We start from the raw sequence: 57,671 nt of genomic DNA on the forward strand, positions 1-57,671 counted from the left end.
ACCGTGGAGAACTCCATCGGCCTGGTCACCGCCCTCAACCCGCACATCGGGTACACGGCGGCCACCGACATCGCCAAGGAGGCCCTCGCCACCGGCCGCGGCGTCGCCGAACTCGTTTTGGAGAAGGGCCTGTTGCCCGCCGAGACCCTCACCGACCTGCTGCGCCCGGAGATCGTCGCCGGCCGGGGGCAGGTACGGGCCTGACGACGGCCGACTCCGGCCACCGACCGACTGGGAACGCGTATGAGACTCCAGGGCGTCAACGCCGTGATCACCGGAGCGTCGAGCGGCATCGGGCAGGCGATCGCCTCCCACTTCCGCCGCGAGGGCGCCCGCCTCCTGCTCACGGGACGGCGACCCGAGCCGCCGGAGAGCCACCCGGACGACCTCTACGTCGCGGGGGACCTCGACGACGAGGGGTTCGTCGCCGATCTCGCCGCACGCGCGCGGGGGCACCTGGGCGACGTGGGAGTGGTCGTCCTCTGCCACGGCCTCCAGCGGTCCGGCCCGCTCGCCGAGACGTCCTACGAGGCCGCCCGCGACGTGCTCCACGCCAACCTCCTCAGCGCGTTCCTCGTCATGAAGCACCTGATGCCACTGGCACCCGAGCGGGGCGCGTCGATGGTGTGTGTCAGCTCCCGCCTCGGGATGGTCGGCATGCCGAACCAGACCCTGTACTCCGCCGCCAAGGGCGGCCTCATCGCGCTGGCCCGGGGCGCCGCCGTCGAATGGGCGGACCGCGGCATCCGCGTCAACGTCGTCGCCCCCGGTCTGACCATGACGCCGGTCATCGAGGAGGCGTTCCAGCGGCGCCCCGACCCCGCCGCCTACCGGCGCACCCGAGAGGACTCCATACCGATGCGCCGGCTCGCCACGCCCGAGGAGGTCGCCGACGCCGTCCTCTTCCTCGCCTCCCCGGAGTCGTCCTACATCACCGGAGCCGTGCTGCCTGTGGACGGGGGCTACACCGCGTTCTGAGCGGCGTCACCAGCCCGTGTCGTCCCACTGGTCCAGCAGGGTCTCGGCCAGGTCGTCGTCGGGTTCGGGCAGGCCGCCGTGGAGCGACTGCTCCGTCCAGATCACCTTGCCCCGGGACAGGTAACGGGTGCCCCAGCCCTGCGTGAACTGGGCCACGAGGAACAGTCCCCGGCCGCCCTCGTCGGTGTCGGCGGCCCGGCGCAGATGCGGAGAGGTGCTGCTGCCGTCGGTGACCTCGCAGATGAGGCTGTCGCCGTCGCGCAGGACCCGCAGCCGCCTCGGGTCACTGCCGTAGCGGATGGCGTTGGTGACCAGCTCGCTGATCACCAGCTCGGTGGAGAACGCGAACTCCCCCAGCCCCCACTCCTCCAGCCGACGGGCGACCTGGGCCCGGATCCCGGCGACGGCGGCGGGGTCCGCGGGGATGTCCCAGTCGGCGACCTGCGAGGGGTCGAGCAGCCGGGACCGGGCGACGAGCAGAGCGATGTCGTCGCTGGGGCGCACCGGCAGCAGGGCGTCGAACACGGCCCGGCAGGTCTCCTCCGGTGTCCGGCCCGGCCCCGCCAGCGCGTCGTGCAGCAGCGCGAGACCGGTGTCGATGTCCCGGTCGCGGTCCTCGATCAGCCCGTCCGTGTACAGGACCAGCCGCGAGCCCTCGGGCAGGGTGTACTCGGCCTTCTCGAAGGGGTGGCCGCCTCCGAGGCCCAGCGGCGGGGAGACCGGCACCGACATCCGCTCGACCGTGCCGTCGGGGTGCACCAGGGCCGGTTCCGGATGCCCGGACCGGGCCAGGGAGCACCGCCCGGCAACCGGGTCGTAGATGGCGTACAGGCAGGTCGCTCCCGTGATTCCCTCGCCGTCGCCGCTCTCCTCGCCGTCGACCCGGGTGACCAGCTCGTCGAGCCGTCTGATCAGTTCGTCGGCGGCCAGGTCGAGGGACGAGAACGTGCGCACCGCGGTGCGCAGCCGGCCCATGGTGGCCGCGGCGTGCAGCCCGTGGCCGACCACGTCGCCCACCACCAGCGCCACCCGCGCCCCGGGCAGGGGGATGACGTCGAACCAGTCGCCGCCGACACCGGCCCGGGCGGGCAGATAGCGGTGGGCGACCTCGACGGCGGACCGCTCGGGCAGGGAACGCGGCAGGAGGCTGCGCTGGAGGGCCACGGCCAGGGCGTGCTCGCGCGTGTAGCGGCGCGCGTTGTCGATGGCGACCGCGGCCCGGGCGGCCAGCTCCTCGGCGAAGGCCAGGTCCTCCTCCTCGAAGGCGTCCTGCTCGGCGCGCCAGAAGTTGACCATGCCCAGCACGACACCGCGGGCCTGGAGCGGCACGGTGATCAAGGAGTGGAGTCCCGAGTCCAGGATGCGCCCGGCCCGCTCGGGATCCTGGACGCGCCAGTCGAAGGAGGCGGTCAGGTCGGCGTCGAGGACGGGCCGGCCCTGCTGGGCGCTGACGGCCACCGGGTTCTCGGGGGCGAAGCGGACGAGGTCCCCCACGGGGAAGAGCGGCCAGGAGGACCCCTTGGCGCTGTGCAGTGCCGTGCGGCGCAGCTCGGGACTCGGTCCGACCGGCTCCTCGCCCTCCAGCACCGGATCCTGGAGGTCGACCGTGGCCACGTCGGCGAAGCCGGGGACCGCCACCTCGGCCAGCTCCTCGGTGGTGCGCACCACGTTCAGTGTGGTGCCGATCCGCACGCCCGCCTCGTACAGCATCCGCAGCCGCTCCCCGGCCACGGCCGCCCGACCCGCCAGGTCCTGGAGTTCGGTGGTGTCCCGCAAGGTGGCCACATGCCCCCGTACGCCGCCTTCCGGGTCGACGGGCCGGATGTTGACCGCCAGCAGATGGTCGCCGGCCAGGTGGACCTCGTCGGTGACCGCCCGGCCGGAGGCAAGCAGAGAGGCGGTCCCCGCTTCCAGGCCCAGAGCGGTGATCCGGCGCTGCTCCGCGTCCGCCGGCAGGTCCAGCAGGCGCCGTGCCTCGTCGTTGGCGAGGAGCAGCCGCCCGTCACCGTCGATGATCAGCACTCCCTCCCGCACCGCGTGCAGCACCGCGTCGTGGTGCTCGTACATCCTGGTCATCTCGGCCGGTCCCAGTCCGCGGGTCTGCCGGCGCAGCCGCCGCGACACCAGGGCGCTGCCGCCGGTGACGAGAGCGAGCCCACCTGCGACGGACCCGAGCAGGATCGGCATCTGGCGTCGGACCACGGAGTCGACGTTCTTGACCGTGACCCCGACCGACACCAGGCCGACGATCTTCCGTCCTCCCGTGTCGAAGACGGGAACCGTGGACTCCACGGCGAGCCCGAGGCTGCCCTCGATGTCCTGGGTGAAGGGCCGGCCGGCCGCCGCCTCCTTGCGCAGGGCGAAGACGTGCTCCCCGATCAGACTCGGGTCGGGGTGTGTCCAGCGGTAGCCGCGCGGATCGATCGCGACGACGAAGTCCACACCGGTCAGCTCACGGGTGTCCTCCGCCCTCGGCTGGAGTACGGCGGTGGGGTCGGCGGACTTCATGGCCTCGACCGTGCCCGGCGCACGCGCGAAGGCCTGGGCGACGCCGAGCGAGACCCGGCGGGCCTCCTCCGTGCTCGACGTACGGGCCTGGAGGACGAGCGCCACGCCCGCCGCGGCCGCGAACAGGATCACCAGCACCAGCTGCCACAGGAACACCTGACCCGCGAGGCTGCGCGCGCTCAGCACGGAACGCGCACGCGTTCCGGGCGGCCGGGCGGGCGACCTGTGTGACCGGTCCGGGGCCTCGGGCGGGGGCGCGGCAGCCGCCGCACGGGAACGACGACCGCCGGGCCGGTCGGTCGACCGCTCGAAGATGCTGGTCATGTCCACGGGATGTCCTTCCCGGTGCCCGGCGGGAGCCGGCGGTGCCGAGTGACGGTGCCGATCCGTCCCCGTGCCGTGTCCTCAGGACCGCACCCACTCCTGCCAGCGCTTGATCACGGCTTCCTTGTTCTCGACCCACCAGCCGATGTCCAGGTCGAAACCGGTGTAGAGGTGCTCCGGGGAGCTGGCGAGATCCGCGGCGGCCCTGGGCAGGTACTTGTACGCGGTCGGCGCCACCGGGCCCATGGGGTAGAGCTCGGCGACGGCGGCCTGCACCTCGGGGCGCAGGGCGAAGTCGATGAGCCGGTAGGCGGCGTCCGGGTGCCGGGCGCCGTGGGGGATGCCGAAGCCGTTGCTCTGCCGACGGGCGCCGTCCCACTGGTAGGCGAGCGGGGCGCCCCGCTGGATGAGGTGGTTCGGGCGGCCGTGCCAGACCGTGGTGGCGGCGACCCGTCGGCGTTCCAGGAGCAGTCCCGGTGTGGCGCCGTCGTCCCAGAACCGGTGGACGGCGCCCTTGATCGCGTCCAGGGCGGCGAAGGCGCGGTCGACGTCGAGGGGATAGAGCCTGTCGGCGGACACACCGTCGGCGAGGAGGGCGAACTCCAACTCGGGCGGGCCCCCGTCCGGGCTCTGCAGGGCCCGGCCGCCGGGGAACACCCTGGTGTCCCAGAAGTCGGCCCAGGTCTCCGGCGCCCTCCCGCCGAAGGCGTCGGTGCGGTACGCCATGACGCTGGCCCAGTAGTTCTTGCCGACGCCGTGGGAGGTGAGCAGGGACTGGGCGATGCCGGCGTTCCGGGTGTGTTCCAGCCGGTCGTAGTCGAGTTCCTGGGTGGCGTCGTCCTTGGCGAAGAGGGCCAGCGCGCTCATGTCGATGTCGATGAGGTCGAACCGGGGGCCCTCCCGGATCTGGGAGAGGAGCTCCGCGTACGTCGGGATGTGGACCACGTCGACGCGGATGCCGGTCTCCTTGCCGAACGGCTCGTACACCGCCTTGCGGTGCGCCTCGCCGTAGGCGCCGCCGATGTCGCGGACGACGACGGTCCTGCTGTTCCCGGCCCCGCCGGAGTTCCGGGCGGTGGGGGGCCCGCACGCGGTGGACGTCACGGCGGCGGTGCCCGCCGTGACGGCGCCGACGCCCCGGAGGAACGTTCTTCGGTCTATTCCGACATCCTTCACCGTGTGCCTCCTGCGAAGCCGGGTGCGGTGCCCGCGGGACGGGACTGATGGCGGGACGCCGCCGACGTTCGCGGCTGGGAACGCGAGCCGGATCATGAGTCGGCCGGGGCGACGTGAGCCCGGTCACGTCATGGTACGGCCATCGACCTCACACCCCTACGGCCGGGGCATCGCCCGCACAACGCCGCGGCGGCCCCGGCCCCTGCTCATGACCGGGGCCGCCGCCCCCTCGACGACGGCCCCGCGTCGGGTCACACCGCCACGAGCCGCCACTCCTGGCCGGCGCCGGTGCCGACGGGCTGCTGGACGACGTGGGCGCCCGCCTGCGCCGAGTCGCCGTCGACGCTCACGCACCAGCCATTGCGGACGTTGACCAGCCGATGGTGGCCGTCGCCCGCGGCGACCAGCTTCCAGCGCTGGTTGTCGCTGCCGGCGTCGTGGTACTGGATCAGCTGGGCGCCGGCTCCCGAGCCGCCGGGGCTGTCCAGCAGCCGGCCGCTGTGGCGGGCGGCCAGACGGAAGGAGCCGTCGGCCTCGGGCAGCAGTCGCCACTGCTGGTTGACGGCACCGGACCAGCCCCACTGGATGATCCCGGCGCCGTCGGCGGTGCTCGCGCCGGGCACGTCGAGGACATGGCCGCTGTGCCGGTTGACCAGCCGGAAGAAACCGCTGAGCAGGGAGACGGAGATCTCCGTGCGCTGACCGGCGGCCAGAGACACCTTCCTGGCGTGGGTGCCGAGGGCGGACGGTGCGACGGTCGCCGTGGTCGACACGGAGGTCATGCCGCGCCGGCTGATCAGGGTCACCTCCTGGTCGACGGCGGAGGTCACGGACAGCGTGGCGGTGCGAGCGTCCAGGTCCCACGCGAAGCTGTGGACGCGGATGCGGCCCCGGGCCCTGACCCCGGTGATCGTGCCCTTCGGCAGCTGGTCGGGAAGGGCGGGCAGGATCTCCAGCACTCCGGGGCGGTGGTACAGCAGGGCCTCGGCCAGCACACCGGGGATGGCGTTGGCCGCGTCCGCGTTGTAGATGTCCAGGTTCGGGTTGTGGGACGTCATCAGCGACTTGAAGACCATGTTGTTGCCGAGGATCTTCCGCAGGTTGCCGTAGACCTGTCCGCCGTCCTTCAGACGGGCCCCCGCGAGGGCCCGGTGGAGGCTGCCGTGGGCGGAGATGTTCTGGTCGCCGCGCAGTTCGAGGGCCCGCTTCGCCGTGCGGACGAGGGCGGGCTCCTCCTCGGGGTTGATCTCGTGCAGGGGCCAGGCGCCGTACAGGTGCTGGACGTGCCGGTGGTTGTAGCGGTCGGTGTGGCTCGGCCAGGACCATTCGGCCAGCGCCCCGTCGCCGTTGACGCGGTAGGCGGGGAGCTTCTTCAGCAGAGCCTTCCAGCGGGCGACGCCCTGGCCGCTGCCCTGTTCGACGCCGAGGGCGTCGGCGGCGTCGATCGCGGCCAGCAGCGCGTGCCTGCCCGCCATGATGTCGCCGGTGGCGTTCACCGAGAAGCAGACACCGGTGTTGCCGGGGGAGTTCTCCATGGAGAACGACGGCACGAAGACCGCCTTGCCGTTCGCGTCGGTACGGGTGAGGAAGTCCTCGTAGAAGAGGGCCAGCTCCATCAGGGCGGGCCCGAGCCGGTCCCGCAGGAACGCCTCGTCGCCGGTGACCTCGTAGTACTCGAGCAGCGGGTACAGCAGCCAGTCGGCACCGCCCGTCCAGGTGTGGCCGGGGAAGCTGCCGCCGTTGAAGTGGAGCATGTGGCCGTACTCGCCGTCCGTGCGGGAGGGGGCGAGGAAGCCGCGGGCTCCGTACAGGTTCTTGGCGTTGGTCCGCCAGTCGTCGAGCTGCCCGAGGATCAGGTCGAAGTAGCCCTGCATGGGCTCGGTGAGGTCGAGGATGTTGCTGCCCGCGACCTGGAGGTTGACATTGGCGTCGGTGGTGAAGTCGTCCGCCCAGGCCGCGCCCCAGGCCCCCGTCCAGATCCCCGTGAGACGGGGCGGAAGGATGCCGCTGGAGCTGAGGAAGAAGTAGCGGCCCGAGTCGTACATCCGCTCCAGCAGGGCCGTGTCGATGACGTTGCGGTCGGCGTTCTGGCGGGCGAGGAGTTCGGTGACGGAGAGCCGGCGGTCGGCGTCCGGGACGTTCAGGTCGAGGCGGGAGCGGTCGTAGAGAGCGGTGTGCAGGGCCGTGTGCCGTGCGCGCAGCGCCGCGTAGTCCGTGCCGAGTGCGGCCAGCCGGGTGTGCAGCGGCTCGGAGTCCCAGCCGGTGGACGACTCGTAGCGGCCCAGCTTCGTCAGGAGCAGCACCCTGGTCGCCTTGGTCACCACGATCGTGGCACCGGAGGCGGTGACCGTGGCGCCGGCGCCCGAGGCGACGACACGGGTGACGCCCTCGTAGCCGAAGGCGCCCTGGCCCGCGGGGTAGGTGCCGCGCAGATTCAGATAGCCGGAGCCCTCGGCGACGGTCGCGCGCGTGGTGAAGCCCAGGCCGGTGGGGAGCCCGTCGAGCGCGGTGTGCACGCTCAGGGTCGTGTCGACGGTACGGCCGGAGGCGGGGAGCAGCTCATGGACGATCACGTTGTCGGCGCGGGAGACGAACGCCCGTCGCGTCCAGGTGCCGTACTGGTCGGTCCAGCTCGAACTCACCTCGCCGGTACGGAAGTCGGTGACCCGCCCGTAGCCGCGGACCGTCGTCATGCCCGGCGTGGCGATGCGCAGCTCGTACGCCGGGTGGTACGACTGCGTCCAGCGCAGGGACCAGCCCGCGGCGAAGTCCCGGTTGGCGCCCGTGTAGTCACCCGCGAGTGCCTTGTCGCGTGCGCCTTCCAGACGGCCGGCCAGCACCGGCGGCTTCACGTCGCGGGTGCCGTTCGGCAGCACCAGCCGGTGATGGTTGAGGACCACCTTCTCCAGGGTGGGCGCGCCGTACAGCACGGCCCCGTGCTCACCGTTGCCGGTGAGGAAGCCATCGGTCCAGGCGGAGGCGGGAGAGGTGTCGTGGATGCCCCGCTCGGGGAGCGTGATCTGCGGGGGGACGGCCGCCGCCGCCCGGCCGGAGAGCACACCGCCGGGCAGGGCGGTGGCCCCCGCCGTCAGGGCGGTGGTGGCGAGGAACGATCTGCGGTCGAGGGGGCGGCCCGACCCGGACAAGCCATGACGATCTCTGGACATGGGATGGATTTATAGGGCCGTCCGCGGGAAGTGTCCATACCTTACATGAAAGCCGGGGTCCGCCCTGCGGTTCATGGGATGAATTGGCGACCTTTGACGACCTTCGTGGTGCTAGAAGGACGCCAGCAGGCCGTCGAGGGCGGCCCGTTGGTGGTCCGGCGTCGCGGTGTGCGGTACGAGCAGCGCGTTGACCTGGAAACCCGCCAGCGCCGCGAGCAGCGCGTCGGCGCCCCGCTCGTCCGGCGCCGCGGCCCGGATCTCGCCGGCCGCCCTGGCTTCGGCCAGGCAGTCGGTCATCCGCTGCCGCCACCGGTCCAGGGCGGTGACGTGGACGGCCGCCATCCGCGGGTCGTGCAGGGCCCGGCCCCAGAACGCGACGACGACCCGGGCCTCCAGCAGCCGCGTCTCGTCCAGCGGCATGATCTCGTGGCACAGCCGGCGCAGCGCCACGAGCCCGGTGGCGTCACCGATGGCCCGCTCGGCCCGCGCGTCGGTGCTCTCGACGGCGTACTGGAAGGCAGCCAGCAGGATGTCGTCCTTGCCGCGGAAGTACGGGGCGAGGGCCCCGTTGGCGTACCCCGCCTCGGCGGCGAGATCGCGCATCGTGACCGCGTCGAGCCCGTTGCGGGCGATCAGCGCCCACACCGCCGCGACGATCTCACGACGGCGCGCGTCATGGTCGACGATCTTCGGCATGAGCCCGCCGACTCCCTTCCTCCGACGGGACGGGCGCCCGCCTGTGCCGCTTCACCATGCCATGGCGGTCATCGCCGCCACCATGAGGGCCGCCGCCGCGTCCTGCCGCCCCGCCAACGGGCCGTGACCACCGCCCAGTCGAGAGAACATCACGGTCCCCGCGCGCGCCGCCGCCCAGCAACCGGCCACGAGCAGCGCGAGCCCGCCGCCTCCGGTACCGGCACCGGCTCCGTGGTGCGGCACGGTCGTCCCCCAGGGCAGGGCGGCCGCCGTCAGCAGTGCCATCGCCGCGAGGTCGGCCGTCTCGGCGGCTCTGCCGCGCCCCGGGCAGCCCGCGCACAGCCGCCACACGGCGGCCGCCGCGACGACGGCCGTACCGGCGAGCACCGCCCCTACCGACCGTCCGCCCGGCAGGACCATCACCGCCATCACCGCCGTGACGACGGCGTGCGGACCCCAGCCGCGCACCGGCCCCGGCAGATGACCGGCCAGGCAGACCACCGCTGCCGCCAGGCCCGCCACCGCCGGCAGGGCATGCGTCGCCAGCAGGTCATGCATCGCAGCAGCCGTGGGAGACGGCCGCGGCCGGCGGGACGTCCAGCGTCGGGTTGCGGTCGAAGAAGCCGGTCGGGGTGAGCTTGAAGCCCGTGTGGTCGACGGGCATGACCGGCCAGTCCTCCGGCCGGGGTGCGTGCGTGAGGCCGAAGGTGTGCCACACGACGAGCGACCGGCCGTCGAGGCAGCGGTCCGCGGCCGTGTAGGCGGGCAGGCCCGCGCCGCCGGGATGCTGGTTGACGAAGTCGCCCGCGGGGTAGCGCTCGGCGGGATCGTAGGCGGTGACCCACAGATGCCGGGTGGCGAAGGCGGCGCGGGCGGCGATGGACGAGCCCGGGTCGGCGAGCAGGGTCGGCCTCCCCTGCGGGTGGAGGGTGTACCCGACGGGCGCGCCGAGCGAGTTGAGCGACTCGGGGTTGGAGATGTGCCACACCCGGCCGACGGCGAGGTCGGCGTCCCGCTGGGCCTCCGACTCGGTGCGCAGCGGGGTGCGCCGGAGGGTGAACGCGTTGCCGCGGGGGTTGTCCGGTCCCATCGGCACCCGTACGGCGTCGACCTCCTCCACCCGGTTCCGGGGGCCGTCCACGGCCATGTCCAGGCGGGTACAGAACAAGTGCTGGTGGTACGGGGCGCCGAGCCCCGGGGCGACCTCGGAGGCGTACGGGTAGCCGGGGCCCGGGTAGGCGGAGGGGAAGACGATGCCGGTGGCCTTCGCCTCGAACTCGATGACGCCGTCGAGGTAGAGGTACCAGTAGAAGCCGTAGTCGTAGTTGCCGATGGTGGTGAAGAAGGAGAGCACCATCCGGCGCTGGCGGCGGGTCTCGGCCCGGCCGGTCCACAGGTCGGTGTGCTTCCAGAGGATGCCGTGGTCCTCCTCGTGCAGACAGATCGCGTTGCGCAGGGTGCGCGGGGCGCCCGTGTCGTCGGCGATGACGGCGTCCAGGTAGGTGATGTCGCCCAGGCAGTCACAGCCCAGTTCGAGGGCGTTCGCCATACGGCCGATCAGGAACTCGCCGGTGTCGAAGTAGTTCTGCCAGGAGCGCACCGGCGACGGGTCGGCGTAGGGGACGACCATCTCGGCGATCGACGCGCGGTGGATGACGGGACGGTCGCGCCCCTGGTCGCGGTCGTGGAACGCGATCTGGTGGAGGATCAGGCCCTCACGGGCGTCGAAGCCGATGCGCAGGGACCAGTTCTCCCACTCCAGGAGATTGCCGTCGAGGGTGAAGCTCGGCCCCTCGGGCTGGGTGATCTCAATGGGCTTCTGGCTGGTGCGGCGGCCGGTGACCGCCGGGTCGCCGAAGTCGACGGACACATCGGGCAGCGGCACCGGGTCGAGGTCGATGATCCGGTCGACGGTCCTGTTCAGCACGTCGACGTAGACGACGAGACCGTCGATGGGACATCCCCAGGCGTAGTACTCCGGCTGCTTCTGGACGAAGGCGAGGCCGCGCAGGACACGGCGTCCGGCCTCGTCGGGGTAGTCGTCCGCGTACACCCCCGCGGAGAGCGGGGCGACCCGCACCAGCGCCCCGTCGAGGCCGCGCCGGGCGAGCGCCGCCCGCCAGCCCTCGTCGGCGGCCACGATCTCCTCGATCAGCTCGAACTCCTCCTCCAGGATGGGGAGTTGCCCGTCCTTGACGGCGTCGAGCGTGCGATCGGAGTCGATCGTGCGGCGGGTCAGCGAGAGGACGACGTCATGCGCGGGCGCCCCCGCCGTGTCGTGCAGCATGACCCGCACCCGACGGTCGACGGGGTCGTCGGCGGCACGCGCCATCAGAAGGTCCTTCTCCGGCTCCTCCAGGCCGAGGTACGCGAAGCGGCTGGTGCCGGCCAGCAGTCCGGCCTCGGCGAGGATCGCGCGGGCCGCGGTGATCTCACTCGGGGTGAGCGGTGCGAGGGGGTGCGGGGCAGGGGAGGTCATCGCGTTCCTTCCGGGGGAGGCCGCCGTTTTTCAACGTGCGTAGATGAAAACGCGAGGCCCCTGTCCCGTCCAGAGCCCGGCAGGGGCTTTCCCGCCCGGAGCGCCGGCCTCGGTCGAGCCCGTGCACGGAAACGTCACCTCGCCGTGCACGCATCGGCGGAACCGGGGCGACGCGGCTGGGGTCTGTCGTTTGGATCATGCGGACTTCGGGCTACGGGCACCAATGGCTGCCGGTGAGCCCCGCGGCCCAGGCGTGATCCAAACGACAGGCCCTACGTCAACCGTCCAGGGGCACGGGCGGCACCGGCGCCGGACCCGGCCCAGGCGGCAGCGGCGTCTGACCCCGTCCGGCCCGCCGCCGGTAGTCCCGGGGGGTCTCGCCGTAGACCGCCTTGAAGACGCGGGCGAAGTGACGGCCGTCGAGGAGCCCCCAGCGGGCGGCGATCGCGGCCACCGGCTGGTCCCGGGTCGCCGGGTCGGCGAGGTCCCGGGCGCACCGCTCCACCCGCCGGGTGCGGATCCAGCCGGCGACCGTCGTCTCCTCCTCCGCGAACAGCTTGAAGAGATAGCGCCGCGAGATGCCGTGCGCCCCGGCGATCACATCCGGTGTGAGGTCCGGGTCGGCGAGATGGCGTTCGATGTAGTCGCGGATGCGCAGCATGGTCGCCAGATGGGGCGCCACCGGCGCCGCACGGTGGAGCCGCTCGCACAGCAGCGCCGTGACCAGGGACACCGCTCCGTCCGCCAGTCGCGACACCTCGGGCCCGGCACAGTGCGCGCTCTGCTCGGTCAGCGACCGCAGGAACGGCGCCACGACCGCGCCCACCCCCTGGTCCGGAGCCATCCGCCGGCCCGTCACCGCGCGCAGGGTCTCCGGCCGCAGCGGGATCAGCGGGCGCGGCACCAGCACCAGCACCGTGCTGAACGGGCTCTCGTACGTGAAGCCGTACGCGCGCGAGGTGTCGCACAGCGCCAGGTCACCCGGGGTGAGCCGGCTCCGCACGCCGTCCTGCTCGATCACCACGGAGCCCGAGACCTGGAGGGCCAGCTTGTAGAAGTCCTCCTCGTGCCGCGCGGCCGGCGACTCCGTACGCCGCACCCGCAGCGGTCCCGCGCTCAGCGCACTCAGCCGCAGCGCGCCGACCCGGCCGGTGGCGGCCGTGCCGTGGAAGACATCGCCGGCCGTCCGTGTGGTGTCCAGCGGCGCGACCATCAGACGGGCCATCTCCTCGACCCAGAAGTCGAACCGCTCGTCCGGGGAGACCTGCTCGGTCGTCACGACGGTTCGCATGGACGCGCTCCATCCGGTCGTTGCTGCTCCGCCACCGTATCCTCAACTCCCTTCGACCGGATGATCGTTCCCGTCCGCCGGGACGGGTCGGCGGAGCGCTGTCCGTACCCCTCGGTTCCGCTCCCGGCATCCTCTTCTTCGTCCTGTCCGCGCAAGCCCCTCTCGGCAACGGCGGCGGGCGTCGGACGGACGGCCGGGAGACGGAGCCGGCGCTGCCCGAGGTGCCCTCCTCCCTCTGACACTCCCTCCCTCTGGCGCTCCCGCACACGTAAGGGGTGGTCTCCGGGAGACCGCCCCTTCTCGCCGTGCCTCGCCGCTCACTCCAGTGCGCCCGAACCGCCCTCCCCGTCAACGGAGTTCGGTTCGACGCCGACGGCGCCGACGGTCTCCCGCCAGGCCTCCAGCCCGGCCTGGAACGCGACGATGCCGGCCTCCGGCAGGGCGATCTCGATCGCCTCCAGGATCTCCCGCGGGGTGACCCCGAGGTCGAGGGCCACCCGGATGTGGCTCTGGATGTGATGCCGGTCCGCGCGCATCACGGTCAGACTGAGGATGAACAGCAGTTCCTTGGTGCGGCGGTCCAGGCTGCGGGGCGCCAGATAGGCCGCCCGGACCAGCTCGTTGGTCGCCCGCAGGACATCGAGGTCGTACCGCGCCATGACCTTGTGGTAGTCGAGGACGTACCCCCGGTCGCGGGCCATGGCGTCGACGTACTCCTGAGCGGCCGCGGACGGGGCCGGATCGGCGGTCATTGCCGGCCTCCCTCGGACGGGCACACAGGGACGTGCTCGGTGGCGGGGACGAGAAGCCGGTTGGTCTGCCGGACGAGCAGCTCCCGCACCCGGCCGCGGAACGACGCGAAATCGTCGTCCTCCGCCAGCGCGGCGCGTCTCTTGACGCGGTCCTCCAGGCTCTCGAAGCCCCACAGGTAGACCAGCGTGTTGAGGTCGCCGACCTCGGTGGTCCAGCAGCCGAGGAGGTTGCCGAGGATCCGCACCTGGGGCCCTCGGCCGTACTCCTCCCACAGCCGCACGTAGTGCGCGGCGGTGCCCGGCTTGAGCAGGTAGTCGCGCTGTTCGACGATCACGAGGCCTCTCCCTCCGGGACGGGCACCGAGCGCCAGGCGTCCTTGGACTCCACGGCGCGCGACGGCGCGATCAGCCGCTCGAACGCGCCGGTCACCGCCCCGAGGTCGCGGGACGCGGCCAGGGCCGCGAGATACCGGTCCGGCCTGACCACGGCGACACCGCCCTCGTGCGCGGCGAACCAGTCCCGCAGGGTGCCGTCGACGTCCTCCACCGTCACCGAGCCCGTCGCCGACGTGCGCCGCTCGGTACGGGACCGGCCCGAGCGGGACTCGACGACCGTGAGGTACCGCGTCCCGATCCGGTCCCAGAAGGCCCGGCTGTCGGGATCCAGATGGACGAGCGGATCGGTGCCGTAGCCGATGAGGGCGAACCACTCCCCGAGGGTCTCGTCCAGCGGTACGACCCGCCCGTCGGCGGTCTCCACCCTCGGCTGGACGAACATCCGGCCCACCGGGGAGTTCCGCCGCCCCGGCCGCCGGCCGTGCAGCATGACGCCCTCGGTGTACCGGGGGACGGGCTTGAACCTCATGTGCACCAGCCAGCTGCGCACCGGAGGCGCCACGGTGAGGCCCCGCACCAGCGTGTCGCGGGCCCGGGCCACCGTGGTGTTCGTCGGGGCGAGGAACCGGCCGATGGCGTCGGACAGCTTCACCATCGCGCGGGCGTGTTCGCGCCGCTCGGTGTCGTAGGTGGCGAGGATCCGCGGATGGGCCCGACCGCTGACGACGGCGGCCAGCTTCCACGCGACGTTGGTCGCGTCCCGGATGCCGGTGTTCATGCCCTGGCCCGCCCACGGCGGCATGAGGTGGGCGGCGTCGCCCACCAGGCAGACCCGGCCGTCCACGAACCGGTCGGCCACCCGCGAGTGATGCGTGTACACGCGGGCCCGGATGATGTGGAGCGCCGTGGGATCGGGCACGTGCCCGGACAGCAGCTCGTGCACCTTCTCCGGCCGCAGCATGGCCTCGGCGTCCTCGCCGGGGAACAGCATGAACTCCCAGCGGCGGTAGTTGTAGGGCAGGTCCAGACAGACGTACGGGCGCTTCGGGTCGCCGTGCAGCCCCGTGTACGGGGCGTCGAGCGGATCGTTGTCGCACTCGATGACCACCCACTTGCGCGGGTGGGTGTCCCCGCTCAACGGGATGCCCAACTGCTCGCGCACGGTGCTGCGGCCGCCGTCGGCGGCGACCACGTAGTCGGCGTGCACCAGCACGCGCTGCCCGTCGGGTCCGACGCCGTGCAGCCGGGCCTCCGTGCCGTCCTGCTCCAGACGCACCAGCTCATGACCCAGCAGGGACCGCACCTGCGGATAGCGGGTGAGGCCCTCGCGCAGGGCGCGTTCGGCGAGCTGCTGCATGAAGATGTTCCGCCGGGGCCAGCCGAACTCCTTGGTGTCCGGCCGGATGTCGGCCAGACAGTGGCCGTTCGCGGCGAACATCTTCAGCGGCACGTTCTGGATCATGTCGGCGAGCATCTCGTCGGCGAGCCCGACGCCCTGGAAGCTGCGCAGGCACTCGTCGTCCATGCCGACGGCGCGCGGATAGTCGACGATCTCCTCGCTGCGGTCGATCAGCAGGGTGCGCACCCCGTAGAGGCCCAGGTAGTTGGCGACCGTCACACCGACGGGTCCGGCGCCGACCACGGCCACCTGGGCGCGGTGCACGACGGGTTGGGTCATCGCACGGCCTCCGCGCTCCTGAGGAATCGGGTGAAGTGGTGGTGGAAGGGCTCCGGGGCGTCGTCGTGCACGTAGTGACCAGCGCCGGGGACGTCCACCAGCCGGATCCGCGGGTTGCGCCGCGTCATCGCCTCCGCCGTGTCGGCGGGCAGGAAGTCGGACTCCCCGCCGCGGACGACCAGGGTCGGGCAGCGCAGTGCCTCGACATACGGCCACAGGTCGACCTGGCGGGCCGGATCCGGGTCGAGGCGGGCCGCCGCGATGCCCGCCAGGTCGAACTTCCAGCGCCAGCGCCCCTGTGCGTCCGGTGCGAGGGTGTGCCGCAGCCTGGAGTCGAGGGCCTCCTCGGAGATGTGCGGCCGGATGCTCCGCCAGTACCGGCGGGCCGCCTCCCGGTCGGGGAAGTCGCGCGGGGTCTCGGCCACTTCCCTTCTGATGCGCTCGGCGCCCGCGCCGGACTGCGAGGAGCCGGGCCCGATGTCCTCGACGACCGCCGCGCGCACCCGCTCGGGGTGGCGCGCCGCGTAGACGTACGTGGTGGCGCCGCCCATGGAGTGGCCGAGGAGGACGAACCCGTCCAGGCCGAGACGGTCGGTGAACTGCTCCAGATCACAGACGTAGGACTCCGTGTGGTACGCGCCGTTCGGGTCCCAGTCGCTGTCACCCCGCCCGCGCGCGTCGAGGGCCAGGACGCGGTACCGGTCCCGGAGCCGCCCGGCCAGCGGCTCGAACGTCCGGGCGTAGCTGCGCAGTCCGTGCAGCATGACGATCGCCGGCCGGTCCTCGTCGCCCCACTCCACGTAGTGGGCGCGCAGCCCGTTGAGGGTGAGGAACCGGTCCCGCCCGCCGGAGGTGGCGTCGGCGGCCATCTCAGCGCAGCCCGTCCTGGCCCTGGACCTCGTCGGCGCCGATACCGCCCAGCCGGGCGTGCAGCCGGCCGCGGGTGGCGAACGCGAACACGACGACGACCTCGTCCGGGTTCGGGGTGTCGGAGAAACTCACCGTGACCGTGTCGTAGTGCGAGCGGACGTACAGCGCGTCCTTGTGGGCCAGCGGTACGTCGAGGACCGTGCCGGGACCGCCCCGCTTGCCCGTCGACGGCACCCACGCCTTCCCGCCGCCGACCGCCTCGCGCACCGGGTCCGCGAAGACCGCGGTGAGGAAGGCGTTGCCGTGCTCGTACTCGCCGGCCGTGCCCACCAGGCACGCCTTCCCGTAGCTCTGGATGGCGAGGCCGCCGGCCGCCTCCAGGGCGCGCCTGCCGAACTCCTCACCCAGCTTCGGTGAATCGGCCACGATGTCGTCGAGGTCCTGGCTGAACCGCCCGGCGTAGGGGTTGTGGATCGCCGCCGCGATCACGATCTTGCGGACGGGGTCGCCGTCCGCGAGGACACCGGTCTCGTTGGCGAGGGTGTCCTCGGTCTGGGTGAACCACTTGCGGATGTGGTACCCGGCGAAGTTGGGCTGGGGCATGGGTCTTTCCTCCGGGTCGGTCAGGGGTGAGGGGCGAGTGCGGGGCGGGGCGAGTGAGGCACGGCGGGGTCAGCCGCGGAGCGGTTCGATCTCCACCGGTTCGCTGGGGGCGCCGTACAGGCCGAGGACGCGCTTGCCCTCCTCGTCGTCGGTGACCGTCTCGTGGAAGAACTCGAAGCGGTTGCCGTCCGGGTCGGTGAAGTACAGACCGAAGCCGATCTTGTGATCGGTGGTCTTCACCACGGGCACGTCCTTGGCCAGGAGCATCCCGTACAGCCGCCGCCACTCGTCGAGGTCGCCCTCCACCTCCAGCCCGTAGTGCTGGAGACCGACGCCTCCGGCGACCGCTCCCTCCTCGGCGCGGATCAGGGCGATGTCGTGGTGCTTGCGACCGAAGGACAGGAACACCCACTGCGGGCCGCGCGCGGTGACCTCCATGCCGAGGACGTCCTCGTACCACGCGGCCGAGGCCTCCGGGTCGCGGACGAACAGCGACAGATGGGTCCGCCGCACCCGCGGCCGTACGACGTCCCGCGGGTCGGCGGGGATCGGCGTGGGCTCCTCGTGCGGGGCGAGTACACGCTCGTCGGGCTCCATGCTCAGTGTCCTTCCGTGGTGGGCGCTACGGCGGGGGTCCAGGTCACATCGGTGATCTCGCTGAACTCGCGCCACTCCTTGCGCCAGCTGCGCCCGGCGTCCGTCGAGCGCAGGAGATGGCCGTACTTCGTGCCCGCGAAGACCAGCTCCGGGTCGGCGGGGTGGGTGCCGAAGGCCCAGACGGTCGAGTTGGCGGGCGTGTCGAGGACGGTGTCCCGCCAGCTGCGCCCCAGATCCTCGGAGCGCAGGATCCGGGTGGTGGTGCCGGGGGTGCCGTCACCGATGCCGAGCAGCAGGTCGTCGGTGCCGGGGAGCTGCTTGACCAGCCGGGTGTAGTAGATGCCGAACGTCTCGCGGGAGTCGGTGCGGGTCCAGGTGGCCCCGTCGTCGTGGCTCACGAACAGCGCGTTGACGACCGCGACGACGATCGTCTTCGGCGGGCCTTCGAGGACGACGACACAGTGCACGTCCGAGTTGGTCACCCCCTGGGGCAGGGAGGCCGGGGTGCCGTCGATCCGTTCCCAGGTGTCGCCCCGGTCGCTGCTGCGCCACAGGCCGCCCTCCTCGACGCCGAACCACATGTTCTTCGGCTCATGGCGGTCGACGACGCAGGTCAGGATGCGGGGGCGGTTGACGCCCGCGCAGAACTCCGGGATCTCGGGCGGCAGTTGCTCCCAGCTGACGCCGCCGTCCGTGGTGCGGAACATGGCGGCCCGCGAGGGGGCGCCGGTCCCGACGAGCATCGTGTCCGGGTGGGTGGGGTCGATCGCCAGCGACCAGATGGTCCGGTCGTTCATCGGCGAGTCGACCCGGTGCCAGGTGACCCCGGCGTCACCGCTGCGCACGAGTCCCGCGTCGGCGCCGGCGAGGACGACCTCGGGCCGTTCGGGGTGGACGGCCAGGCAGCGGACGACGGCGTCGAACTCCAGGGCCTGCCCGAGGCCCAGACGGGACCAGGTGGCGCCGTCGTCGGAGGAGCGCAGGACGCCCTGGCCCGCGGTGGCGACCAGGATGGTGCCTTCCATGTGGGGTTTCCTTTCGGAGCTGCGGAACGAAGGGGAGGGAGGACAGTGGGAGGGGAGGCCGGGAGTCAGAGGAAGATGCCGCGGGTGAGGCCGCCGTCCATGCCGAGCGACTCCCCGGTGATCGCGGCGGCCCTCGGGGAGGCGAGGAAGCAGACGGCCTGGGCGATCTCGTCCGCCTCCAGGACCCGGCGGATCGGTGTACGGGCGACGAAGTCCGCCTCGACCTCGGCCGCGGTGATGCCGCGCTTGGCGGCCTCCTTCTCGTACAGCTCATGGATGTGTTCGGTCTCCACCACGCCGGGGTGCAGTGTGTTGACGGTGACGCCGGACGGGCCGAGCTGGTCGGAGAGCACCTTCGTGAGGTGGACGACGGCGAGGTTGCGCATTCCGGAGAGCGCGTGGCTGGAACGGCCGGTCAGCCCGCCGATGTTGATGATCCGGCCGTAGCCGCCCGCCTTCATGTGCGGGGTCACGGCCTGCGCGCAGCGGAAGTAGCCGACGACCTTGGTGTCGAGGTCGGCCAGCAGCAGCTCGGGGTCGGCCTCCTCGACCGCGTTGCGCACCAGCCCGGACGGGGCCGCCGCGCCGTTGACGAGGATGTCGACACGTCCGAGCTCGTCGGCCACGCGCCGCACCATGGCGCGTACGGACGCGGTGTCGTCGGTGTCCGACACGAGCGGGACGACCCGGCTGCCGGTCTCCGCCTCCAGTTCCTTCGCGGTGCGCTCCAGCAGCGGCAGCCGGCGGGCGGTGACGACGACGGTCGCGCCCTCCGCGGCGAGCGCGCGGGCGGTGGCCCGGCCGATACCGAGGCTGCCTCCGGTGACGATGGCGGTCCTGCCATCCAGTTCGAGGTCCATGCAGGGCTCCACAGAGGTGATCGGGACGAGGGGGTACGACGACAAGCGGGGAAGGCGGGAGTGCGAGCGGATTGACGTGGGCGTCAGCCGAGGTTGACCCAGACGCTCTTGATCTCGGTGTAGTGGTCGAGCACGGTCCGGCCCATCTCGCGGCCCCAGCCGGACTGCTTGAAGCCACCGAAGGGCGACGCGGGATCCGTGAGGTTGTAGCAGTTGATCCACACGGTCCCCGCCTGAAGTTCGTCGGCGATGCGGTGCGCGTGGCCCAGGTCGGACGTCCAGATGCCGGCCGACAGCCCGAAGGGCGAGTCGTTGGCCCGCTCGACCAGATCGTCCACGTCGTCCCAGCTCATCGCCGCGAGCACGGGGCCGAAGATTTCCTCCCGGACGATCCGCAGACCGTCCTCGGGCGCCACGAACACCGTCGGCTCGACGAAGTAGCCCGCGTCGTACGGCGCGTCCAGTCCGGGCCGCCCGCCGCCCGCGGCGAGTTTGGCCCCCTGTTCCCGGCCGGCGGCGATGAACCCGGTGACCCTCTCGTGGTGCCGCGCGGAGATCAGTGGACCCATCTCGGTGGCCGGGTCGCTGCCGGGACCGACGACGATGCCGCGGGCGCGTTCCGCCACCGCGTCCAGCACGTCGTCGAAGATCTTGCGGTGCACGTACAGCCGGGAGCCGGCCGTGCAGACCTGGCCCTGGTTGAAGAAGACGGCTTGCGCGGCGGCCTCGGCGACGGCCTCGGGATCGGCGTCGGGCAGCACGATGTTGGGGGACTTCCCGCCGAGTTCGAGGGAGACCTTCTTCAGGTTCCCCGCGGCGGCGCGGACGACGGCGCGGCCCGTCTCCGTGGACCCGGTGAAAGCGATCTTGTCGACCCCGTCGTGCGCGGCGAGGGCGGCACCCGCCGTGGCGCCGCGCCCGGTGACGACGTTGACGACCCCGCCCGGCACCCCCGCCTCCTGGAGCAGCTCGGCGAGCCGCAGCGTGGACAGCGGGGTCTCCTCGGCGGGCTTCAGGACGACCGTGCAGCCGGTGGCCAGCGCGGGAGCCAGCTTCCAGCACGCCATCGACACGGGGAAGTTCCAGGGCACGATCAGTCCGGCCACGCCCACCGGTTGCCGCGTGGTGTAGTTCAGCACGCGCAGTCCACCGCGCGGCGACACGGGGATGGTGCTGCCCTCCAGCTTGCTCGGCCAGCCGGCGAAGTAGCGGAACAGCTTCACGCTGGTGCCCACGTCCACCGCGCGGGCCACGGACACCGGCTTGCCGTTGTCGCGCGACTCCAGCAGGGCGAGTTCGTCCGCGTGCGCCTCGATGACGTCGGCGACCCGGTTCAGCAGCGCGCCCCGCTCCAGGGGGCTCGTCCGCCGCCAGCCGGGGTCGTCGAAGGCGCGGCGGGCCGCGGTGACGGCCCGGTCGACGTCGGTGGCGTCGCCGTCGGGAACGGTCGTGAGCACGGTGCCGGTGGCGGGGTCGACACTGGCGAACGAGCGGCCGGAGAGTGCGCCGACCCAGTGGCCGCCGATGAGCATGGTCCGCGGCTCGGCGAGGAAGCGGTCGACCGCCCCCGCCGCGTCCGCGACCGGGTCTGCTGTGCTGTGCATGGCGGCTCCTCTCACAGGGCCATCTCGATGAGCTGGGGACCGTCGGCGGCGAGCGCCCGGCCGAGTGCGCGCCGCAGCGCCTCGCCCGTCTCGACCCGGGTGCCGGGGACGCCGTAGGCGCGGGCCAGCGAGGGCCAGTCGAAGGCCGGTGCGTCCAGGCTGGTGAGCGCCATCGCGTTGGGGCCGGGACTGCGCTGCCCGTGCCGGTCGAGCTCGGTGCGCAGCACGTTGTAGACGCGGTTGGACGCGATGAGGGTGATCACGGGCAGCTGCTCCCGGGCCATCGTCCACAGCGACTGGATCGTGTACTGCGCGCTCCCGTCGGACTGGAGGGCGACGACCCTGCGGCCGGGTGCGGCGATCGCGGCGCCGACGGCGGCGGGCAGGCCCTGCCCGATGGCTCCGCCGGTGTTGGTCAGGGTGGTGTGCCGGGCGGCGTGTGACGAGGCGGTGAAGAAGGGGTAGCCGCAGGTGCCGCCCTCGACGGAGACGACGGCGTGTTCGGGGAGGAGCGCCGAGACGATGCGGCCGACCGAACGCGGCGTCAGCGCTCCGTCCGGGAGCCCCGCGTGGTCCGGCCGGGTGGGTGACGGCGGTTCGGGTGCCCCCAGGGTGTCCGCGAGGACCTCCAGCGCGTGCGCGCCGTCCTCCTCCGGTGTGCTCAGCACCTCCACGGTGCCCGGGGGAGCGAGCAGGCTCGGGATCCCCTCGTAGCCGAAGTACGACACGGGTTCCAGGGCCCCCGCCAGCACGACGAGTCGGGCCCCGGAGAGAGCCTCGACCGCCTTCTCCGGGAAGTAGGGCAGGCGGTCGAGGTCCGGAAGACCGCCGCCGCGCTCGGCGGCGGCCGGGAAGGTCTCGCTGTACAGCACCGCCCCGGTGGCGGCGGCGATCCGGGCGGCCGCCCGCTGCCCGCGCTCGTCGAGCGCAGCCCCGCCCAGGAGCAGGACGGCGCGCTCCCCGGCCCGCAGCCGCTTGGCGAGGGCGTCGACGACCTCGGGCGACACCTCCCGTCGGCGCCGCGGGCCCGGCAGCTCGACGTCCACCGGGCCCTTCAGCACCTCCTGCTGGAGGTCGGCGGGGGCGATGAGGGTGGCCCCGCGGCCGGGCGCGGCGCCGGCGGCCCCGATGGCGCGGGCGGTGAGCCGGGCCAGATCCGCACCGGAGGCGGCGGTGTCGACCCAGCCGGAGACGGGGCGCGCGAGCGAGACGATGTCCGAGGTCAGGGGCGCGTCGTGGGCGAGATGCCAACTGGCGTGATCGCCGACGACGTTGAAGACGGGGGAGTGGGCCCGCCGCGCGTTGTGCAGGTTGGCGATGCCGTTGGCGAATCCGGGGCCCAGATGGAGCAGTGTCATCGCCGGCCGGCCGGCGATCCGGGCGTAGCCGTCGGCCGCTCCGGTGCAGACGCCCTCGAAGAGCCCGAGCACCGCGCGGGTGCCGGGGACCGAGTCCAACGCGGCGACCAGCGGCATCTCGGTGGTTCCCGGATTGGCGAAACAGATGTCCACTCCGGCGGCGAGCGAGGTCTCGACCAGGGCCTCCGCCCCGGTCATGGCGCCGAACCGGTTCGCCTGCCAGACGGTCGTGGCGTGGTTCATGGACTTTCCTCCGTGCACTATGCGCACCATCCGTGCGTATAGTGCACAGCATTGGCAGGGGAGGACCCCGGCGTCAAGCCCCGGGTGCGGCGGACCCGTGGCCTACGCTGAACGCGTGAGCGGAACCGGGAAGGTGGTACGCGGGGTGCGGGCAGAGGCCGCGAACGGCACGGGAAGCAGTGCGCACGGCGGGAACGGGGGAGGCGGGGAGGCGGTCAAGCGGCCCAGTCAGCCGCCGTCGCAGACGCTCGTCCGGGGTCTCGCCGTCCTGCGGGCCGTCGCCCACCAGCCCCGCGGACTGACGGTCGCCGAGATCGCCGCCCGGACCGGGCTGCACCGGACCGTCGTCCACCGCCTCGCGGGCACGCTGGCCGCCGAGGGGTTCCTGGCGAGGTCCGCGGACGGCGCGTACGTACCCGGCGGGGAACTCCACACGCTCGCGGGCACCACCCGGCCCACCCTCGCGGAGTTCGTCCAGCCGCTGCTCCAGCAACTCGCGGACCGGTACGGCGGCACGGCGATCCTGTTCTTCCCGGAACCGGACTGCGTCGTCGCCGTCGCCACGGCCGTCCCCCGGAACGCCGACTACCACCTCGCCTACCGCAAGGGCTCCCGCCAGCCGCTGGACCGCGGGGCCGCGCCGTGCGCGATCCGCGCCGGACGGGCCGCCGCCGACGACGACCCGGAGGCGGTACGGGAGGCGCGCCGGCGGGGCTGGGTCACCAGCCATGGCGCGGTGGAGCCGGGCGCCCACGCGGTCGCGGCACCGCTGGCCCGGGGCGGGGACGTGCAGGACGCCTGCGTCATGTTCGTCTCGCACCGCCAGGACCGTGTCGACGAGGCCACCCCGGACGTGGTCTCCGCCGCGGGGGCCGCCCGGGCGTTCCTGCTCGGGCCGCGGTAGGCCGCCGCCCGTCTTCTTCTTACCGGTCAACGGCCGCCCCCGTCGGAACACTTCGGCGGGGGCGGCCTCCTTTGTGCCCGGCGGGCCTTGACACCCACCATCGGCCACCACGCCATGTGCTACCAACAAACGTACACCATGTACGAATATCGCACAGAGGTGCAACTGGAGGCTGATCGGGATGACAAGCCCTGATCGCATCACCCTGGCCCACGGCCGCCTGTCCCTGGTCGGCGTCCTCACTCAATCCATCGGCTTCATGGGGCCGGTGTTCTCGGTCGCGGCCCTTCTCCCCCTGGTCGTGGGCCTGTCGGCCACGGGGCGGGGCGCCGGGGTCGCCACTCCCGTCGCGATCGCCGTCGCCGGTGTCGGCATGTGCGGTGTGGGATGGGTCATCGCCCAGTACGCGAAACGGATCCATCTGTGCGGATCGCTCTACGAGTACGTGAGCGACAGCGCCGGACCCCGGGTCGGTGTGGCCGCCGGGTGGCTCTACTACGGGGCCATGATGGTGCTGGGGGCGTCGACGTTCCTCGTCCTCGGCGGCCTGACCCGGACCTGGCTCCTCAACGCCCTGTCCGTGGACGTGCCGTGGTGGCCCCTCTCCCTGGCCTACGCCGCCCTCGTCGTCGGTGTTCTCGTGATCGGCGTCCAGGTGTCCATCCGGGCCCAGCTCGTCCTCGCCCTCGCCACCGTCCTCGTCGTCCTCGTCTTCTCCCTCGTCATCCTCTTCCGGGCGGGCCGGAGCGGCGGGGGACTGCCCGCCGAGCCCTTCGACCCGTTCTCCGTGGGGCGCCTGGACCTCCTGTACGGCGTCCTCTACGGCATCAACATGTTCATCGGCTTCGAGTCGGCGGCCAACCTCGCCGAGGAGACCGCGAACCCCAAGCGTCATGTGCCCCGCGCGGTCCTGTGGTCGCTCACCCTCGTCGGCGTCTACTACCTGGTCGTCGCGTACGCCCAGGCCGTGGGTTTCGGCCTCGACGCGCAGGCGTGGAAGGACAGCGTCTTCCCACTTGAAGCCCTCGCCTCCGGCAAGGAGTACGGATCGTCAGGCTTCGGCACCTTCATGGGCGTCCTGATCATCCTCGACGTCCTCGCGGTGGCGATCGGTGTCGGCGTCGCGTCGAGCCGGGGCATGCTCTCCATGGCCCGCGGCGGCCGACTGCCCGCGAGACTGGCCCACTTGCACCCGCGGTTCCTCACCCCGGTATGGGGCGCCGCCCTGTGGGGCACCCTCTCCTGCCTGGTCATCGTGGCCGTACGGGTGGGCGACGGCATCTTCTCGCGTGAGACCGCCCAGCCCGGCGTGCTGCAACCCCAGTGGTCACCGGCGTTCAGCTGGATGGCCGGCTTCGGCGGCACGGGCCTGGCGCTGATGTACCTCATCGTCGCCGCCCTCGGCGTCAAGGGCCTGTGGCCGCACGTCGGCCACGCCAAGCTCCTCGTCGCCGGCAGCGTCGGCGTCCTCGTCTCGGCCGGCGCCGTCTTCGGAGCCGTCTACCAGGCCCAGAGCCCCCTCGACACCGTGCCCTGGGCCCTGCTCGCCTGGGTGGTCCTCGGCGTCGCGTGGTCCTTCCTCGTCCACCGTCGGGCGCCCCGCCCGGAGGCGACCGTCGACGAACCGGCGCGCAGCCCGGGCGAGGTGACCATTCCGTGACGGCACCGGAACCACTCACCACCGCCCATGCCCACCCCATGCCCGGCTCCCCGCAGCCGGCCCCTCGACCCGGAGGAGGAAGGGCAGTGACCGCTGCCACGCCACACCCGTACGATCCGCTCACCGCCAAGGAGACGGAGCAGGCCGTCGCCGTGGTACGGGCCGCCCGGCCCGAGCGCACGGCGATCAGATTCCCGCTGATCCGGCTGGACCTCCCGGACAAGGGGCGGGTCCGCGCGTACGACCCCGGCCGCCCGATCCCCCGTGTGGCCTTCCTCGTCGTCTACGACCCCGAGGCGGGCGCCATGTTCGAGGCCCGCGTCGATCTCACCGACGACCGCCTCGTCTCCTGGGACCATCTCCCGGGCAGGCAACCGCCCATCATGATCGAGGAGTTGATGGCCCTCGACGAGATCGTGAAGGGGGACCCGGCCGCGGTGGAGGCCCTCGTACGGCACGGCGTCGACGATCTGTCGCAGGTCCAGTTCGACCCCTGGTCCACGGGCACCCTGCCGGTCGAGGGCGTGGACGCCCGGCGCCGCGTGATCCGTGCGACCGCCTACGTCCGCCGCTTCCCCGAGGACAACGGATACGCCCGGCCCGTCGGCAACCTCGTCTTCGTCATCGACTGCGACACCCGCACCGTGGCGGCCGTCCTGGAGGGGGAGCCGCTGCCGCTCCCGCCGGAGAGCGGGAACTACGACCCGGCAAGCGTCGGACCGCTGCGCGACGACCTCCGCCCGATCGAGATCACCCAGCCCGACGGTCCCTCCTTCACGGTCACCGGCAACGTCATCGCATGGCAGCGCTGGCGGCTGCACGCCCATATCGACGTGGTGGAGGGCCTCGTCATCAGCGACGTCTCCTACGAGGACGGTGGGCGTCGGCGCCCGATCCTGCACCGGGCCGGCATCAGCGAGATGGTGGTGCCCTACGGCGACACCAGCGACGACTTCTACTTCCGCAACGTCTTCGACGCCGGCGAGTACAGCCTCGGCAAGACGGTGGGTTCGCTGAGCCTCGGCTGCGACTGCCTCGGCGACATCCGGTACCTCGACGCGGTCCTCGCCGACGAGTCCGGCACCCCGCACACCGTCACCAACGCCATCTGCCTGCACGAGGAGGACCACGGGATCCTCTGGAAGCACTGGGACTTCCGCTACGTCGAACAGGCCGAGGTCAGACGCTCGCGGCGGCTCGTCGTGTCGTCGATCCACACGATCGGCAACTACGAGTACGGCTTCTTCTGGTACTTCTACCTCGACGGGACGATCCAGTTCGAGGCCAAACTCACCGGCATCGTCCAGACCCGGACCGTGGCCCCCGGCGTGAAGCCCGCACACGGGACGCTGGTGGCGCCGCAGTTGGACGCCCCGAACCACCAGCACCTGTTCAACATGCGCCTGGACATGGAGGTCGACGGGCCGCGCAACACGGTCGTGGAGGTCGACGCCGTGGGCCTGCCGATGGGACCGGACAACCCGTACGGCAACGCGATCGTCGCCCGCGGCACGGAGATCACCAACGAACGCGACGGCCGCCGGATGTGCGATCCGCTCACCGCGCGCACCTGGAAGATCACCAACCCCGGAGTGCGCAACCGCTTCGGCGAGCCCGTCGCCTACAAGCTGGTCCCGTTCGTCGGCCCCACCCTGCTCGCCGCTCCCGAGAGCGATCTGGCGCGGCGCGCCGAGTTCGCGCGGGCGCATCTGTGGGTGACCCGGTACAGCCCGGACGAACTGCACGCGGCCGGCGACTACCCGAACCAGCACTCCGGTGACGGCATCGGCAGGTGGATCGAGCAGGAGCGTGATCTCGTCGACACGGACGTGGTGCTGTGGCACACCTTCGGCACCTCGCACCTGCCACGCCCGGAGGACTGGCCCATCATGCCGTGCGACTACGTGGGGTTCGCGCTGAAGCCGGTCGGGTTCTTCGACCGCAACCCGTCGTTGGACGTGCCGCCCCCGCCGGGGCACGGGGCGACGCACTGCCACTGACCGGGGGCGGCCGCGGGGCCGGCGGGTGTCAGTGCCCCACGGCCTCGGGGCCGGCCGTGCCGACCAGTCGCGTCGCGGCCGTCCTGGCCGCCTCCGTCACCAGACGCGGGACCTGGTCGTCGACGAGCTTGAGGCCGAGCTGCACCACGCCGAGGCTCGCCGTCGACCAGTCCGAGACCCGGATGGGGGCGGCGACGCCGATCGCGCCCTCCTGGATCGAGCCCACGCTGACCGCGTAACCCCGGCGGCGCGCCTCGCGGACGTGCTCGGTGTCCTCGTCGGAGTCCGGCCGGCCGGCGAGGATGGCGATGCCGTCGGCGCCGACGGTCAGGGCGTGCCGGGCACCTTCCCGCATGGCGAGGTGCATGGTCGAGTTCGGCGGCTCCGCCGTCAGCAGGATCAGGGCCTGGTCGCCGTCGGCGACGCTCAGCAGCGCCGTGCTGTTGGTCTGCTCGCTGAGGCGTCGCAGGATCGGCAGGACGGTGGCCTGAAGCCGCGGTTTGAGCTGCCCGGCCAGTTCGGCCACACCGAATCCGAGGATGTACCGCGTGCCGAGGCGGGCGACGAGGTTGTGCGCCTCCAGCGTGCGCAGAAGACGGTAGACGGCCGCCCGGGCGATCGTCAGCTGCTCGGCGAGCTCCGCGGCCGTGAGACCGTCGGCGTTGCGTGCGAGCAGCGACAGCACCGTCAGCCCGCGGTCAAGAGTCAGGGACGTTTCCCCGCCGGTCGCCGCCACGATCTTCTCTCTCCTCCTGCTTCCGAGTGCCGCACATCATGTCACGGCGCCGGGAACGGCCCGGTGACGCCGACCCCTTGACCCGGCGTCACCCTCTCCCTATGGTTTCGAATATCGTCCTCATAGAACGGTAATCGTACATGCTCACACGCGCAGAGGCCGAACGGCTCGTCAGCACGGTTCCCACGGAGCCCTACCTCGCCGGGCGATGGGACAGCAGTCGGAGCACCGACACCTTCGACGTGATCGACCCGGTCACCGAACAACGGCTCACGACCGTGGCCGCGGCCGGGGCCGGTGAAGTGGAACGGGCCGTGTCGCACGCCCGGACCGCTATGGACGAGGGCGAGTGGGGGAGGACCGACGGAAGTGTCAGGACCGTCCTGCTGCACCGCCTGGCGGATCTCATCGAGGCACGGAGCGAGGAGTTCGCGACCTTGGAGTCGCTGGACATCGGCAAGCCCGGGTTCGAACCGCGGGCGATCGACCTGCCGCAGACGATCCAGACGTTCCGTTACTTCGCCGGCTGGGCCGACAAGGTGGAGGGCCGCTCCGTCCCCACCTCCTCCTACATGGGACGGCCCACGCACAGCTACACCGTCCGCGAGCCGGTCGGGGTCGTCGCGGCCATCACGCCCTGGAACTCACCGACGATGATCGGGGCGTGGAAGATCGCGCCCGCGCTGGCCGCGGGCTGCGCCGTCGTCCTCAAGCCCCCGGAGGACGCGCCCCTCACCTCCCTCCTCCTCGCGTCGCTGATCGAGGAGGCCGGCTTCCCCGCGGGGGCGTTCAGCATCCTTCCCGGACTCGGCGCCGTGACGGGCCAGGCGCTCATCGACCACCCCGGCGTGGACAAGATCTCCTTCACCGGCAGCCCCGAGACCGGACACAAGGTGGCGTTGGCCGCTGCCAAGGGGTTTCGGCGCACGACCCTGGAGCTCGGCGGAAAGAGCCCCCAGATCGTCTTCGCCGACGCGGACCTCGACGAGGCCGCGCGAGGAGTGGCGGTCGGCATCTTCGCCAACCAGGGCGAGGTGTGCGCCGCGGGCAGCCGCATCCTGGTCGCTCGTTCCGTGTACGCCGAGTTCCTGGAGCGCCTGGTGGAGCGGGCCCTCTCCATCAAGGTCGGCGACCCGTTCGACGAGGGCACCACGATGGGTGCGCTGATCAACGCCCGGCAGCTGGGCAGGGTCTGCGAGTACATCGCGGCCGGGGTCGACGAGGGCGCCCGACTGATCACCGGGGGCGGACGGCCGCACGCGAGGGGCTTCTTCGTCGAGCCGACCCTGTTCGCCGACGTGGACAACGCCATGACGATCGCCCGGCGGGAGATCTTCGGGCCCGTGGGCGCCGTGATCCCGTTCGACACGGAGTCCGACGCGATCACGATGGCCAACGACAGCGACTACGCGCTGGCCGCCACCCTGTGGACCGCCGATGTCAGCCGGGCCCATGTGGTCGCCCGGCAGGTGAAGGCGGGCGCCGTCGCGATCAACGGCTGGGCGCCGCTCGACCCCCGCGTGCCCTGGGGCGGCTCCCGGCTCAGCGGCCAGGGGCGGGAGCTGGGCTGGGCCGGCATCGAGGCCAACACCGAGGAGAAGACGGTCACGGCCGTCCTCTCGTACACCGTTTCTGCGGACTGAGTGTTGGAGAAGCCGGTGACGGCGTTCGTCTCCTCGGGAACGTCTTCTACCACTGAGGCGCGGTCATCGTGCCGCTCGGCTACACGGACGACGCCGTCTACGCGTCGGGCGGCAACCCGTACGGAACGTCATGGCCCGCAGGTTCCCCCTCGACACCGCCGGACGAGACGGCACTGGCCTGCGCCCGCTTCCAGGGCGCCCGGCTGGCCCGGTTCGCGACCCTCCTCGCGGCCTGACCCCCGCCCATGCCCTGGAGGGCGGGGGTCACACGGATTCGACGTCGGTGGTGGCGAGTCTCGCGTAGACCTCCGGCCGCCTGCGGCGGATCCGTGTCGCGAGGACCACCCCGGTCGCGAACACGGCCGGGGTCAGCGCCACGAGCGTCCAGTTCACGGTCGGCGACGCCCCGGTGAAGAGGTTGAGGCGGGTGCAGACCAGTCCCGTGATGACGGCCAGCAGCAGCGCGGCGGTCGCCGGCGCGGCGGCCGTCCGCAGCCGTCCCGCCCCGGCGGCGCCCGGGTTGCGGCGGAAGAAGACGACCACCGAGCAGGCCGCCAGGGTCTGAAGCGCGAGGATGCCGACCACTCCGGGGGTGTTCACCCACAGCAGGAACTCGTTGTACGGGTGCACGCCGATCGCCGCGAACACGGCGGTGACCAGGGCCGCCAGCGCCGTCTGCGCGACACCGGAGACCCAGGGCGACCCGTGCCGGGGGTGGATGCTGCCCAGCCGGGCGGGGGCGGCGCCCTCCACGGACAGGGCGTAGCCGTAGCGGGTGATGGCGTTGTGGAAGGCGAGCAGGGAGGCCAGGAGGCTGCTGACGATCAGGACGCGCTGGAGGTCGGTGGCCCAGCCGCCGACGTAGTGGGTCATCGCGGTGAAGAACATCTCCGCCGGGTTCCGCGCCGCCGTCGCCACGGCCTTGTCGTCGCCGAAGGCCTGGACGATGACCCAGACGACGAAGGTGTAGAAGAGGCCGAGGAAGCCGACGGCGAGGTAGGTGGCGCGGGGCACGGTGCGGTCGGCGTCGCGGGCCTCCTCACGGTAGAGGGCGGTGGCCTCGAACCCGATGAAGGCGGCGACGGCGAGGCCGAGCGGTGCGCTCATCTTCGACGTGAAGACGTTGGAGGGGGCGAACGACGCGAGGCTCAGCCCGTCCGCGCCGCCCTGGAACAGGATCGCGCCGGCCAGCAGGACCAGGATGGCGGTCTCCGCGATCAGCAGCGCGGCGAGGACCTTGGCGCCGACGTGGATGGACCGGAAGCCGAGGAACCACACCACCGCGATCGCCGCGAAGGCGTAGACGGGCCAGGGAAGGTCGACGCCCAGGAGGTCGTTCGCGGTGCCGGCGGCGAAGAAGCCGAACGCCCCGTACGTGCCGATCTGCAGCGCGTTGTACGAGAACACCGCGAGGAGCGCCGCTCCCAGCCCGGCGGGACGACCGAGGCCCCGGGCGACGTACGAGTAGAAGGCGCCCGCGTTGCGGATGTGGGGCGTCATCGCGGTGAAGCCGACCGCGAACAGGCACAGCACGACACCGACCGTCAGATAGGCGACCGGGGCGCCGATGCCGCCGAACATGATGGCGAGCGGGGCGATGCCCGCCATCACGGTGAGCGGGGCGGCGGCCGCCACGACGAAGAAGACGATGTCGCTGACGCCGAGCGTGGCCCGCTGGAGGTGCCCGGTCGGATCCGCCCCGGAGCCCGCCGGGGGCGGTGGGGGAGCGGTGGAGGTGTGGGGCTCGGTCATGGGGGTCTCCGCGTGCTGCGTGAGGTCGACGGACGTCGGTCGCTGTTCTGCCCGCGAGAGCGGAGCGACCCAACAGAACTGAAACCGATTCGGTTTCGGTAATGTAGGGGTCACCCGGAGGCTCGGGAAGGGTTTTACTGAAAGTCATTCGGTAAAGTCCGGATGACCCCGGGTGTGCGGCGGCCGTTCCGACCGCACCGGCGGGGAGACGCACGAAGAGGAGCCCATGTGCCCAGGCCGCGCACGCCTCTGCTGGACCGCCGACGCATCGGCGGCGCGGCGCTGAGACTCGCCGACGACCAGGGGACCCTCACCATCCCCGCCCTGGCCAGGGAGCTCGGCGTGGCACCCTCGGCGCTCTACCACCATGTGTCCGGCCGGGACGAGATCATCTCGCTCATGCGGGAGGAACTGGCCCTGGAGACCAGCCCCGACGCCTGGGACCCGGCCCAGCCCTGGGAGCAGGCGCTGGAGGACTGGGCCCGCTCCTACCGCGCGGCCTTCGCCGGACACGCCGGGGCGGTGCCGTTGCTCGCCACCGCCCCGCTGGGCGAGCCCTTCCTGTACGCGATGTACGAGAAGGTCGCGGAACTCCTGCTGACCGCCGGCTTCGCCGCGCACCAGGTCATGCCCCTGATCAACGCGATGGAGAACTTCATCCTCGGCTCGGCCCTCGACCTCGTGGCCCCGCCGGTGCTGGTCGCCGACGTGCCGCGCGAGACCACCCCGCACCTCGCCGTCGCACTCGACGACGTCCCGCACGACCACCGCCGCGCCGAGCTCGCCTTCGACATCGGGCTGTGCGCCCTCATCACCGGTTTCCGGGCGCTCCTGCCCACGTGACCGGGAGGCACGTCCCCGCACAGCACGACCCGCTCAGCCCCCTTGCTCACCTTCCACTCCTTCCTCTTCCGCACCCAGGAGCCCGTCATGACCGCCTCGTTCCACGTCCTGACCACCGGTTACGCGGACGACCGCGTCGCGGGGACCGTCACCCTCCTCGTCGACGGCTCGACCGTCGCGATCGTCGACCCCGGCATGGTCGCCGACCGCCGGCTCATCCTCGACCCGCTCACGGAGCACGGACTCGCCCCCGAGGACGTCACCGACGTGGTCTTCAGCCACCACCACCCGGACCACACGCTGAACGCCGCCCTGTTCCCCGCGGCCCGCTTCCACGACCACATGGCCATCTACCAGGACGACATCTGGGAGGACCGGGACGCCGACGGATACCGGCTCTCCCCGTCGATCACCCTGATGACCACGCCCGGCCACACCGCCGAGGACGTCAGCACCCTGGTGACAGCGCAGGAGGGCCTGGTGGTCCTCACCCACCTGTGGTGGACCGCCGAGGGACCGGCCGACGACCCCTTCGCCCCCGACCGGGACCAGCTGCGGGCAGCCAGGGAGAAGGTCCTCGCCCTCGGCCCGGCCCTCATAGTCCCCGGCCACGGCGCGCCCTTCGTGCCGTCGGCGTCGACACCCGTCTGACATGAGCCCGAGCGGATGGCGACCGCGTCGGGCGTGCCGGAGATGTCACACCCGGGTTTTCCCGGCCCTTGCCCGTCCTCATGGGGCACCTGATCGTGCTGGACCGCCGCGGGCATCGGTTGAGCGGGATGCCCCGCGGCGGGATGCTGGAGGGAGCGCCCGTGCCGGGCGCACAGCGCCGTGCTGGAAAACGGCAGAACGACGTCGGGGTACGCCCATGGACAACGAGCCCGACACGACCAGGGAAGCGGAGGGACCGGCCGTACCGGACGACTTCGCGGTCGTCGTCGACGCCCGCGGAGTCGTCCTGGTGTGGAGCGCCGGCGCCCAGCGGCTCCTCGGGTACACGCCGGAGGAGGTGGTGGGCCGCCCGGCCGCGCATCTGCGGACCACGAGGCTGCCCTCGGCGGCCCGGCGTCACCTGGCCGCCGGCGAACCCTGGACGAGCGACGTGGGGCTGCGGAAACGGGACGGCGACCGGGTCATCGCGCGGCTGCGGGGGACACCCCTGCTCGACGGGCGGGGCGGGACCCACTGGGTCCTCGCACCGGCGGCGGTGACCTACTCCGCCGGGCCGACGGACACGGGGGCCGCCGAACTGTGGGACATCACGCTCGCACAACTCCCCCTGCCCGTCGCCATCTACGACAGCGAGGCCCGGTTCGTCACCTGCAACCAGGTGATGAGCCAGGCCATGGGGCTGAACCCGGACGAGATGAGAGGGCAGACGCTGTGGGAGATCTACCCCACCCCGCCCCTGGACGAGATCGACCGCCTCCAGCACGAGGTCGCGCGCACCGGAGAGATGATCTACCGCGAGGAGCAGCCCTTCCGGGCCTCCGGTGAGGTCCGCGACCACGCGTGGTCACTGTTCCTGTCCCCGCTGAAGGACAGGGCGGGCGCCGTGCTCGGACTGTCGGCCCTGGTCATCGACATCACCGAGCAGTACTGGGCCCGTCGGCGCCTGGCCGTGCTGAACGACGCCAGCGTGCGCATCGGCAGCACCCTCGACGTGACCCGGACCGCCGAGGAACTCGCCGAGGTCGCGGTGACCGGGTTCGCCGACTTCGCCACCGTCGACCTGCTGGAGTCGGTCGTCCAGGGCCACGAGCCGCAGCCCGTGCCCCCGGACGCGCCGGTCGTCTGCCGCCGCACCGCACAGCGGTCGGTGCTCAAGGGAGTCCCGGAATCCGTGGTCGCCACGGGCGACATCGACATCCATCCGCCCGGATCCCCGGCGGCCGAGGCACTGATCACCGGCCGCGGCAGCTACCACAGCGCGGGCGACCCCGTGCTGCGGGAGTGGCTGGCCGCCTCGCCGGGCCGCATCGACAACATGCGGCGCTTCAAGATCCATTCGGTGCTGATGGTGCCGCTCCGCGCCCGGGGCATCACCCTCGGCGTGATGCTCCTGCTGCGCCACCGCACCGAGGACGCCTTCCACGAGGACGACCTGGTGCTCGCCGAGGAGATCGCCGCCAGGGCGGCGGTGAGCATCGACAACGCCCGCCGCTACACCCGTGAGCGGCACACCGCGATCACCCTCCAGCGCAGCCTCCTGCCCGAGCGGCTCCCCGAGGTGGAGTCCGCGGACCTCGCCTACCGGTACCTGCCCGCGGGCCCCGGGGACGAGATCGGCGGGGACTGGTTCGACGTCATCTCCCTGTCCGGGGGACGCGTGGCCCTGGTGGTGGGCGACGTGGTCGGCCACGGCGTGCACGCCTCCGCCACGATGGGCCGGCTCCGTTCCGCCGTACGGACCCTCGCCGACGCCGACTTCACGCCCGACGAACTGCTCACCCGGCTGGACGACCTGGTCCTCCGCCTCGACCGGGAGGAGGGCCCGGACGCCCGGAGCGTGGCGGAGGGCGCCTCGGGCGAGGTCGGGGCCACCTGCCTCTACGCCGTCTACGACCCCGTGGCCGGTTGCTGCGACCTGGCCCGGGCCGGGCACCCGCCGCCCGTCCTGATGCGGCCCGACGGCACCGTGGAAGTGCTGGACCTGCCCCCCGGGCCACCGCTCGGCCTGGGGGGACTGCCCTTCGAGGCCGTCCGGATCGACATGGCCGAGGGCAGCACGCTCGCCCTCTACACCGACGGTCTGATCGAGGCCCCCGGCCGTGACGTCGACGTCGGACTCGACCTGCTGACCGAGGCGCTGCGCCATCCCGCAGCCGATCTGGAGGAGATCTGCGACGAGGTGCTGCGCAAGGTGCGGCCCGATCCCCCTGCCGACGACATCGTCCTGCTCCTGGCCAGGACCGCCACGCTCGGCGCCGACCGGGTCAGCACCTGGGAGCTGCCCCTGGATCCCGCGGCCGTCGGCGGGGCCCGCCGGATGGCGGCCGAGCAACTCGGCGCGTGGGGACTGGCCGACCTCGACTTCGCCACCGAGCTGATCGTCAGCGAGCTGGTCACCAACGCGATGCGCTACGGCAACGCCCCCATCCATCTGCGGCTGATCCGCGCCGACGCCCTCATTTGCGAGGTCTCCGACTCCAGCAGCGCCGCTCCCCATCTGCGGCGGGCCCGGGTCTTCGACGAGGGCGGACGCGGACTGCTGCTCGTCGCGCAGGTCGCCGAGCGCTGGGGCAGCCGCCAGACGTCCGCCGGCAAGACGATCTGGGCCGAGCAGCCCCTCCCGGACGGGAGCCCCGACAGCCCTCACGCCGTGGGAGCCCGGGACACCCGATGAGACGGCGGCCGCCGCCCGGCGGCTCACAGCGGCGGCGAGCCCCATGGCCGGTTCACGCCGGTCACTGTTTGAATCTTGCAGTAGGTTTCCCGGATGCTCGATACTTCGACCGCATCGGGGAGGGCCCAGAAGGTGGCTACCAGGCAGCCGGCCCCGCATCATCGGCTGACCGGCCGTTCATCGGAAATCGCCCAGCTGATGAGGGAGTTCGCCGCCGCTCGGTCCGGGCGACCTCGAGCGGTCCTGGTACGAGGCCCGGCCGGGGTGGGCAAGACCGCGCTCCTGGAGGCCTTGATCGACACGGTGTCCGGACAGGATGTCACGGTCCTGCACGCCGTCTGCGACGCCGAAGGGCCTCATGGAGTTCTGCGGCAGCTCTTCCGTATCCGGCCACACGGACACACCCGGGCATCCGAGGGGTCGCCCCCGAGCAGGAACGAGTTACGGGCCCTCCTGGAGGCCGGGGCGGACGAGGGGGGCGACGAGAGGGCGGACGTCGTCGGGTCCGCCCATACGCCGACCGCGGGACACATGGCCGTTGCTCTCGCCGTGCACCGGCTCTGCCTGAGGATGATGACCCGTCGTCCCTTGATCCTCGTGGTCGACGACGCGCATCACTGTGACGGCGAGTCCTGGCGCGCCCTGAACTTCCTGCTGCACCGCGTTCGGCGCGGCAGCCTGATGGTGCTGTTCGCGGCGCGCGACCGGCCCGGCGGCGAGACCGTGCTGGACTACAGGTTCCAGACGACTGTTCGACCCGGCCCTCTCGGCGAGACCCACATCGCCCAGCTCGTCGAGGACACGCTCGACGGTGCGCCGGACGGCGATTTCGTGCGGACCTGCGCCCAGGTGTCCGGCGGCAACCCCTGGCTGCTGCTGCGCCTGTTGGAGGAGCTGTGCCGTGCCGAGGTCCGGCCGACGGCGGCTGACGTCGGGCGGATCGCCGACATCGCCTCCCACATCCTCGGGGAGTCGGTCGCCGCCCGGATGGCGGACCTGTCGACCGAGGCCCGCGACGTGGCCGCAGCCCTGGCCGTGGTGGGCCTCGAACACCCGGAGATCATCGGCCCACTCATCCGGGTGCCTCCGCCCCGGACCCGGTCGGCCCTCGACGCGCTGCGGGAACGAGCCCTACTCGCCCCGGACCGCCCGGGCTTCGCTCACGCGGCGGTACGCCGAGCGGTCGCCTCCGAGGTTCCGGTGTCCGACCCCGAGCGCTTGCTGGCCCGAGCCGCCCTCCTGATGAGTGACGCCCGCATGCCGGTGCGCACGGTGGCCGATCAGCTGGTCCTCCTCTCCCGTCCCGACCGGGCATGGATGGCGGACACCCTGCGCGAGGCCGGCGCCGAGGCCCTGCGCCAGGGTGAACCCCAGGCCGCCGCCCGCTACTTGCGCCATCTCCTCGACCACGCGGCCACCGTGATGCCCGAGGCCGACCCCACGTCCGTCCGAGGTGAACTGGTCGCCGCCCTGGCCCGGTTCGACCCGGCCGGCGCGCTGGCCGAGTTGCGATCCGCCCTGGACAGCCGCCCCTCCCCGGGCGACCATGCCCTCGTCCTCCAGTACGGCGAGATCGCGCTGGCCGTCGGCGGCACGCCTGACGCCGCGGACGTGCTGGTCACCGCGCTCGATGCCCTACGGACCGCCCGTCCCGGGACTGCCGGGGCGACGGAGCAGACCGCGCTGCTCGAATCCACCCTGCTGCTCGTCGGCCTCGGTGCCCGAACCGCCTCGTCCGCCGCCCGCGCAACGATCGCGGACATCGCCGATCGACTGCCCGCCGTCGGTGAACCCGGCGGAGTTCATGGGGGCACACACCGCGAACTGGCCGCCCGGACATGGCTCGCCGCGCTCGAACCCCACGCGGCGACGTCCGCGACGGAGCCGGTCAAGCGTGTGCTGGCCGACCCCGAATGGACGGACGCGGAATCGTGCACCGTGGGCCTCGCACTCGTACTGGCCGACGAAACGGATGCGGCGCACGCGGTGTGGGACCGGACGCTCGCACGTTCGCTGGAGCGCGGCGACGACTGGACCCACCACCAGGCCCTCTCCTGCAAGGCGCTCACGTTCCTGTGCACCGGGGCCCCGGACGAGGCCGTCGCCACCGCCCAGCATGCGGTGCACATCGCTGAACAGGCACCCTGGCGCCGCACGACCGTGCTGCCGTTCGGGGTCCTGGCCTTGGCGCTGTCCGTCCGTGGCCGTCACGAACGGGCGGACGCGTTGCTGCGACGGGAGGGACTGCTGGAAGGCAGGCCCACGGACATGGCCGAGACCGGCCGCGGTTGGTCCCTGCTGGCCCTCCACCGGGCTCAGTCGGCATGGCGGCACGGAGCGCCCGCCCAGTCACTCGAACTCCTGCTGGCCCTCGGCCGCGAACTGCGTGCCGGGGGAGTCGGCAACCCGCTGTACTCACCGTGGTGGGAGTACGCCCTCCCCCTGCTCGCCGCGCGGGGCCGTGACGCGGAGGCGGAGGAACTCCTCGACGAGTACACCGAGTCGTCGGTCCGCTGGGGTACCCCGCGTGCCCTCGGCCACAGCCTGATCGCCCGCGCCTGCGCCTCGCCGCCGGAGAAGGCCGTCGGGCTGCTCACAGAAGCGGTCCAGGTGCTGCGGGCCGCGCCCGACCCGATCCATCGGTCACGAGGCGCGTACCTGCTGGGGAAGTCATTGCTGCGCACCGGGGACGTCCGGGCCGCCCGGGAACAACTCGAGTGGGCCGCCGCGACCGCTGAACGCTGCGGCGCCCGGGACGCCGCCGCGGCGGCCGACCGGCTGCTGGCGGTGGCGGGTGGCCGGGGTCGCCGCCTGGCCACCGCCACCTCGGACGGGCTGTTGACCCGCGCGGAGCAGCGTACCGTCGAACTGGCCGTGAACGGCCTGACCAACCGGCAGATCGCTGAAACCCTGTTCGTCGCCGTGCGGACGGTGGAGACCCATCTCACACACGCCTATCGCAAGCTCGGCGTCGGGAACCGCAAGGAGTTGCTCCGGCAATACGCCTGGCGAGGCGAGAAGAACCATGACGTGCCGGCGGCAGGCGGTCCCACGCACGGACTCCCCGGTACGCCGATCTGAGAACGCCGGGCGAGGGCGGGCCGTTCCCGGGGGCCGCCCTCAAGCAGAGGGCCGTACGAACGTGGTGGCGACGCGCGGGGGCCACCATCCGGGGGAGAGTATGCCGAGCGAGTGCGCCCAGGAGACGAGCGCGGTGCGGTTGGGGACCCCCACCTTTCGCAGCAGCGCGGAGATGTGGTACTCGACACCCTTGCTGCTCAGATGCATGCGGCGCGCGAGCTGCTGTGTGGAGAAGCCCGTCGCCAACTGCTCCAGGATGCGCGCCTCCGTCTCCGTCAGCATGATCGGTGCGGCCGGCTGCTCCGCCGGGTCACCGTGCTCCGCCGCGACACCCCCTACGGGCACCTGCTCCGGGGAGACGAGGACGATCGTCTCGACCCCGAAGGTATGCGGATCACGTACACCGATCATGGTCAGCTCGACCGACAGGGGGGAGCCGTCGGACCGCAGCGCGACACCCTGCGCGCTGGTCCTGACCCGGCAGCCGGTCGTGACCCGGGCCAGCTCTCCCTGGACGCCGGTTCGGCTGGCGGGGTGCAGAAGATCGAGGAACGGGCGTCCCCGTAAGGCGGAGGGCGGTCCCCCGAACCAGCGCGAGAAGTCGCTGTTCATCTCCAGCAGGCGCGCATCGGAATCCAGGCTCGCCATACACAGACCCGCCTGGTGGAATATGCTGAGGAAATACTCGGCGTGCCGATGAGATGATTCCTCATCCTGATTCGCATCTGCCTCGAATGCCGTCATCGACATGGCGCCTCCACCCATCAACTCTCCGAACGCCGACCCGGTGTCAGGTCGTCCGTCCCGTTCGTCGAGGCTAGGCAGGCGCGTTCGCCTCGGGCCACAGGACCAGTGGATTCGAGGGAAAAACCGTGGTGGCGATCGACCGAGGGGGTTCGGTCCCGTACAGCGAGAACGCTCTGCCCGTAAGGGCAGGGGTACGGGGATCTTTTCCTCTGGTGGCGCCCCGGAGTTCGTGATAGAGCAACTTGCCGGTCATCTCCGGGGCGACCGCACCGGTCATGTCTCCTGTGACAGGTCCGGACCCAGGGCGGCGGGAAGATCCGCCCGCTTCCGCACGCCGAGTTTGCGGTAGGCCGCCGTCAGATGCTTCTCGACCGCCCGCGAGGTGATGCCCAGTTCCCGGGCGATCTCACGGTTCGTCAGGCCGAGGGCCGCTTGGGTCGCCACCGTCCTCTGGGCGTCCGTGAGTGACGCCCGGCCGGCTCTCCGCGAGCCGGTCGGCACCAAGGTGTTCAGCACGGCTGCCGCCGGTTCCGCGACCCACGGGGCCCCGCACTTTACGGCGAGGTCGTGCCCCCGCCGCAACCGCAGGACTGCCTGAGTGTGGTCCCCGGCCTCCCACAGCAACCGCCCGAGCGTGACGAGCGACCGGGCCGACTCGAGCCGGCTGCCGGAACCGTCCAGGATCACCACCGATCGCTGAGCCAACCGCATCGCCTCACGGCCACCGACCCATGTCGCCCGAACGCGCAGCACCCGGCCGAGGAACCGCCTCGCGCCCCAGGTCTCGGCGATGCCGGTCTCCTCCCTGAGCAACTCCTCCGCCGCGGCCGTCTCGTTCAGCCGCAGATACTGGCGCGCCGCTCGCAGCCGCCAGCCGATCTGGAGTCCCGCCACCTCGCCGTCCGTGTCCTGTATCCGTCTGCCGCACCGCAGGAAGATCGCGAGTGCCGTCGAGGGCTCACCGGCCAGCTCGGCGGAGACACCCCTCAACAGGTCGGCCAGTACAGGGAATCCACCTGGAGAGAGCCGGCCCCCGTACGGCCGGGCCGGATGCCTCCGCACCTCTTCACGCAAGCGCTGCACCAGCGCCGGATCCCGGCTCTCCAACGCGACCATCATCAGCGCGGCGAGGGCGGGTTCGGCTGTCGGATGCTGCGGGTCCGCCAGGGCGAGGGACGCCTCGGCCTCGGCCCGCGCCTTCGCGACATCCCCGTGGGCGAGCACCGTCCACGCGTGCACACCGAGCGCCGCGGCCCGCAGGACAAGGTCGTTCCTCGGGGCCGTCCACTCCAGAATGTGGTGCAGGGCCACCCGTACGGTACCCACCTCGTCCGCCATGACCAACGTGCTCGCCACCAGCGGCAATGACGTGTGCAGAGCGGAGACGGCCTCCTCGCTCGCCAGGATCCGGTGCGCCAGCGCCACGACCTCCGCACGAGGCATCAGACCCGCTGCCGCCGCCGAGCGCAGCAGCACGGCCGCCAACTGCCGGTCGGCCCAACTGTCCACCGGAACATCCGGCCCCAACTCGGTCAGCCGGGCCAAGTTGTCCATCGTGTGCTTGCCACCGACGCCCAGACTCCGCTGACGGGCCTCCAGCCACACCGGCAGCGACCGCTGCGGCAGGCCCGGCGTGTGTCCGGAGTCTTCGGCGATCTGTTGCAGGATCTCGGCCAAGGCGGGTTCCTCGGTGTACCAGTGGGCCGGCGCGAAGCGGGCGAGGGCGGTGGCACGCTCCCCCGGGGTTTCCAGCAGCACCAGCGCCTGACGCAGATGACGGTCCGCCGCATGCGGCGCGAAACGGCTTTCCGCGGCGGCCAGTTCACTCAGCAGGGCGGACCGCTCGACCGCCGTGTCCGGGCGCTCCTCGGTGTCCGCCAGGGCCCGTTGGAGGTACCGTGCGGCGGTCCGATGCGAGCCCCGGCCCAGTGCGGTCCCGGCTGCCGCCCGCAGGGTCGCCTTGAGGGCGCCCCGCACCGGAGCGGCGGTGAGGAGCAGATGCTCCGCAGCCGCCTCCGAGCCGTGACCGTGCGCCAGCAACAGCCGTGCCGCCAGGACGTGCAGTTCGTCGTACCGCTCGTCGGGCACCATCTCCAGGAAGGCGTCCCGGAGCATCGGGTGCACGAAACGGGCGCACCCTGGAGGGCTCTTTGCGGCTCCGTCGACCGTGGAAACCGTCGTGGACCGCGCACGCAGCAGGCCGAGGTGTTCCAGGGCCGTCAGAGCGGTCGCGGAGTCACCTTCGTCCAACCCGGCGAGTGCGGCCACCACCAAGGGCGCTGCCCGGTCACCGAGCAGCGCCAGGGACGTGCCGCAGTGGCGCAGGGTCTCGGGCAGCCACAGCACGGTCTGCCGCAGCCGGTCCTGCAACAGTTCGGGTCGCAGACCGAGGAGCCCGGTCGCCTCCTCGGCCACAGGGCCACGCCGCGTCGCCGCCAACTCCGTGAGCAGCGGCATGAGCAGCATCGGCAGGCCGCTGGTGACCGTGTGCCCCGCTTCGACGAACCGGGGATCGCCGTCCGTGCCGAAGACGTGCCGCACGGCAGCAGCCGTGCCGGCCGGGGTCAGGGGGCGCAAGGCCACCAGGTGGGTCGCGGCATCGGAGATCTCCCGGAGCAGGCCGCGCCCGTTCGTCGGGAGCCCCGCCGGCAGACTGACCACCATGGTGACGGCCAGTCCGTCCAGGCGCCTGGCCAGGTAGCCGAGAAAGGTCAAAGACGCGTCGTCGGCGTGGTGGAGATCATCGATGAGCAGCACCAGCGGCCGTTGTCGGCAGACGGCCGCGACCAGCGAGCGCAGCCCGTCCAGGAAGGCCGGACTCACGACGGCCGAATCGTCCGGCGGGCTGCCGAAGAACAGCCGCTCCGTGGCGCCGGCGGCTCCCTCGAACCAGCCGTCGCGTATCTCGGCAGGCACCTGGCGCATCAGAGGGTCGAAGAGCTGAGTGACGATTCCGTGCGTGAAGTCCCGCTCCGCGGGGGTGCCGCTCGCCCGAAGCGTCCAGGCAGCCTTCCGCGCCAGGGACCGCTGGGCCAGTTCGTCCAGAAACGCGGTCCGCCCCACCCCGACGGGCCCGGTCACGACCACGAGAGATCCCGCACCGGCGGCGGCGGCCAACTGTGCCTCGTCCGCCACACGCAGTGCCGGGGCCCGTTCAAGCAACACGGTCGTCCCCCTCGTTCTCGCGCCGCGGAAGTGCCAGGGCGACCGGCAGTTCGGCCCTCCCCGATATGCCGAGCTTCCGGTAGGCGCGCGTCAGGTGTAGTTCGACGGTTCGGGGGCTGATCGACAGCCGCTCCGCGACGAGCCGGTTCGACAGCCCCTCACCGGCGAGGGTGGCCACCCGGGTCTCGGCCGGGGTGAGCGGCACCGTGCCGGAGGAGCGGTCCCCGTAGGGAGCCGACGCCGTCGATGGTGCCCAGAGCAGTTCCAGCCGGTGCGTCTCCGAGGACAATGCGACCGCGAACGCGTGGTCGTTCAGGGTTCCCGCCAGCGCGGCCGCACGGGCGCGCCACGGCAGCAGCACGGGGTTGTTCCAACCGTGGCCGGTCAGGCCCTGACCGCAGCGGACGAAGTCCGCCAGCGCCTCCCGGGGCCGACCGTCGGCCGCCCGCACCTCCGCGCGGGCGTACAGGAAGAAGGAGGTGGACAGGCCACCCTCCCCGGCACCGACGGGATCCACGGACAGGGCCTGCTCAGCCGCCGGGAGAAGGCCGTCGAGCCGCAGCACCGTGGAACGCACCGCGACGACGAGGGGCATCAGACGTGGATGGCACGCCATCGTGGAACCCAGCTCGGCGGCGGCCCTCAGGTCCGTCACCGTCTGCTCCGGAAGACCGAGGAGGTGGTACCCCCAGGCACGCAGCAGCAAGCCGTGCAGGGCGGCGGCCGACTCGCCGACGTACAGCGACTCGTCGATGAGGGCGCCCACACCGAGCACGACGTCGCGGGCACCGTGCTCGTCCCCTGTCAGCAGCAGCGCCGACGCGGCGGCCAGCGTCGGCGTGTACAGCGTGACCCCGGCAGGTGAGGTCGTGTCACGCAGCCCGTGTCGGGCCAGCTCGACGACCCGATCCCGCTCCGCACCCGACACCGCGAGCCGCCAGGCGCGCAGTCCGGCCCTCGCCGCATCCGGCAGCGCGTCGACGGCTGCCCCCGGTGGGAGGCCGTCCGTGCCCGGGTCCGACGGACCGCACCAGGGGTGCCCGTGCCTCGGCGGGACGCCTCGTGAGGGGTGTCCGACCACGGCATCGGAGAGGGCGTCCGGCCCTTGGAGCAGGGTCAGCTGATCGGCGGCGCGCAGACGGCAGAGGGCGAGAGCGGGGTCTGTGCCACACAGCTCGTACGCCATGTCGAAATGCCGCTGACAGACCACGGGGTCCGTGGACCTGGCGGCCAGCCCCAGCTCGATGTGCAGGCCGATCCGCTCCTCCAGATCCGCCGTCCTGGCCAGGGCGTTCTCCATGCTGCGCATCAGGGATCGGGTCGGGCCGGTGAGCCTCCGTTCGGTGGCTCCCGTGCGCAGCACCTCCACGGCCCAGGGCGGACGGAACGACGGGGCGGCGAGCAGCATCTCGGCGACAAGGGAGTCCCGGACGCCGCCTTGGTAGCAGATGTCGGCCGCCCGGGCGTGCAGTTCCTCCCGCTCGGTGGCGGTCAGTTCGCCGAGGGCCTGCCCGGCGACCTCGGGGCAGACGGGTGACGGACGGTCCCCCGTGCCCACCAGGCCCATCCCGGTCAGCAGGGCCAGCGCGCGGGTGCCGACCGGGACGCCCAGGCCGGCCAGGCGAATGAGTTGCCGGGTGTCCAGCTCCCCTGCTGCCAGGGCACAGGACCGCAGCAGCGCCCGCGCCTCGTCGGGCAGTCCCTCCACCATCCGCGCGGCCCATCGGGTCAGCGCCGCGGCAAGGTGTGGCCCCAGTGCCGTGGCTGCCCCGACTCCCTCCGATGCCTCCTCTCCCCAGGAGGCGAGAGCGGCGACGAGAACCGCGGGATTGCCGCGGCACCGCCTTGTCACCTCGGCGGCCGGTGCCGGATCCACGGGTGCGGGCCAGCCGTGCGCGACGAGCACCTCGGCCACCGCCTCCGAGGAGAGGGGACCGAGTCTGAGCAGATGGTCCGTGCGGGAGGGGTGATCCGCGCTGTCCCGTCCCCGGTGGACCACGTCCAGGCCCAGGCGCTGGGAGAGGGAGCGGGGGCCGACGGACGGGGTGGCGGAGACGAGCACCGTCACCGGGACGTCACGCAGTTGCCTGAAGAGTCGCGCGAGCAGGGTGAGAGAGGGATCGTCCGCCCACTGGGCGTCGTCGACGACCAGCAGCAGCGGGTGCCGCGCGGCCTCCACGAGCAGTTCCCGGCACGGCCAGTTCATCGGCCGGGGCGCGTCGGCGGGGGACCGCAGCAGCGTGGTCACCTCGGGCGCGAGCCTGGTCAGAGGCGCCAGCAGTTGTGCCACCACGCCGTACGGGAAGCCGGACTCCGTGGTGGAGCACCGCGCGGTGAGCACCCGCGCCCCACGCTCCTCGGCGGCGGCGGCGGCCCACCGCAGCAGCGTGGTGCGGCCGAACCCCGCGAAGCCCTCGACGAGCACCACCGCGGGCGACGGGACACCGGGATGCCGGGTCGGCAGCACGTCCTCCAGCAACTGTTTCTCCCTGCCGCGCCCGGCGACGAGAGAGAGGGGCCCGGCCTTTCCACGCCATCGGGGAAGGACCGGTACAGGGGGTTCCGTCATAGTGCTCTTTCTCCGGCGGACAGACGTGTTGACCAAGTCGCGTGGGTCCCCACGGTCAGGACGGCGTCGGGCGGCGGATCGTCGCCGTGCCGGTCGGCCGCGCCCGGGAGGTCGGGGTCGCGGCCCCGCGTTCGTCTCGTGACGCTGCACGGGTACGGGAGCGACCCGGTCCCTCGACGGCGGCCAGTTCCGTACGGGCCATGACACCGAGCACATGAGCGTCGCAGCCGTCCGCCAGGGCGCCGGCCCGAACCAGTTGTTCGCCTGCGGCCGCGGTGTGTCCGTGGCGCAACAGAGCCGAGCCCAGGCGGTACGCGGCCCAGGCTTCTTCCAGACGCCGGCCCGTCGTGTTCCCCTGGGACTGCGAGGCCGCCTTCAGTTCCGCCAGAGGCCTCCGGTCATCCATGGTGACCAGGAAACTTCCGGCCAGCAGGCCGAAGCCGATGGCGCGGGCCGCCGACCACTGGCCGTGCGCGGGGGAGACGCCCGTGGGACCGGCCACACCCAGCGGGACCAGGGCCTGGTCCACGGAGAGGCGCCAACGGGTGAAGATCGGGTTGCCGAGGTCGGTGAGGGGATCGGCCCCGGAGTCCTCGGGCAGCCGCCCCGTGCCGGTCCGGAAGTGGACCGGACTGTCCGGGAAACGGCTCACGGCCCCGGCGAAGTACTGGTCGTACAGCGACTTTCTCGCCTGCCGGATGTCGTGCGGGCTGGGAGCGGGCCCTGCGTCCTCGACGGCGTCGGAGGCGTGGCGCACCCGGCTCAGCGCGGAGAGTGCCTGCACGTACGCGATGTACGGGAGCAGGAGGCCCGCCGCCTGTGGGGTACGGGCCATGACGGCCAGGGCCGAGTGGGCCGCCCATGACGCCGCGGCGACATCGCCGACGACGTGCGAGATGAGTGACTGCACGGACAGAGCGAGGATCTCGGCGGACGGATTGCCGCACGAGGCCGCTCGGCGTCCGGCGTCCCAGAGCAGCGAGCGCGCTTCCTCCGGCCGGTCGGCCAGGTGGAACGCCACCGCGGCGGGCAGTTCGGGCGGCACGGTGCGCCACGGCTCGGCCTGGTCCCCCGCTTCGAGGAAGGCCGCCGCGAGTCGGGCGCACAGCACCTGTGTGTGCACCGTCCGGCGGGGAGAGCCGTAGGGTTGCCCGGGCATGGACGTGAGCGTGCGGAGCACCTCGTCCAGGTGGGCGGCGGCCTCCCCGAGATGGGGGGTGCCTGCCGCGAGCGCGCAGAACCGTACGGCGGTGAGAGCACGCAGCTGGAGGTCGGTGGTGTGTCGCAGGGGCCAGCGCAGCTGCCCCAGCGCGGCCGCCGGATCCGCGCGCTCCAGCAGACCCGCCAGTTCCATGCGGTCCCGGAGCACGGCGTCGCTGCCGGGCGACGGGGCGCCGGACCTGATCAACTGGTCGAGGAATCGCGTCGCGGCCGGGGCGTTTCGTCGCGCCGCGGCGGTCGCGGCCTCACGCAGGATGTCGCACATCCAGGTCATGTGGGCGCCCCCGGGCAGCAACTGCGCTATGCCCTCGGCTCGGTAGCCCGCGTCGTTGAGCAGCCGGGCGGCGCGATCACGCAACTCCCGCAGTTCGACGGGGGACAGTCCGTCGAGCAGGCGGGAGCGCAGCCCGGGAGAAATCAGATCGCCGCCCTCCTCCGACCCCACCTCGCGTTTCAGTGTGCGCAGGGCGTCCTCCGTCGCCGTACGAGGTATCCGGGCCAGGACACTGACGAGTTCGCAGGCCGTGGCGTGGCCGCGGGCCCCGGCGTCGACACTCTCGAGCACGGCCACGGCCCGGGCGGTCCGGAAGACTGTGACACCGTGCCGAGCCAGCCGCTCCACGTCGAGCGCGGAGCGCACGTCGCACGTGACGGCGCCGAGGCGGCGCACCTCCTCGGCCAGCGGCCGGATGCCTCGTTCCCGGGCGACGCGCAACACGTCACGCAGCAGGCGCGGGTTGCCCTCGGTCAGTTCCGCACACCTGACGACGAAGCCGGAGTCGGGTGCTTCGCCCAGGACGTGGCCGACGCACTCCGCGATCTCCCCGGTGCTGAGCGGCGGCAGCACGATGACGTTCTGCGGGCGGCGGACGACGAGGTCGCGCAGCACCCGCCGGCCGGGGCCGGGCTCGGAGTGGTGATACGTGAGGATGACCAGCAACCGCAGCCCGGACCCGCGCCGCAGCACGTACTCGAGGGAGCGCAGGGACTCCTCGTCGCACAGGTGGGCATCGTCGACGAGCACCGCCACCGAGCCGGTTCCGGCCAGTTCGGCGAGGGACTGGTAGGCGAGGTCACTCATGTGGTGCCGCGAGTGCCCGGCGTGGTCGGGCAACGACACACCGACGGGGGTCAGCAGCCCACGGAGCGCGGTGTAGGCCGGAGGCGGAGGGGTCGAGCGTCCGGCTGCCTCGAGAACGGTGGACCCGACCGCCAGGGCACTCTCGTGGACGGCGCGCAGGACGGTGCTCCGACCGCTTCCCGCCCCTCCACGTACGAGAGCGTATTCGGCCTGCCCGGACCGTGCGGTGGCGGCGACCGCGCCGAGCGCGGTGGCGAGGTACGCCGCTCGCTGCGACTCCGCGGTTAAGTGCCAGTCGTCTCTCGTCATGTGCGACCTGTCTTGTGGTGAGGGCAGGATCGGGGCAAGTCGCCCGGAAGTAGAACCGGTTGCCACTGAATCGGCGTCATCGTGGCACGGGGTCACGTTCAGATACTAGGGAGTTCCCCAGGGTGATCCCGCAGGGGCTCTGTGCGGGGCGACTAATGTGGGTTGTGCAAAGGAGAACCGCGCGTGCACAGCCCGTGATGGATTCCGGGCCGGTCATGCCGCGTGGATCCGTGTGCGTCGGCACGAAATGCCGTGCGTCGTGATGGCGGGGGAGATCGATGGGCTCAGTGGTACCACTGCCAGAAATGAGGCACATCCATGATTTCCTCGAGCGGTCCGTCAGCTGTGCGTTCCCGGGAGCGCGTCACGAGCGTCATGATCATAGACGACGAGGATCTGCTGCGTAGTGGCCTGAAACAGGCGCTGGAGCGAGTCACCACCTTAGATGTCGTCGCGGAGGCCGCAGTCGGCCGGGACGCGATCGCCGTGATGGCGAGGACGACCCCTGACGTGGTCGTGCTGGGCGTCGGACGCCACCAGGAGGCGGTCGCCCTCGATCTGATCGCGCGCCTGTCGGCCGCACCGCTGCCCGTCCGGCCGAAGGTGCTCCTGCTCGCCGACCAGCAGGTCCTCGACCGCAGCCTGACCCGGGCCATCCACCTGGGCGTCCGTGGCATCCTGCTGCGCAGCGTCTCCGGTGACGAACTGCTCTATGCGGTGCGGCAGGTGGCGTGCGGCCACAGCGTCCTCCAGCCCCTGCTGACGAGCAGGCTCTTCGCCGGGCTGCGGAACTTCGCTCCTGTGGGATCGCAGGCGTGGCGAGGCGGTTTGCCGGACGTCCTGGCACAACTCAGCCCTCGTGAGCGTGACGTGTTGACGGGGATCGCCCGAGGCATGTCGAACCAGGAGATAGCCGAGGACTTCCACCTGACGGTCGCCACGGTCAAGTCTCATGTTTCCAGCATCCTCACCAAGCTGGGGGCACGTGACCGGCTCCAAGTGGCCCTCATGTGCATCCAGTACGGCCTGTTCAGCGAAGACGAGTGAACGTCCCGGCCCGGTGGCCGGCCGCGGTCGACCGGGGCGTCTCGTCCGCCCCGGCAGGCGGGACCCCGCCGGGGCGGACAGCGGCACCGGGGAGTTGTGCCGTTGACAGGTCAGACGCTATCCGGACGGCCTCGGCCGCCGTAACGTTCCGAGGACTGAAGCCGAAGGTCGAGGAGACCGGGGAACACTCGTCTGAGAGGTGGGTGCCCTCTCATCCTGCGGAATGAGCCGACACCCACGGTGCTCAGTGCCTTGTGGCCCCTGCGGGGGCGACGTCGTCGTCGGCCGTGTCCGCGGCCTCCGGCACCTCGAGGACTCCGCCGAGCCGTTCGCCCGAGCCGTCGACCCGGGAGAGGCGGCTGAAGGGCTCCGGCTCGACGGAGGTGAAGGTGTGGGTCTCCCCGCACGGCATGGCATGACGACGCAGCTCGTTGCGGAGATCCTCCGAGAGCCTGGTCCGCGGACCGCCCATGGCGCCGTTGCGTACGTCGAAGTAGGTGATGTCCGTGTGGTCCCGCGCGAAGCCGTCCGGCAGTCCGTCCACGAAGACCACGGCGCGGTGCGCCGCGCCGTCAGTGGGGGGCACGGGCTGACACCCGCTCTGCACGGTCACGGTCATGCCCTCCGACACGGTGCCGTCCGGCGCGTTCAGCACGGAGGTCCACGCTCCGCCATCCGGCACCCGCGAGGCCTGGTGCCCCTTCCACCGCAACTCCTCCGTCCAGCGGTCCACCACCGCGGTCACGGCGTCCACGGCCGCGTCCGACGAGAGCCGCCGCGCGGGAATGGCCTTCTTCACCTTGGCCGGAACACCGGCGGCCAGGACGTTCTCCGGCAGCGACCGCGCGACGACCGCGCCGGCGGCGACGATGCTGTTCCGGCCCACCGAGACCCCGGGGAGGATCGTGATGTGAAAGCCGAGCCAGACGTTGTCCTCGATGGTCACCGGCGCGTAGGCGGTTTCGAAGCCGTCGAGGGGCCCGTGCCCGAAGTGGTATCCGTGCGTCCAGATGGAGAGATACGAACCGGTCCCGACGTTGTTCCCGATGGTGATCGGAAGATTGGCGTTCAGGATCGAGTGCTGTCCGATGGTGACGCGTGAACCGATGGACACATGTGCGCTGGACGCCGTCGTACCGCCGTAGCCGACCGAGGCCTCGTCACCGAAGTACAGGAGATTGCCCGCACTGAACGACCGGCACGTCAGGGAGGCGCCCCGGGCCACCCTGGCCGCGGCGCCGACGGAGAACCGCTCGGCGACGAGAACACGCACGTCGCTCCCGAACTCGCTCCGCGGCCCGATGCGGACCTCCGACGCCCGCAGATCACAGCCCGGACCGATCACCGTGCCCTCCGCGATCTCGATCCGGTCACCGACAAGCACGGTTCCCGGCCCGATGACCACATCCGACGCCAGGCTCAACTCCTCACAGATGATGCGGGCGCCGGGGTCGATCCCCGGACGGTTCGGTCGCCAATGCCTCACGAGGTCCTCCCGATTCGGTCTGATGGGGCGGTGGTGGTGCGCGAACAGCTCGATCCGTGTGCTCAGTACCAGGCCCCCGGGGAGCGGACGAGGACGCCCATGGCCAGCCACCGCCGCAGATCGTCATCCGGTGCCGTGCCCTGCCGGACCGCGGAGAGCTCGGCGTCGCTCGGGCGACGGAGGCTGTCCAGATACGCGAAGGGGCGGACGTACTCGGCCACGAACTTCTCCGACGGCCACGCCGGGGAGGCACCACTGAGCAACGGATTCACCGTGATGCCGCCGCGTCGGGACGGAGCCGGGACGGGGAGGATTCCCACGGGGTCCGTGGGAGGTTCACCGGCCACGAAGGCGAACGCCTGGGCGGCGCTCCCGGAGGTGGCGGCGAGCGGCCGTGGCGGCCGCTGCTCCAGCCACGCGCTGGTCATCTCGGCGTCGTCGTAGACGGAACTCGGGGCGAGCAGACGTGTGTACTCACCGAGCGTGAGTGGGTGCCCCGGGGAGAAGTTCTCGGCTTCCCCGTTGTGTGCGTGGCCGATGAGCAGCCTCCCGGACGACGCGACACGTCGCATCTCCGAGAGGGCGCCCGGGATGTCGGACAGGTAGTGCAGGCAGTCGTGCCCGAGGACGGTGTCGACCGAGCCGGAGGACAGCGGGAACGGCCCGTTCGCGTCGAAACACACCGAGACGCGCCCGGTACGCAGGTAACGCCGGGACAGCCAGAGATGTGAGAAGACCACGTCGGAGCAGAGGGAGTCGCCCCCGCCCATCCGTTCCCAGTGGGCGGTCAGATGGCCGAGTCCGGCGCCGATCTCCAGGATGCTCCGGTGGCGCGGGGCCCGCCAATGAAGGAGGGAGAGCCCGCTGAGATACGTGGGAATGATCCACCGGTGCTCGAAGTACCATCCCAGCCCTCCGTACCCGAGCAACTCGATGCTCTCGTGGAAGGACAGCCCCGTGCGCAACGCCTCACGCACGTCGCGGGGGTCGGGCGCGGGGATGTCCGCGCTGCGACGGTCGCCCAGCAACAGGGCGAGTGCCTGCTCGCGCCGGTCTCGTCGGATGAGCGACACGACCTCGTCGACCAGGGCCTCCCGGCCCACCCGCAGGTAGTAGCAGTCGTCGAAATGGGGCCACAGGCGTTCGCCGTCGCTCAGCAGGTTCGCCGCCACGGGGCGCAGGGCTTCGCCGTTGGTCGGGCTGATCAGCTTCAGCGGTGCCCCCGCCGACGTCGTGACCGTACTCATCGATGAATCTCCACGCAGGCCATGTGGTAGGTCAGTCCGGAGGAGTTGCCCAATCGCTGTCCGTCGGGCGCCGGCACGATCCTGCTGGACAGGCCGTCGGCCGGAGCGGTGGCCGGGTAGCCCAGGGTCGCCACCTTCGGATAGTGGTAGGCCCAGGACCGGACGCGCCCCCCAAGGAACGCGTCATAGGTCTGCTGGGAGAGCACGTTCCAGCCGGGCAGCCACTCCTCGCTCCCGCCGGCGTAGCGCAGACGGCAGATCAGATCCACCGGCGACGGGTTCAACGGGCCGTAGAGGACCGCGACACCCCCGGGAGCGACCAGCCGCAGCACCTGGGGAAGCCACTGGTCCAGGGAGTCGAAGTGACTGGGGATCGTCAGAGCGGTCACGACGTCGAACTCTTCGGACGGGAGGGACCGCGGTGTGCAGATGTCGGCGACGGAGAACCTCCCCTCCGGGACAGCCGCCGTAGCCGCGTCGACGAGCTCGGGAAGGACGTCGATCCCGCTGACGTCCCATCCTGGACACCGCTCGATGACGTACCGGGCGAAGGCGCCGTTGGCGCAGCCCACGTCCAGCAGACGGAGGCTCTCGTCGCGACGCCGGTTCCCCGCCGCGAGTTCGAGAACGGGGCCGAAGTACGGCCGGTCGGTGGTGCGCGGGTCGCGATCGAGATAGCGGAGGTCGATCGAACGGGTTCCCTCGGGGTGACGCCATCCGGGCTCCCAGGCCCCGCGGCCGGTGGACGCCGGGCTCGGTTCGGCGGTGGTGCGGTCCGGTGTCGCCATCAGTGGCCACCCTCCCCTGTCAGCAGCTCACCCAGGGCCGAGGAGCGCTGTACACCGACGTTGGCGTGCGAGCTCGCCGCGAGAACGTCACGGAGGTGGCGCTGCACGGGGAGAGTGGTGAAGTTGGCGCGGGAACCGGCCAGGACGAACACCGCCTGGGTCACCGATGCGGCCGTGCGGCAGACGGCCCGGGCCAGTGCCGAGATCTCGGTTTCCGTCCAGCCGTCCACCGCCGCGCCGTCCCACACCTGGGCGGTCGCGCGATCGAGAGCGGCCTCGGCCATCACCAGCCGGCCGGCCTGTTCGCCGAGCTCCACCGTGCGGTGGTCGCGGGCACCCCGCAGGAGCTCACCCACCTCACGCAGGCCGCCACGGGCCAGCCCGACACACACCGCCGCCATGTGGAGCGCGAAGCTCATACGGTGGGGGAGCAGATCGTGCCGCGTGAGCACCGCGCTCTCGTCGAACCTGTCGAGGGGATACAACTGCTCCGGCCCCACCGCCACGTCGTCCACGGCAGCGGAGTGACTCCCGGTGGCGGACAGGCCCATGACCTGCCAGGTGCGGTCGACCTTGAGATCGTCGGCAGGCAGGACCACACCGACGGTCTCCCGTGTCCTCTCGTCCGTGCAGTGGACCAGAACCCATTGGGCGTGGCACACGCCACTGAGATAGTTCCAACGACCGCTCACCCTGAGCACGCCCGCGTCGTCGCGCACGCTGCCGCTGCCCGCCGATGTGGCGGAGACGAGGGAACCGGGGTCGTCGAGGATTCGGTCGCGCGCCCCCGGGGTCAGCCGGGGCAGGATGAGGTTGCCCTGGGACCACACCATGATCAGCCAGGCCGTGGAGCCGTCGAGCTCGGCGACCGCTCTCAGCGTGCGGGTGAAGTCCGGCAGGGACTCCTCGGATCCGCCGTACGCCGTACTCATGACGCGGCGTGTGAGGCCGCTGCGGCGCAGTTCGGTGACGACGCCGGCGGGCAGCCGGTCGCCGTCGTGCTCCCGGAGTGCGCGGATCTCGGCGCCGAGTGAGGCCGAAAGCCCCACGAACTCGAGGTCGTTGCTCGTTGTGGTCGACACGGTTTCTCCTCTGTCGGCTTCCTCAGGGATCTGTGGGGCGCAGGGCCGCGTGAGCGATCGCGTCGATGTGCGCCACGGTGGTGTCGAGCCACGGCACCCGGGCGGGCTCGCTGTCGTCGAGGAGGAGGTTCAGTTCGGTGCACGCGAGGATCACTGCCTCGGCACCACGAGCCGTCGCGTCCTCTCCGAGCCTTCGCAGCCACTGGCCGGATTCCGGCACGACATGCCCGAGGCACAGTTCCGAGTAGATGATCCTGTCCAGCTCCCGCTGTGCCTCCGCTCCGAGATCGACGACCTCTATGCCACCGGTGGCGAACGCGTCGGCGAAGGCGGGCATCGACGTGGTGGTGCTCGTGCCCAGGAGGGCGACCCGGGAGCGTCCGTCGAGGGCGTCGACGGTGGCGTCGACGAGGCTGACGAACGGCAGGGACGAGTACCGGGGTATCGCGTCGGAGACCGCGTGCATCGTGTTGCAGGCCATGGCCAGGAACTCCGCGCCGGCCGCCTCCAGGGCGGCGGCGGCTTCCCCCACCAGGCGACCTGCTTCCTGCCAGTCACCCTGGAGCTGGGCCTGCTCGACGAAGTGGTAGTCGGCGGACCACACGATGAGGTGCGCGGAGTGAGATCCGCCGAGAACCGCGGCCGTGCGGCGGTTCAGCTCGCGGTAGTAGGTGATGGTGGAGGGCCAGCTCATTCCGCCGAGGAGGCCGATCTTTCGCGTCGGGAGGTCGCTCCCGGTCATGCGGTCACCTTCCGTCGCCTTCCGTCGCCTTCGTGGAACCGGCCCGATCACCCCTGAGCCGGACCGCTCATCTCCTGACGGCAGCGGGCGACGAGTGACGGCAGATGGTCCTGGTTGTCGAGGATCTGCCGGAGGTGACGCATACGTTCGGGGCCCGCGGTGGCGAGCATGGCCTCGCCGTAGTAGTTGTCGTTCCAGAAGCGGGCCATCGAGCCGATGTGGTCCCTCAGCGCCGGCAGCAGTTCTTCGGGACAGTGCTCGGTGAAGTTCATGACGAACAGCCGGCGGCCCTGCGCACCTCCGAACGAACCGTGCTTGATGCCGTGCATGAAGACGACCACGTCCCCGGGTTCGCTGGGAATCGGTATGGCGGGCAGTTCGGACTGCTCGTGTCCCCATACCTCGGTGGCGGAATCGATGTTGCTGCTGAGTGACTTGGCGTAACTGTCGTCGAACTTGTGGCTGCCGGGGAACACCCGAAGACACCCGGAGTCGGCGCCGACCGGGTCGAGGTAGAACGCGACCTTCAGCGCCGCGAGACCTCCGGAGAACGGGTTCGAGTGATAGGTCGTGTCCCCCGCGTAGAGGTTCCCGTCCGACGAGCAGTAGTTGAAGTCGGGGCCCAGGAGCTGACTCGGAATGGTCTTGATGCGTGGGTCGTCGAGGAGGCCGCTGAGGTAGGCGTCGCGATCGATGAAGGGAACCAGGCACGCCCGCTTCCCCGGCGTCCGCTCGCGGCCCGACCTTTCCCACACGGATTCGAACGCCGCGGTGATCCGCCCGATCTCCTTCTTCATCAGACCGGGAAGATGAAGAAACCCGAACGTCTCGAAAAACCGTACCTGGGTGGCGTCAAGAGTCATGGGTGCACCTTCGTCTTTCGGGGGGGGGGGGAAGAGAAATGGAGGGTTCGCTGGAGAAATGGGGGAGTGTTCGGCACCGGCCCGGCGCGGCCCGTGTGCCGGGATTCATGTCGGCATTCATGCCGGGATTCATGTCGGCATTCATGCCGGTATGCGCCGGACCCGCGCCGCAGCCGCCCGGCGGTCGACCTTGCCCGTCTCGCCCAGGGGCAGGCGGTTCACGATGTGGAACGTGTCGGGAATCTTTCCTGGCTCCAAGTGAGCCTTGCCCCACTGTCGCAGTTCTTCGGGAGCAGGCGAGTCGCCTTCCAGAGCGATGAGGAGATGAATCCGCTCGCCGAGGACGTCGTCGGGGACGCCGACCGCTATGCAGTCGGTCCAGGAAGGATTTTCGGCGTAGGCGGACTCGATCTCGAGGGGCGATACCTTGACCGCACCACGGGAGATCATGGTCTTCTCCCGCCCGACGATTTCCACACGGCCGTCCGGTCGTAGCCTGCCGACATCCCCGGTACGGAACCAGCCGTCCGGTTCGGATGGGTGCGTGGCCTCGTCGGAGGAGAGATAGCCGGACATCAGGAAGGGGGTTTTGATGCAGATCTCCCCGGCTTCGCCCGGAGCCGCGTCGATCCGGCAGGACACACCGGGACTTGGCGTGCCGATCGTGCCGGCGCCCTCCGCGTAGTGCTCCGCCCGCAGTATGAGATCGGAGGTCGAGGTCTCACTGAGGCCGTAGACGTCGGTGATCGACGAACCGGGATAGCGTTGCTGCACCTTCCGGCCCAGTCCCGCCGAGAGCGGCTCGCCCCCCGTGATCCACAGGCCCGGCCCGACGTCGCCGCGGGCCGCCGCGTCGATGGCGGGACCGGAACCGGCCACCCGCAGCAGCATGCGGAGCATGGTGGGGACCACGGCCACACGGTCGATGTCCCCCTCGGACAGCCGTGCGCTCACCTTCCTGGCGCTGAAGGCCGGGAGCACTTCGAGCACCCCGCCTGTCAGGAGCGTCAACAGCGATGTCCACTGTCCGAAGGTGAAGTTCAACTGCAGTACATGCAGTGCGCGTTGCCCCGGGCGGAAGCCGAGGACCGACTGGATGGCCATGAGTTTGTTCGCGAAGGCGGCATGGGCCAGCTCGATTGCCTTGGGCTCACTGGTCGACCCGGACGAGAACGCCACCAGCGCCGTGTCCTGCTTCACCTCGACCGGCGCGCGAGGAGCGTCGAGCTCGACGACCTGGAGCCCCTCGCGCGGGTGCGTCACGCGCGACGGGTAGTGGCCCGCCCAGCTCGACGGCAAAGCGCCTTCGGCCGACACGATCCGCCGTGCTCCCGAACGACGCAGCACACGCTCGACCGCCTTCGGGGGGAGCGCCACATTGAGCGGAACGACCGAGCAGCCGGCGAGCCAGACACCCAACTGCGCGGCGATGTCTCCAGGGCGGTTTCCCACGGCCAGCGCGACAGTTGTACCGGGCACTGTCCCTGTCGCCGCCAGCGTCGTAGCGATTTCATCCGCCCTGGAAAGAAGCTGCTCGAAGGACATCGTGATGTCGCCGCATACGATTGCGGGTGAGGTACCGAATCGTCGGCATGCGTCGAGCACCAGGGAATCCACACGAGCCTTCTCGTTGAATTCCCACTTCTCGCCCGAGATGAAGCTGTACGAGGTCACGATGGCATGCCTCCTTCGATCCGGGTCGCGCCGTCATACGCGCGACTGAGTCCACTGGATGCCGCGATCACTCCGCCTAGCTGTTTCTTGAGGTTCTCGTAGAAGATGCTGAGTGGAAACTCATCAGGCATCGTCGCGTCGACCATTTCCCGCCTGGGGCGACTGAAATCTAGTGCATCGGGCCCCTTCGCCCAGATCGAGCCGGGATGCGGTGGAATCGATTCAGCGATGAACTGGAAAGCAGCCCACCACTGGATGGGGCGTGGGCGGTCGACGCCATCGTGGTAGAGCACTTCGATGTCATCGCGCAGGAGCGCCACGGCCTCGGGGACGCGATCCCAGTCGAACGAGATGGCGTTGTCCATCCACCGCATGGCACCGTGCCGGCGCAGACGGGCAAAGAGCAACTGTCCGGCGAGGCTGTCATAGTTGCGGACTCTGTCACCGGTGAGTGGGAAGCGGAAAAGGCGCTCGAACAGAACCGCGTACTGGATACGCGGGCCGAACGCGCGCGTCCCGACGTCCGCCTCGGTGGCCAGGTCCACCGCCGCGCTGAACGCGGTGAGGTCGCATCGCAGTTCCTCCAGGCCGTACATCCAGTACGGCGCGCGCTGTTTGATCATGAACGGATCGAACGGCAGCGAGCCACGACTGTGTGCCCGGTCATGGACCAGGTCCCAGGCGGCGAACGTCTGCTCTGCCAGCCTCTGGTCAGCCAGCAGCCCGGCGGCCTCGGCGGGTACGTCGAAGCGAAGGACCCGTGCGGCCTCTGCCGCGACCAGGCGGAAACGGGCCGCCTCCCGATCGCAGAAGAGGCCACCCCATGTGAAGTGCCCCGGAGTGGCTCGCACCGCGACCGTCTCAGGGAAGAGGGTGGCGTTGTTGCCCGCGTATCCCGGGGTGTAGTCCTCCAGGGCGACCGACACGAACACCGGGTTGTCGAACCGGGTACGCTCCAGTTCGGCCAGCCATGGCGGCCACACCAGGCTCACTATCACGGCCTCGAACCGGATCTCAGCCGCCGCGTTCTGGCTGCGCATGGGGAAGAGAACCAGATGCTCGCGCCCGTCTCGGCGCTCGTCGGCGGGTGTGAAGGCAAGCAACGAGTCGAGGAAGTCGGGCCTGCTGAAGCCGCCATCG

The 57,671-nt window shown here is 71.6% G+C and carries 42 protein-coding genes and 1 pseudogene (1 of these 43 running past the window's edge); 12 read left to right on the forward strand and 31 right to left on the reverse strand.

Translation table 11 applies throughout. The features are described from left to right. Positions 1–204: pseudogene (gene aspA, locus SMA5143A_RS39785) on the forward strand (aspartate ammonia-lyase); the annotation flags it as partial. Positions 205–243: 39 nt separating this feature from the next. After that, positions 244–978, forward strand: coding sequence for an SDR family NAD(P)-dependent oxidoreductase (locus SMA5143A_RS39790; protein ID WP_107467671.1), 735 nt, complete (start codon positions 244–246; stop codon positions 976–978). 6 nt (positions 979–984) lie between these two features. Here the strand turns inward: SMA5143A_RS39790 and SMA5143A_RS39795 are convergent, their stop codons facing one another. The 17 genes from SMA5143A_RS39795 to SMA5143A_RS39880 all read right to left on the reverse strand — a co-directional run bounded on the left by SMA5143A_RS39795 (position 985) and on the right by SMA5143A_RS39880 (position 22,545). Next, complete coding sequence (locus SMA5143A_RS39795) at positions 985–3,810, reverse strand: SpoIIE family protein phosphatase (RefSeq protein WP_107467722.1); 2,826 nt, start codon at positions 3,808–3,810, stop codon at positions 985–987. Between the two features lie 81 nt (positions 3,811–3,891). Further along, positions 3,892–4,986 carry an ABC transporter substrate-binding protein gene (locus SMA5143A_RS39800; protein ID WP_107467672.1) on the reverse strand — a complete coding sequence of 365 codons (1,095 nt, stop codon included), beginning with the start codon at positions 4,984–4,986 and terminating at the stop codon, positions 3,892–3,894. 251 nt (positions 4,987–5,237) lie between these two features. Continuing rightward, entirely contained in the window at positions 5,238–8,153 is a 2,916-nt protein-coding gene (locus SMA5143A_RS39805; RefSeq protein WP_107467673.1) for a glycosyl hydrolase family 95 catalytic domain-containing protein, read from the reverse strand. A gap of 111 nt (positions 8,154–8,264) precedes the next feature. Next, positions 8,265–8,849, reverse strand: a complete 585-nt coding sequence (locus tag SMA5143A_RS39810) for a TetR/AcrR family transcriptional regulator (protein WP_107467674.1) — start codon at positions 8,847–8,849, stop codon at positions 8,265–8,267. 51 nt (positions 8,850–8,900) lie between these two features. Continuing rightward, positions 8,901–9,407, reverse strand: coding sequence for a hypothetical protein (locus SMA5143A_RS39815; RefSeq protein ID WP_107467675.1), 507 nt, complete (start codon positions 9,405–9,407; stop codon positions 8,901–8,903). After that, complete coding sequence (locus SMA5143A_RS39820) at positions 9,400–11,328, reverse strand: primary-amine oxidase (protein WP_107467676.1); 1,929 nt, start codon at positions 11,326–11,328, stop codon at positions 9,400–9,402. The genes SMA5143A_RS39815 and SMA5143A_RS39820 overlap by 8 nt, the downstream gene beginning before the upstream one ends. Positions 11,329–11,605: 277 nt before the next feature. Then, the gene (locus SMA5143A_RS39825; RefSeq protein ID WP_107467677.1) at positions 11,606–12,619 is read right to left on the reverse strand and encodes a helix-turn-helix domain-containing protein; all 1,014 of its coding nucleotides are present in this window, start codon (positions 12,617–12,619) and stop codon (positions 11,606–11,608) included. Positions 12,620–12,936: 317 nt separating this feature from the next. After that, the gene (locus SMA5143A_RS39835; protein ID WP_107467679.1) at positions 12,937–13,371 is read right to left on the reverse strand and encodes a carboxymuconolactone decarboxylase family protein; all 435 of its coding nucleotides are present in this window, start codon (positions 13,369–13,371) and stop codon (positions 12,937–12,939) included. Next, entirely contained in the window at positions 13,368–13,706 is a 339-nt protein-coding gene (locus SMA5143A_RS39840) for an NIPSNAP family protein (protein ID WP_107467680.1), read from the reverse strand. Before SMA5143A_RS39840 ends, SMA5143A_RS39835 begins: the two co-directional genes overlap by 4 nt. Continuing rightward, positions 13,703–15,385 carry a bifunctional 3-(3-hydroxy-phenyl)propionate/3-hydroxycinnamic acid hydroxylase gene (locus SMA5143A_RS39845; protein ID WP_107467681.1) on the reverse strand — a complete coding sequence of 561 codons (1,683 nt, stop codon included), beginning with the start codon at positions 15,383–15,385 and terminating at the stop codon, positions 13,703–13,705. The genes SMA5143A_RS39840 and SMA5143A_RS39845 overlap by 4 nt, the downstream gene beginning before the upstream one ends. Beyond that, positions 15,382–16,254, reverse strand: coding sequence for an alpha/beta fold hydrolase (locus SMA5143A_RS39850; protein WP_107467682.1), 873 nt, complete (start codon positions 16,252–16,254; stop codon positions 15,382–15,384). Before SMA5143A_RS39850 ends, SMA5143A_RS39845 begins: the two co-directional genes overlap by 4 nt. A gap of 1 nt (position 16,255) precedes the next feature. Continuing rightward, positions 16,256–16,858 carry an amino acid synthesis family protein gene (locus SMA5143A_RS39855; RefSeq protein ID WP_107467683.1) on the reverse strand — a complete coding sequence of 201 codons (603 nt, stop codon included), beginning with the start codon at positions 16,856–16,858 and terminating at the stop codon, positions 16,256–16,258. 69 nt (positions 16,859–16,927) lie between these two features. Further along, complete coding sequence (locus SMA5143A_RS39860; RefSeq protein ID WP_107467684.1) at positions 16,928–17,455, reverse strand: VOC family protein; 528 nt, start codon at positions 17,453–17,455, stop codon at positions 16,928–16,930. Positions 17,456–17,457: 2 nt separating this feature from the next. After that, entirely contained in the window at positions 17,458–18,480 is a 1,023-nt protein-coding gene (locus tag SMA5143A_RS39865; protein ID WP_107467685.1) for a WD40/YVTN/BNR-like repeat-containing protein, read from the reverse strand. Positions 18,481–18,545: 65 nt separating this feature from the next. Beyond that, the gene (locus SMA5143A_RS39870) at positions 18,546–19,340 is read right to left on the reverse strand and encodes an SDR family NAD(P)-dependent oxidoreductase (protein WP_107467686.1); all 795 of its coding nucleotides are present in this window, start codon (positions 19,338–19,340) and stop codon (positions 18,546–18,548) included. A gap of 83 nt (positions 19,341–19,423) precedes the next feature. Further along, positions 19,424–20,944, reverse strand: coding sequence for an aldehyde dehydrogenase family protein (locus SMA5143A_RS39875; protein WP_107467687.1), 1,521 nt, complete (start codon positions 20,942–20,944; stop codon positions 19,424–19,426). A gap of 11 nt (positions 20,945–20,955) precedes the next feature. Continuing rightward, positions 20,956–22,545, reverse strand: a complete 1,590-nt coding sequence (locus tag SMA5143A_RS39880; RefSeq protein WP_107467688.1) for an acetolactate synthase large subunit — start codon at positions 22,543–22,545, stop codon at positions 20,956–20,958. A 115-nt stretch (positions 22,546–22,660) separates the two neighbouring features. Between SMA5143A_RS39880 and SMA5143A_RS42775 the strand changes: the two genes are divergently transcribed. The 3 genes from SMA5143A_RS42775 (at position 22,661) to SMA5143A_RS39895 (ending at position 27,109) form a co-directional block, all read left to right on the forward strand. Next, positions 22,661–23,449, forward strand: a complete 789-nt coding sequence (locus SMA5143A_RS42775; protein WP_181362244.1) for an IclR family transcriptional regulator — start codon at positions 22,661–22,663, stop codon at positions 23,447–23,449. A gap of 181 nt (positions 23,450–23,630) precedes the next feature. Beyond that, positions 23,631–25,109 (forward strand): APC family permease, encoded by a 1,479-nt coding sequence (locus tag SMA5143A_RS39890; RefSeq protein WP_107467689.1) that lies wholly within the window; start codon positions 23,631–23,633, stop codon positions 25,107–25,109. An 86-nt stretch (positions 25,110–25,195) separates the two neighbouring features. Further along, positions 25,196–27,109, forward strand: coding sequence for a primary-amine oxidase (locus SMA5143A_RS39895; protein WP_258194008.1), 1,914 nt, complete (start codon positions 25,196–25,198; stop codon positions 27,107–27,109). Between the two features lie 28 nt (positions 27,110–27,137). Here SMA5143A_RS39895 and SMA5143A_RS39900 read toward each other — a convergent pair whose 3' ends face one another. Next, positions 27,138–27,845, reverse strand: a complete 708-nt coding sequence (locus SMA5143A_RS39900; protein ID WP_181362245.1) for an IclR family transcriptional regulator — start codon at positions 27,843–27,845, stop codon at positions 27,138–27,140. Between the two features lie 140 nt (positions 27,846–27,985). Between SMA5143A_RS39900 and SMA5143A_RS39905 the strand changes: the two genes are divergently transcribed. Then, positions 27,986–29,488, forward strand: coding sequence for an aldehyde dehydrogenase family protein (locus SMA5143A_RS39905; protein ID WP_107467691.1), 1,503 nt, complete (start codon positions 27,986–27,988; stop codon positions 29,486–29,488). 68 nt (positions 29,489–29,556) lie between these two features. After that, on the forward strand, positions 29,557–29,724 hold the full coding sequence (locus SMA5143A_RS39910; protein WP_181362246.1) for a hypothetical protein: 168 nt from the start codon (positions 29,557–29,559) through the stop codon (positions 29,722–29,724). A gap of 28 nt (positions 29,725–29,752) precedes the next feature. Here the strand turns inward: SMA5143A_RS39910 and SMA5143A_RS39915 are convergent, their stop codons facing one another. Beyond that, positions 29,753–31,240, reverse strand: a complete 1,488-nt coding sequence (locus SMA5143A_RS39915; protein WP_107467692.1) for an APC family permease — start codon at positions 31,238–31,240, stop codon at positions 29,753–29,755. A gap of 228 nt (positions 31,241–31,468) precedes the next feature. Here SMA5143A_RS39915 and SMA5143A_RS39920 point away from each other — a divergent pair, with 228 nt between their 5' ends. From SMA5143A_RS39920 to SMA5143A_RS44650, 4 genes are all read left to right on the forward strand, one after another. Next, positions 31,469–32,083: a TetR/AcrR family transcriptional regulator C-terminal domain-containing protein gene (locus SMA5143A_RS39920; RefSeq protein ID WP_258194009.1), complete on the forward strand. Its 615-nt coding sequence runs from the start codon at positions 31,469–31,471 to the stop codon at positions 32,081–32,083. 87 nt (positions 32,084–32,170) lie between these two features. Further along, complete coding sequence (locus SMA5143A_RS39925; RefSeq protein WP_107467724.1) at positions 32,171–32,734, forward strand: MBL fold metallo-hydrolase; 564 nt, start codon at positions 32,171–32,173, stop codon at positions 32,732–32,734. A 217-nt stretch (positions 32,735–32,951) separates the two neighbouring features. Beyond that, a complete protein-coding gene (locus tag SMA5143A_RS39930) occupies positions 32,952–35,429 on the forward strand; it encodes a SpoIIE family protein phosphatase (RefSeq protein WP_107467694.1) in 2,478 nt (825 codons plus the stop codon). 93 nt (positions 35,430–35,522) lie between these two features. Next, positions 35,523–38,510, forward strand: coding sequence for a helix-turn-helix transcriptional regulator (locus SMA5143A_RS44650; RefSeq protein WP_107467695.1), 2,988 nt, complete (start codon positions 35,523–35,525; stop codon positions 38,508–38,510). Positions 38,511–38,549: 39 nt separating this feature from the next. Here SMA5143A_RS44650 and SMA5143A_RS39940 read toward each other — a convergent pair whose 3' ends face one another. The 4 genes from SMA5143A_RS39940 to SMA5143A_RS43340 all read right to left on the reverse strand — a co-directional run bounded on the left by SMA5143A_RS39940 (position 38,550) and on the right by SMA5143A_RS43340 (position 47,602). Continuing rightward, positions 38,550–39,275 (reverse strand): helix-turn-helix transcriptional regulator, encoded by a 726-nt coding sequence (locus SMA5143A_RS39940; protein WP_107467696.1) that lies wholly within the window; start codon positions 39,273–39,275, stop codon positions 38,550–38,552. A 255-nt stretch (positions 39,276–39,530) separates the two neighbouring features. Continuing rightward, positions 39,531–42,422: an AAA family ATPase gene (locus tag SMA5143A_RS39945; protein WP_107467697.1), complete on the reverse strand. Its 2,892-nt coding sequence runs from the start codon at positions 42,420–42,422 to the stop codon at positions 39,531–39,533. Continuing rightward, on the reverse strand, positions 42,412–44,991 hold the full coding sequence (locus SMA5143A_RS39950) for a helix-turn-helix transcriptional regulator (RefSeq protein WP_258194010.1): 2,580 nt from the start codon (positions 44,989–44,991) through the stop codon (positions 42,412–42,414). The genes SMA5143A_RS39945 and SMA5143A_RS39950 overlap by 11 nt, the downstream gene beginning before the upstream one ends. 55 nt (positions 44,992–45,046) lie before the next feature. Further along, on the reverse strand, positions 45,047–47,602 hold the full coding sequence (locus SMA5143A_RS43340) for an ATP-binding protein (RefSeq protein WP_181362250.1): 2,556 nt from the start codon (positions 47,600–47,602) through the stop codon (positions 45,047–45,049). A 375-nt stretch (positions 47,603–47,977) separates the two neighbouring features. On the opposite strand from SMA5143A_RS43340, the gene SMA5143A_RS39955 reads away from it, so the two are divergent. Beyond that, a complete protein-coding gene (locus SMA5143A_RS39955; RefSeq protein ID WP_181362251.1) occupies positions 47,978–48,649 on the forward strand; it encodes a LuxR C-terminal-related transcriptional regulator in 672 nt (223 codons plus the stop codon). A 244-nt stretch (positions 48,650–48,893) separates the two neighbouring features. Here SMA5143A_RS39955 and SMA5143A_RS39960 read toward each other — a convergent pair whose 3' ends face one another. The 8 genes from SMA5143A_RS39960 to SMA5143A_RS39995 form a co-directional block, all read right to left on the reverse strand. Next, on the reverse strand, positions 48,894–50,135 hold the full coding sequence (locus tag SMA5143A_RS39960; RefSeq protein ID WP_181362252.1) for a DapH/DapD/GlmU-related protein: 1,242 nt from the start codon (positions 50,133–50,135) through the stop codon (positions 48,894–48,896). Between the two features lie 62 nt (positions 50,136–50,197). Continuing rightward, positions 50,198–51,382: a class I SAM-dependent methyltransferase gene (locus tag SMA5143A_RS39965; RefSeq protein ID WP_107467701.1), complete on the reverse strand. Its 1,185-nt coding sequence runs from the start codon at positions 51,380–51,382 to the stop codon at positions 50,198–50,200. Continuing rightward, positions 51,379–52,170, reverse strand: coding sequence for a class I SAM-dependent methyltransferase (locus SMA5143A_RS39970; protein ID WP_107467702.1), 792 nt, complete (start codon positions 52,168–52,170; stop codon positions 51,379–51,381). Before SMA5143A_RS39970 ends, SMA5143A_RS39965 begins: the two co-directional genes overlap by 4 nt. Then, entirely contained in the window at positions 52,170–53,252 is a 1,083-nt protein-coding gene (locus SMA5143A_RS39975; protein ID WP_107467703.1) for a hypothetical protein, read from the reverse strand. Before SMA5143A_RS39975 ends, SMA5143A_RS39970 begins: the two co-directional genes overlap by 1 nt. A gap of 22 nt (positions 53,253–53,274) precedes the next feature. Beyond that, the gene (locus tag SMA5143A_RS43345; protein ID WP_181362253.1) at positions 53,275–53,994 is read right to left on the reverse strand and encodes an aspartate/glutamate racemase family protein; all 720 of its coding nucleotides are present in this window, start codon (positions 53,992–53,994) and stop codon (positions 53,275–53,277) included. A 47-nt stretch (positions 53,995–54,041) separates the two neighbouring features. After that, positions 54,042–54,857, reverse strand: coding sequence for a phytanoyl-CoA dioxygenase family protein (locus SMA5143A_RS39985; RefSeq protein WP_107467704.1), 816 nt, complete (start codon positions 54,855–54,857; stop codon positions 54,042–54,044). A 141-nt stretch (positions 54,858–54,998) separates the two neighbouring features. Then, on the reverse strand, positions 54,999–56,531 hold the full coding sequence (locus SMA5143A_RS39990) for a class I adenylate-forming enzyme family protein (RefSeq protein WP_107467705.1): 1,533 nt from the start codon (positions 56,529–56,531) through the stop codon (positions 54,999–55,001). Continuing rightward, positions 56,528–57,671, reverse strand: the 3' portion of a protein-coding gene (locus SMA5143A_RS39995; RefSeq protein WP_107467706.1) for a DUF6421 family protein. Its footprint extends 269 nt past the window's final position; only the last 1,144 of its 1,413 coding nucleotides appear in the window; its start codon lies beyond the right edge, outside the window; the stop codon is at positions 56,528–56,530. The genes SMA5143A_RS39990 and SMA5143A_RS39995 overlap by 4 nt, the downstream gene beginning before the upstream one ends.

It is taken from the genome of Streptomyces sp. MA5143a, from assembly GCF_900290235.1.
Taxonomy (GTDB): domain Bacteria; phylum Actinomycetota; class Actinomycetes; order Streptomycetales; family Streptomycetaceae; genus Streptomyces.

What these genes read in the sequence shown, in the direction of transcription:
- SMA5143A_RS39955 (WP_181362251.1), top strand. Translation starts at nt 47,978, where the DNA reads ATGATCATAGACGACGAGGATCTGCTGCGTAGTGGCCTGAAACAGGCG.
- SMA5143A_RS44650 (WP_107467695.1), top strand. Translation starts at nt 35,523, where the DNA reads ATGCTCGATACTTCGACCGCATCGGGGAGGGCCCAGAAGGTGGCTACC.
- SMA5143A_RS43340 (WP_181362250.1), bottom strand. Translation starts at nt 47,602, where the DNA reads ATGACGAGAGACGACTGGCACTTAACCGCGGAGTCGCAGCGAGCGGCG.
- SMA5143A_RS39925 (WP_107467724.1), top strand. Translation starts at nt 32,171, where the DNA reads ATGACCGCCTCGTTCCACGTCCTGACCACCGGTTACGCGGACGACCGC.
- SMA5143A_RS39930 (WP_107467694.1), top strand. Translation starts at nt 32,952, where the DNA reads ATGGACAACGAGCCCGACACGACCAGGGAAGCGGAGGGACCGGCCGTA.
- SMA5143A_RS39905 (WP_107467691.1), top strand. Translation starts at nt 27,986, where the DNA reads ATGCTCACACGCGCAGAGGCCGAACGGCTCGTCAGCACGGTTCCCACG.
- SMA5143A_RS39890 (WP_107467689.1), top strand. Translation starts at nt 23,631, where the DNA reads ATGACAAGCCCTGATCGCATCACCCTGGCCCACGGCCGCCTGTCCCTG.
- SMA5143A_RS43345 (WP_181362253.1), bottom strand. Translation starts at nt 53,994, where the DNA reads ATGACCGGGAGCGACCTCCCGACGCGAAAGATCGGCCTCCTCGGCGGA.
- SMA5143A_RS39915 (WP_107467692.1), bottom strand. Translation starts at nt 31,240, where the DNA reads ATGACCGAGCCCCACACCTCCACCGCTCCCCCACCGCCCCCGGCGGGC.
- SMA5143A_RS39880 (WP_107467688.1), bottom strand. Translation starts at nt 22,545, where the DNA reads ATGAACCACGCCACGACCGTCTGGCAGGCGAACCGGTTCGGCGCCATG.
- SMA5143A_RS39860 (WP_107467684.1), bottom strand. Translation starts at nt 17,455, where the DNA reads ATGGAGCCCGACGAGCGTGTACTCGCCCCGCACGAGGAGCCCACGCCG.
- SMA5143A_RS39815 (WP_107467675.1), bottom strand. Translation starts at nt 9,407, where the DNA reads ATGCATGACCTGCTGGCGACGCATGCCCTGCCGGCGGTGGCGGGCCTG.
- SMA5143A_RS39865 (WP_107467685.1), bottom strand. Translation starts at nt 18,480, where the DNA reads ATGGAAGGCACCATCCTGGTCGCCACCGCGGGCCAGGGCGTCCTGCGC.
- SMA5143A_RS39820 (WP_107467676.1), bottom strand. Translation starts at nt 11,328, where the DNA reads ATGACCTCCCCTGCCCCGCACCCCCTCGCACCGCTCACCCCGAGTGAG.
- SMA5143A_RS39940 (WP_107467696.1), bottom strand. Translation starts at nt 39,275, where the DNA reads ATGGGTGGAGGCGCCATGTCGATGACGGCATTCGAGGCAGATGCGAAT.
- SMA5143A_RS39950 (WP_258194010.1), bottom strand. Translation starts at nt 44,991, where the DNA reads ATGACGGAACCCCCTGTACCGGTCCTTCCCCGATGGCGTGGAAAGGCC.
- SMA5143A_RS39985 (WP_107467704.1), bottom strand. Translation starts at nt 54,857, where the DNA reads ATGACTCTTGACGCCACCCAGGTACGGTTTTTCGAGACGTTCGGGTTT.
- SMA5143A_RS39850 (WP_107467682.1), bottom strand. Translation starts at nt 16,254, where the DNA reads ATGGCCGCCGACGCCACCTCCGGCGGGCGGGACCGGTTCCTCACCCTC.
- SMA5143A_RS39835 (WP_107467679.1), bottom strand. Translation starts at nt 13,371, where the DNA reads ATGACCGCCGATCCGGCCCCGTCCGCGGCCGCTCAGGAGTACGTCGAC.
- SMA5143A_RS39790 (WP_107467671.1), top strand. Translation starts at nt 244, where the DNA reads ATGAGACTCCAGGGCGTCAACGCCGTGATCACCGGAGCGTCGAGCGGC.
- SMA5143A_RS39970 (WP_107467702.1), bottom strand. Translation starts at nt 52,170, where the DNA reads ATGGCGACACCGGACCGCACCACCGCCGAACCGAGCCCGGCGTCCACC.
- SMA5143A_RS39825 (WP_107467677.1), bottom strand. Translation starts at nt 12,619, where the DNA reads ATGCGAACCGTCGTGACGACCGAGCAGGTCTCCCCGGACGAGCGGTTC.
- SMA5143A_RS39805 (WP_107467673.1), bottom strand. Translation starts at nt 8,153, where the DNA reads ATGTCCAGAGATCGTCATGGCTTGTCCGGGTCGGGCCGCCCCCTCGAC.
- SMA5143A_RS39965 (WP_107467701.1), bottom strand. Translation starts at nt 51,382, where the DNA reads ATGAGTACGGTCACGACGTCGGCGGGGGCACCGCTGAAGCTGATCAGC.
- SMA5143A_RS39845 (WP_107467681.1), bottom strand. Translation starts at nt 15,385, where the DNA reads ATGACCCAACCCGTCGTGCACCGCGCCCAGGTGGCCGTGGTCGGCGCC.
- SMA5143A_RS39870 (WP_107467686.1), bottom strand. Translation starts at nt 19,340, where the DNA reads ATGGACCTCGAACTGGATGGCAGGACCGCCATCGTCACCGGAGGCAGC.
- SMA5143A_RS39810 (WP_107467674.1), bottom strand. Translation starts at nt 8,849, where the DNA reads ATGCCGAAGATCGTCGACCATGACGCGCGCCGTCGTGAGATCGTCGCG.
- SMA5143A_RS39855 (WP_107467683.1), bottom strand. Translation starts at nt 16,858, where the DNA reads ATGCCCCAGCCCAACTTCGCCGGGTACCACATCCGCAAGTGGTTCACC.
- SMA5143A_RS39795 (WP_107467722.1), bottom strand. Translation starts at nt 3,810, where the DNA reads ATGACCAGCATCTTCGAGCGGTCGACCGACCGGCCCGGCGGTCGTCGT.
- SMA5143A_RS39875 (WP_107467687.1), bottom strand. Translation starts at nt 20,944, where the DNA reads ATGCACAGCACAGCAGACCCGGTCGCGGACGCGGCGGGGGCGGTCGAC.